Genomic DNA, 57,671 nt, shown 5'->3' on the forward strand with positions numbered 1-57,671 from the left:
GAATAAATTAGTAGATAATAATAAATCTACTTTGTAAAAAAAGATGAAGTTTAGGAACTTTCTCTTTTCATAGGCTGTCAGTGAGTCTTGAATTGACAACTTTAAATTTTAAATTTTTCAATCTAAAGCCTAAAATATAAAATTCTCATGTCCCTAAGTTTTAGTTAAGAAACAGGTAAAATTTGGAATTTTTAAGAGAATTTTGCCAAAATAGCTATCTGTGTATTCAGTAAATTACAATTTATTTGAGTATACGCTAGATTGAGAAATTTTATAAATCTGGTAAGCAAATAGGTTTCCTGAAGAATTTAACGTCTACACCAGCAATCTCCTGTATCAAATCGGATGTCTGTATCTATTCAAAAATAGATTCACATACGAATTTTTATACTTACTTAATATTTAAGAAACCCGTATAAAAACTAGTGTAACTGGCAGATTAAGTCCAGTCATTAAACGTCATGTAAATGATATGCAATCCCTAATGTAGTGTATCTTTAGCTTTACATTTAGTTTCCTAAACTCTCAAAATCTATCTAGAGGATGATTTTTATTTGTTACCTTGATAAGTTTGGTATAATTTTTTAACCTTATCAATGAGAAGATTATTGTGTTTGAGGAGACAAGACTTTGACGAATACAAAATTTTTAACTAAAATAAGCCCTAATTGGGTGCGGTTCTTAGGAGCAAGTCTATTAAGCTTTCTTTTTGTCGCTACAGCTGCTTTGCACAAAACCGCATCTGCTAATGAAAAAATTGTTACTGAAAATCAAAGTAGTGAACTGAGTTATAGCCAATCTGACTCTAGCCAACCTGACCAAGCATCTTCCTTTCCTGATGCCCAAAACAGTGAACCAATTGCTCAGAAGAAACAACCGCAGCTAATAGCTCAAACAGATTCTTCTGGAACAGTAGGAGATACTTTTGGGGAAGCAAATAAATTGCGCCAAGAGCTTTTGATTGAACCCATCGTGCCAGTAGGCAGACCAGTAGCAACAGGAGCGCCAGCGTCTAGTGCAGGTACACCTACTGCTTATGGTGCAAGTTGGGGTCAAGCCTTCATTGGAGGTGGAGCATATTTTCCTTTAGATGAAGGGGATGTGGATGGTTCTTTGACAGTTGGTTTTGGTTTGGGAGATGCAGTTAAATCTGCGGGTTTAGAAGTTGCTGTCAATATCATCAGCGTTGGTGGTCAAGAAGATAATTTTGGTGACTTTGGTGATAGCGGAACCGTTGGTTTGAAACTCCACAGATACTTACCAGATGGAACTGCGATCGCTGTCGGTTGGGCTAACCCAATTAAATGGGGAGAAGCAAACAGAGCTAAAGAAACTCTCTATGGAGTAGTTACCAAAAAATTCAATCCCGTTACAGTTTCTGTAGGTATTGGCAGTGGCAGTTTTGCTTCCAAAGGTGCGCGTCAAGCCAATGAGAATGCTGCTAATGTTTTTGGTAGCGTCGGTTTAAGACTCGCACCCGAAGCATCTCTCGTTAGCAGTTGGACTGGTAGCAGTCTCAACTTAGGTGCTTCTTTTGCTCCTTTAAAGAGAACTCCTTTAGTTATTAACACCATTTTCACTGATGTAACTGACAATTTGGATAACGGTGTTGGCTTTACGCTGAGTGCAGGATATAGTTTTCAGTTCTAAATATCTGCGTTTTTTCACTGCTGAAATTTAAGGCAAAGGCATGAGTAAGCAAAAATTAAACCTAAGTCTGAGTCTGGTATTGATTTTATTAAGCTCTCTAGTGGTTTTACCACAACGAGCTAATGCCGGACAAGCCGTTGTACAAGGAACTAGTTCAGATTCATCGAGTATTTCTGGTGATAGTTTTGCTCCCGGTCCAGAGGCTGGATCTGGTTCAGATGGGACTCTGCAAGTCCCACAAATAATTCAGGATAGAGTCAATAGATCGGCCGCTGAAATTATCAGCCGCAGTGGTAAGACCAATTTGATTATTATTCTTGTGTTGGGTAAAGATGGTGCAGACAATGCAGCTGCTCAAGTCCGAACCAATTTTGTGAATTTAGGTGCTTCCCCAGAAATAGTTCAGGAACTTGTAAGGCTTTTATACGGTCTTTGTTTCTCACGGACAGCAACAACACCAGGTCTTCCTAATGCTCAAGTAACAGCAGGAGATTTGGTAGCAAGCCTGAAAGTTCTAAAAACTACTTCTGCGATCGCTCAAGTAGATCCCACATTAAATGTCAATATCAATGCAGCCAATGTTGATATCAATCAGTTAAATGCTGCTATTAATGCTTACAACCAGATTGTTCGAGAAAGCAGTTTGGCAACTCTTGAGCAACTTTCAAAAGACGAAAACTTCCAGGAAGCTGGTAGGGTGCTGAGAGAATTAAGAGCGTCTCTGAAATAGAACCAGTTTGTCAAATATCAACTCAATATTTAAGTTATCGCTGCTTCTAAAATACCATGTCTTTCTGGAGAAAGCATGGTAATTTTATTTTTTATAGTTCCCGGTTCCCTACCTTCCCGAATAACTTATACACCAAATCCTAATTGCGTCTACCTACTGAATTGCTATCAAGTTTAGACTATATTATAAGTTAATTATGAATTATGCCTCATGTAATGTGGATAATAAAATATCACTACGTGGCAATGATCTTATTAACAACTTGATATCAAGTCAAATATCATTTCTCAGGGGTTATTAGTGAAACTATCAGGCTAGATTCATTACCAGTGAATCCAGATTCAAACAGTGAATAGTCATCGCTGTTAAACTTCCATAGCTTGCTGAAGAAATGTCCTACCAAATTCAGGATAAAATCCATTCCAGTTACAAAAAATCCACCTCAACTTTGTTAGTGAAAACCGCATCAGAGTACAGAGCTAATTTACTGGTAGTTGATGATCATCCAGACAACTTGCGTACATTGTCTGCAATTCTTAGCAAAGAGGGGTACAAAGTTAGGAAAGCAATTAGTGGAGAAGTCGCCTTAGATACTATTAAAGCTGAAGCACCTGATCTAATTTTGTTGGATATCAAAATGCCACAAATTGATGGTTACACGGTTTGCTCAATTCTCAAACAAAACGATAAAACTCGTGATATTCCTGTCATCTTTTTAAGTGCTTTAGATACTGCTGCTGATAAAGTAAAAGGATTTCAAATGGGTGGTGCTGACTACATTACTAAACCTTTTCAGATAGAAGATGTATTGATCAGAGTTCAGCATCAATTGACTATTGTCAGACAAAGCCAAGAATTGTATAAACATAATCAGGCATTAACCAAGGAAATTGAGGAACGCAAACAGGCTGAGTCCAAACTACAATTATTACTAACAACAATTAACTTAGTCAGTCAAGCACCCAGTTTACATCATGCGCTAGAGGCGGTCTTATGTGAAGTTTGTCAGATGATTAATTGGGACTATGGAGAGGCTTGGATTGCTAATTCAGAGCAGACAGAATTACAATTAGGTCAAGCTTACTATCAAGCTTCAGATCAGGAGTTAAGGAAGTTTCATCAACGCAGTTTAGAGTACACTTTTGCCTATGGATTTAGATTACTAGGACGAGTCTGGGCAACGCAGCAACAGGAGTGGATTGAAGATGTATCTCAGGTGGGGTCAGATGTATTGTTACGGGTGGATTTGTTACAAGATGCGGGGTTGAAAACTGCATTTGCAGTACCAATTATTATAGAACGCAAGTTACTAGTGGTGATGTGTTTTTTCAAGCGTTCGCCTTTATCCTATAGTCCAGAAATTTTAGAGTTAGTAAATGCAGTTGCTTTAGAATTGAGTGGATTTATTGGACGAAAACAAACAGAAGAAGCTTTGAAAGAAGCAAATAAGGAATTATTACGATTAGCTCATCTAGATGGATTAACACAAATTGCCAATCGCAGGTGTTTTGATGAATCACTAACTAATGAATGGCTACGATTGCAAAGAGAAAAACTACCTTTAGCATTGCTACTTGGTGATATAGATTATTTTAAGTCATACAACGATTACTATGGACATCAAGCAGGTGATGAATGTTTGCAGCAGGTAGCAAAAGCAATGGTAAAAAGTTGCAACCGTCCTGCTGATTTAGTAGCTCGTTATGGTGGGGAAGAATTTGCTATTTTACTACCAAATACAAATATACATGGGGCAGTTCATATTGCTAAACAGATTCAAGAAAAATTAGCCAGAATAGCTATCTCTCATCCAGGTTCATTAGTAAGTGATCAAGTAACTTTGAGTATTGGCATTGTTAGTATTATTCCTACCGTCGAGATCACAAAAGAAAAAATCATAGCCGCAGCAGACCAGGCGCTTTATCAGGCAAAAGCTCAAGGACGTAATACTTATTCTGTATATGCTGAGATTTAAGTAACTTTGAACAAATAAAGCCGATCAAGTTTTAATGTGCATCAATACAGCAGTCAGGATGCCCCTAGCATCATAGTTTCATTGCTATAGGACTCCTATTTGATTATTGATAGCTTGCGTGGCGTAGCCATACAAAACTCCGTATATCCAAATTTTCTAAAACTCTATTCCCTGCCTTTACGAAAAATTCATAAATCAAATCGGATCGCTATATGTAATATGCAAAACAATTTACCATTTCATTAAAATGAGAGATATACAGCAGGAAATAATGAACTCTTAACTCTTAGAGAATGTTTGAAAAGTCCCTTTGCATATAGCTTGATGATATGGCTTCGTGATTAAATTTTATACCTCATTCACTTGCAATTTGCTGTAAATTAATTTCTCCTGATTGAAATTTTCTCAAAAATCAGCCTATAACTGCGATCGCATTTATGTTTTACCGCCGCTTTTTGCCATTTTCTCTCCGTACAGTTTTGACTATACCGTTTATTATGCTACTAATAGTCACTGTATTATTGACAAACACTCTGTCTTTACAGAAGAGCTATCATGCTCAGGAGAACATTACAAAACAGTTAATAGTACAGATTAATGATCGCGTCTATGATTTCCTAGAGTATTATCTGAGCGTACAAAATCAAATTAAACGCAATAATATAAATACTGCTATTCCAAATCGTATCAATATTAATAATCTCACAGATATAGAAAAATATATTTTATTGAGCAATCTACATACTTATTTGCAAAAGTTAACAACTACTAATTCGGGGATTTTATTTTTAATAGAACAGAATGGTTATTTAATAGCCAGTTCTACAGATGAATTACCTGATATTCAAACTAGTGATGGCAAGAGAGGACAAATTTTGTCAACCCAGAGTGAAAATCCTCTGATTCAAGCTGCTAGTCATTCTTTAAAATTAAAATTTCCTGATTTCCATCAGATCAACCAACTAGAAACCTGGCGATTTAGCGAAAAGCAACAAACCTATTTTGCTCAAGTGAAACCCTACAAAAATAAGTATGGAGCGAATTGGTTAATTGTCACATTTTTACCTGAATTTGATTTTATGAATGAGATTAAAGTCAGCATTCAAAATATTATTAATATAACAATCTTAGCAGTGTTGTTAGCGATCGCACTTGGGCTGGTGATTGCTAATTGGATTACTGCTTCCATCCTCAACCTCAGCCAACCCCTAGCAATCATAGCCACAGGCAATTTAAATGAGTCAATTCCTCAAAATCAGCCGATTAGAGAACTAGAGATCATCATAAACTCTGTGAATCAGATGGTGCAGCAATTAAGGGATGAAGCAGCCAAACCCAAAGAAATCCTTGGGTATTCGACCAATATCACAGACCACAAACAAGCAGAAATAGAACTGCAAAAAGCCAAAGAAACCGCAGAAGCCGCAAACCAAGCTAAGAGTATTTTCTTAGCTAACATGAGTCATGAACTGCGAACACCCCTAAATATTATCCTTGGCTTCACTCAAATTCTACAGCGTGACCTTTTCCTCAATCATGAACAAAAAGAAAACCTGCAAATTATTCATCGCAGTGGCAACCACCTGTTGAACTTAATCAACGAAATTTTAGATTTATCCAGAATTGAAGCTGGAAACATGGCGTTAAATGAAACGAGTTTTGACTTAATGGCTTTCTTAAATTCCCTACAAGAAATGTTCCGACCGCGAGCCGATAGTAAAAACTTACAACTCCATTTTCACATAGCGGCAAATCTTCCTGAGTATATTACCAGCGATGTGAATAAACTCCGTCAAGTGCTAATTAATCTTCTGAGTAATGCCATCAAATTTACAGAGCAAGGTAGTGTGACTCTATGTGCAGAAATCAGAGATGTCAAAACAGCAAACAATGATGAAAATCCCCTCATCCTACATTTTGAAGTCGCAGATACTGGCATTGGGATTGCCACTGAAGAATTAAATACTATCTTTGATGCTTTTGTGCAATCTCAACATTCCCATAGTTCTTCCCAGTCAGGAATAACACCAGAAAAAATTGGTTTGGGACTCTCCATTAGTCATAAGTTTGTACAATTGATGAATGGAAATATCAGCGTCACCAGTCAGATTAATCAAGGCAGTATATTTTATTTAGATATTCCTGTGCGGTTAGCCACAGCAGAAACAGTTACCCCTAATTCGAGCAAACGACGAGTGATGGGATTAGCTCCAGGTCATCCCTCTTATCGCATCTTAGTAGTTGATGACCAACCAGAAAATCGACAGTTACTCATACGAATGCTGGCACAGTTAGATTTGGAAGTACGAGAAGCAAAAAATGGCGAAGAAGCAATCAAGCAATGGCAAGAGTGGCAACCTGATTTGATTTGGATGGACATTCGGATGCCGGGTATAGATGGTTATGAAGCAACAATACAAATTCGTTCTCTTCCCGGTGGACACATACCTATTATTATTGCTTTAACCGCTCAAGCCAACAATAGTAATCGCATCCTAGCTCTGAATGCCGGTTGTAACGATTATGTGATCAAACCCTTTCAGGAGCAAGAATTGTTTGCCAAAATGGAATTATATCTGGATCTGCAATATATCTATGCTGATGATCTTCATTCACAATCTCTAGTTAGCAACATTGAAAATGAGCAATCTATAACTTTGACACCAGAAAATTTATTTGTCATGTCTTCAAATTGGCTGAGTGAATTATTTCAAGCAACATTGTGTTGTGATGAAGAGGAAGTCTTAGAACTGATTGCACAAATCCCTGAAACAGAAGCTATCTTGAGTGCTGGGTTGAAAAGTTTAGTTCGCAACTATCAGTTCCAAACAATTTTGCAACTCATCAGCGTTGATGATCAAGAAAAGGTGATAGGTGATAAGTAGATTTCTCTCTGTGCCTACCCTGCGGTATCTCCTGACGGAGATTGCAATCCAAAATCCAAAATACTCGCTGCGCTGCGTACGCTTCGCTAACGTCAATCCAAAATCGAGTGACTCCAGTTCAAAGGCTTTTAGGGTCTAGGTTTTATTTAAGCATTCAGCAAGCCCTAATTAGTAAGTAGCTACGCCACGCGGTAAGCGCAGCTATGCCCGCAGGGCTTTACAGCTTGAACCTATAAGTAGATAGGTTTTTCATCAAATCAACAGTTTGCCCAATTCCACAAGAGACATTTACAGACTGGCATTTATCTTTGTTTTTTCCACAAGAGTGCTGACGGCTGACTGCTGATTGCTGAATACTTACGGTTTTATCATCTGTTGATGTCCTAACTACCTTTATTCCTGGTATATTAAGAACTAATAAGTTAATTATTAACATTTTCTGAATAGATTATGATGCTAATAGAAACTAGTGTTCCACTGAAACTGTTAGCAAAAACATGATTTTTCTAACAGCAAATCTTGGTGGTTCTGATAATAGAACAGATAAAAAATTGCTTAAAGCTAAAAAGCTAGAATCTGATTTCTGTTATCTACACTTTGTTTATAACACATACATTGATGGAATTTTAGCGCCAGATTTTAATCCGCTTTCCCTGGCGCTTTTTTATATCCGCTAAACTTGTATATAGAGCAGGTGAAAGGGAACAGGTGACAGATGACGATGCTCAAAGGTAAGCATTCAGCCGTCAGGTTTAACCAGACACCAAATTAGAGTCAATCTCTTTGATTAAAAAAAAATCACCTCCAGCGAAGGTCAATCACTGGAGGATAAAATCAAAGACATTGGAATGTGGACTAGTCTTGATTCAAATTTATCTTGCTTAAAAATCTATTCACTCTATCAAAGGGGAAGGTTTTTAGTCAGATTCCATACATCGAATGTAGGATGTTCAGAAATTTTCCGGGTAGATTAAATTTCTCTGGAAAAGAGGTATTAGCAACATATACAGAATGATTTATACCAAACAGAAGGCATCTATATGGATGCACTAGCGAAGCCGCTTGGGAACTACCTCAAGCGGTTTTGTAGTATGTCTTTCTATTTTGCTTAACAAAACTAATATAGCTGTAGACAAGGCGGTTAGGACATTCTCAAAAGCTAAAAGCTAGTGATAAAAAGGCTTTTACTTTTGCCTTTTGCCTCTTGCCTCTTGCCTTCCGCTATATGTGTAGCAGGTGCATAAAAACTACTGATTTATTAATGCTTTTAGACAAGTAGAATCAAAAAAGACCCCCGGTTTGAGACCGAGGGATTCTGCAAGTCGGAATTATCGCACAAAGACATTCGCGCATCCAGGATAGCAATGCAACAAATAGAAAATCTGCCAAAATGCCAAAAACTAAAAAATTAGTATTTATCCTATCTGTTGATGCTAGTAATTGGTGATTTACAATTGTTCTCTAATAAACAAAAATTCTGGATTTGCTACTGAAAATATGGATAAATAATAACAGTATTATTTTCATCGCCAGCTGCAACATGAGAGAACTATACCCATTCATATCACCATACCGAGAAGGTTATTTACAGGTTTCTGAATTGCATAATATTCATTACGAAGAATCAGGTAATCCCCAAGGAAAGCCGATGATTGTACTGCATGGTGGGCCTGGAGGTGGATGTCAACCTTTTTATCGACAATATTTTCACCCGGAAAAATGGCGTTTAATTATGTTTGACCAGCGTGGTTGTGGTCAAAGTACACCCCATGCAGAATTGCAAGAAAATACCACTTGGGATTTAGTTAGCGATATTGAAAAATTACGAGAACATTTAGGTATAGAAAAATGGGTGGTATTTGGTGGTAGTTGGGGAAGTACGCTGTCATTAGCTTATAGTCAAACCCATCCTTCTCGTTGTACGGGATTAATTTTGCGTGGCATTTTTATGCTCAGACAAAAAGAATTATCCTGGTTTTATCAAGAAGGTGCTAGTTATATTTTTCCTGATGCTTGGGAGGAATATCTCAAACTCATTCCCATTGCTGAACGAGGGGATATGATAGCAGCTTATTACAAACGCTTGACAAGTACAGATTTACAAATTCAAATGGAAGCGGCACGTGCTTGGTCGATTTGGGAAGGAAGTACAAGTAAACTGTTATTAGACCCTAATCTGATTCAACATTTTGGGGATGATGAATTTGCCACAGCTTTTGCGCGGATTGAATGCCATTATTTTATTAATCGGGGATTTTTTGCCACAGAAAATCAATTATTAGATAATGTTGATCATATTCGTCACATTCCTGCTGTGATTGTCCAAGGCCGCTATGATGTGGTTTGTCCAATGGTTTCTGCTTGGGAGTTACATCAAGCTTGGCCGGAAGCAGAATTTATTGTCATTCCTGATGCTGGACATTCGATGAGTGAGCCGGGAATACGTGACGCTTTGATTAATGCTACAGATAGGTTTGCTACCTTGGTGTAGTAATGTTTGTGGGAGTTGAGGTGCGATTGCCTATGGCTTACGCCACGCTACGCTATCGGCACTGCGCTACTTTCAGAAGCCGCTCTGCATCTACGCGCAATCGCACTTACAGTTCCCAAAAACCATACCTCAACAATAAAAAGCTATCACTCTACCAAATTAATGGAGAAAAAACCTCATGGGACTTTTTGATCAAATTCTAGGCTCAGTTGCTAATTCTAATCAACAAGGTGGTTTAGGCCAATTGGTAAGTATTGCCAACACTATCCAGCAGATAAGTAATAGCACTGGTACAGATACTTCAACTATGCAATCTGTTTTGTCAGTAGTAGGAAAACAAGTGCATTCATCTTTGCAAGAAAAACAAGCCAACGAAGGAACAGAAGCAGTACAAGGTTATGTTAATCAATTTGCGGGAACTTCTGCCGACTCTCAAGCTGTTAATGCCTTATTTTCCCCCGCTATCCAACAACAAGTAGCTCAAATTGCAGCCCAACGCACAGGTTTAGATGCTTCATTAATTCAACAATTATTACCGACTTTAGTACCTTTAGTTCTCAATTTCTTGCAATCTGGCGGTAATCCATTATTGAATCAATTCCTCGATGCTGATGGTGATGGAGATGTTGATATTGCTGATGCTATTAAATTAGCTAGTCGGTTTTTAGGAAAGTAATAATTGACACTCCCCGGTCTAAAGACACGGGGATTCTACATTCATCGTCAAAACTTGCTCAACCAGGTTTGCACCAAGTAGAGTAGAGGCTTCAACTCCTGTAGCGTTACTTTGGGGATGCCCTCCCCTAGTTTCGACTTCGCTCAACTGCCTATTTTTAGCAAGATTTAGAATATTTACTGCTGCATTTACATCTCTATCAAGGTACAAACCACAACTACATTTATGAGTGCGAGTAGAAAGAGATTTTTTCACAATTGCACCACAATTACTGCATTTTTGTGATGTGTAATGTGGAGTAACAGCAACAACTTCACTGTTAAACTTGACAGCAAAATATTCTAAGCTTAACTACCACTTCGTTTTTATACCTAAACGTCGCAAAAAAGTTCTCACCGGAGTAATAGCCGAAAGACTCCAGCAGATCATCTGTGATGTTTGCAATGAAAACACTGCTGGCAATATTTGTACAGAAACAGTTAAACACTATATTGCTCAACAAAGAAAATAGTTAAAATCACTGAGGCGTAAACGCCTCAAATGGCTTTCATCCCTTGCCTAAAGGACGGATAAGTTTTTACGCCACGCTCCAAAACTTATCCGTTCGGCTGACGCTCACGGCGAAGCCTCAAGGGTTTTCAGCCTTTTTTCTTATAATGAAGATAAAAGCTTGGAGTCATTACCTGTGAACCCTCCTACCAGCACCTCGACACAAACCCAAAATCGCAAAGCCGATCACATCCGCATCTGTTTAGAAGAAGATGTCCAATGTCAACAAGTCACCACTGGACTAGAACGTTATCGTTTTACCCATTGTTGCTTACCGGAATGCGATCGCCATGATATTGATATCAGCACAACTTTTTTAGGAAAGCATCTCAATGCACCTTTGTTAATTTCTTCCATGACTGGAGGAACAGAACGCGCAGGAATTATTAACCGTCGTTTGGCAGAAGTGGCACAACAATATAAACTAGCGATGGGTGTAGGTTCTCAGCGTGTGGCTTTGGAAAAACCCCAAGTGGCTGATACTTTTGCTATTCGCAACTATGCCCCTGATGTGCTGCTATTTGCTAATTTGGGTGCAGTGCAACTTAATTATCAATGTGGTGTTGATGAAAGTCTCAGAATTATTGATATTTTAGAAGCTGATGCTTTAATTTTACACATTAACCCCTTACAAGAATTTATTCAACCTAGAGGTGACACTAATTTCCGGGGATTGTTTGACAAAATAGCTAATTTATGCAGTAAATTACCAGTGCCTGTAATTGCCAAGGAAGTAGGTAACGGTATTTCTGCGAAGATGGCAGAAAAACTCATATCTGTGGGAATACAAGCTATTGATGTGGCAGGTGCTGGTGGTACATCTTGGGCATTAGTGGAAAGCGAAAGAGCAGAAACTTCTTTGCAGCGTCGTTTGGGGCAGACTTTTGCAGATTGGGGGATACCAACAGCAGAATGTATTACCAGTATTCGCGCTCAATTTCCGCACATACCTTTAATTGCTTCTGGAGGGTTACGTCATGGTTTAGATGTAGCCAAAGCGATCGCTCTCGGTGCAGATATCGCTGGTTTAGCTATGCCCTTTCTCAGAGCCGCAGATGTATCAGAAACAGCACTGCAAGAGTTGACAGAGGTATTAATTGCCGAAATTACCACCGTGTTATTCTGTACTGGTAACAGAACTTTGTGTCAGTTAAAGCAATCGGACAGTTTGCAACGTATACAATAAAGTAACATAGACTTTTTTCGTTAGCCGTTGGTTTTATAACTAATGACTAATGACTAATAACTAATGACTAATGACTAATGAATAACTTTCTTAAACAAACTTTTGCTAGTTTAATTGGTAGCCTGCTAGGACTGACTATTTTTTCGGGTATCGGTACTTTAGGCTTATTGTTTCTGATTGTAGTAGCTGCTACTTCTAAAGATCCTGGACCAGTGGTCAAAGATAAATCTATGCTGGTTTTTGATCTGTCCATGAAAATCACCGACGGTCAACCAGATTCCAGTCAGTTGCTACAAAAAACCCTCACAGGCACAGATGAAGAGCAAATTACACTCCGCAAACTGATCGAAACCTTGGAAAAAGCACAACGTGATCCGCGCATTGTGGGAATATACATAGATGCTACCAAGTCAAGTTCACCTGGTACCCTCGGTTACGCTTCTCTGAAAGAAATTCGTCAAGCTTTAGATAAATTCCGTGCATCTGGTAAAAAGATTGTCGCCTATAGTACAGACTGGAGTGAACGGGAATATTATTTGAGTTCGGTAGCTAATAATATCGTACTCAATCCCGTAGGAATGATGGAAATCAACGGCTTGAGTTCACAACCAATGTTTTTAACCGGAGCATTGCAGAAATATGGGATTGGTGTTCAGGTGGTGCGGGTGGGGAAATTTAAAGGAGCAGTAGAACCTTTTATACTGGATCAACTCAGTCCCGAAAATCGCCAGCAAACCCAGAAATTATTAGATGATGTTTGGGGAGAGTGGCGCAATTCTGTAGGTGCAAGCCGGAAAATTCAACCAGCAAAATTGCAAGCGATCGCCAATAATCAAGCTCTTTTAGAGGCTAATGCAGCTAAAGCTAACGGTTTAGTAGACCAAATAGCTTATTTAGATCAAGTAGTTGCTGATTTGAAACAACTAACTAAGAGTGATCAAGACGATAAAAGCTTCCGGCAAATTCATATTACTGATTATGCGACAGTTCCTGGTAAATCAATGGGTGTAGAACGCAATTCAGAAAATAAAATAGCCGTTGTTTATGCTGAAGGAGAAATAGTTGATGGTCAAGGGAATGAAGGAGAAATAGGAGGCGATCGCTTTGCTAAAATTTTCCGCACAATTCGCCAAGATCAAGATATTAAATCAGTAGTTTTAAGAATTAACAGCCCTGGTGGTAGCGCCACTGGTGCGGAAATTATGCAGCGAGAAATCAAATTAACTCGACAAGTTAAACCCGTAATCGTTTCAATGGGTGATGTAGCTGCTTCGGGTGGTTATTGGATCGCCAGTGATTCCAACCGCATTTTTGCTGAACCTAACACAATTACAGGTTCTATCGGTGTATTTGGCGTATTATTCAACGGACAAAAATTAGCTAATAATAACGGTATTACCTGGGATACTGTCAAAACATCCCAATTTGCAGATAATCAAACAGTTGCTCGTCCCAAATCGCCTCAAGAATTAGCACTTTATCAACGCAGTGTGAACCGTATTTATAATATGTTTATTAATAAAGTTGCCCAAGGTCGAAAACTACCACAACAAAAGGTAGCCGAAATTGCCCAAGGTCGAGTTTGGTCAGGTGCAGCAGCCAAGCAAATCGGTTTAGTGGATGAAATTGGTGGTTTGAATGTTGCTATTGAATATGCTGCCAAAGAAGCAAAATTAGGTAATAATTGGGAAGTGCAAGAATATCCACGAGTAACAACGTTAGAAGAACGTTTATTTGGGAAAAAACTACAAGAAGCTCAAGGAAAATTAGGAATTGAAAAAGCAGAAGTGAAACCAGCCAACCCGCTTTTAGCTGAATTTAGTAAATTGCAACAGGAACTTTCTATTTTGCAGCAAATGAATGACCCCCAAGGAATTTATGCCCGTTTACCTTTTAATTTAAAAATTGATTAATACAGTAGATTGCAAGATATATGAGGTACAAACATGAATAATAAAACTCTTGTAGTGCAGGTTGGAAAGACCGCCACAAGAGTACCTCACTTAGATGAAATCCACTGTAAATCAGTTAACAATTATCAATTGTCAATTATCAGTTACTTTCTGTTGTACCCAAGCACGGAAAGATTTGCTAGATTGAACTTCATCAATTTGACAATCTTGCAAAAATTGATAAAGATTTTCTTTGAGATTCCAAGTAAATGTAGGACTATTTTCTACTTCCATATATTGATGATTTTGAAGTTGATAAATTTTCAAAATTTGACCATTGTAACGCCAAAATTCCGGTACACCCATGCTGGCGTATAAATCGAGTTTATTGATGTCAGTATGGGTAATATCAACTTCTACAATTAAATCCGGTGGTGGATCTTCATTTAAATCAACCTTTTTACCAGCAACTTTAGATTGATTCTGGATGTAATAGCAGTTATCAGGTTCAGCACTTCTTTCTAAATCAGGACGATTTAAAGTAGTTGAACCCATTGTTTTAATTTTTAACCCAATTTCCTCTACCAAAATGCGGATAAATAGTTCTATCAATCTGGTAGCAGCTTCATGTTCTTCTAAAGGCATCGTAATTTCTAAAGTACCTTGATCATAAATTAGTCGAGATGAACGACTTTCACCTAATGCTGCTAAAATTTGCTCGTAAGCTGACCAACTAATGTTATGAAAAACTACTCGCTGTTCTGCTAGGGTAGTTTCTGGGGGAATATTGCTTGGTTTAGTGACTGTACTAACCATATATGCCTTCGAGTTTAGCTAATAAGTAATTATATAATCAATTTTACGTAAGCATTCAGCTATTAGCAGTCAGCAGTCAGCTAAAACTGGTTATCAGGCTAAGTTTAAAGGATTGTTAAAGTAAACCAATACCAAAATCAATTCCTCATTCCTCGCTAAAAATGCTCATAAATTCCAGATAATAGCTGATTACTGATTACTGACTACTCAATACTTACAATTTGGCTAAGTATATATTTGAGGCTGGTAACAAGTAATATGTAATGGGTAATGTGTAACTAATTTTATTTTTCCCGATTATCAATTACCAATTACAAATTACAAAAACAGTGTAAAGTAGTTGGAAACATAATTCACTCCTCTACTTTACACATCCATCTATGGATAGAAAAACTAAACGCCTGTTACTCCTTGTTGTTTCCTGTAGTGTATCTGGTGTCATTTTGGGGGGAACTTCTGGTTGGGCAGAAAGTAAAATGTGTATGCGTGCTGATACAATTACCAGCGAATGTTTGACCCAAAGTCCAATAGAAAGAACTTTTCAAGGTATGAGTACAGGATTATTAGCCGGCGCTGGTGCTGCTTTTGGTGCAGCGTGGAATTTACGTCATCAAGATTAAATCAGTGAACAGGTGACAGTAAAAAGAAGCAGGGGAAGCAGGGGAAGCAGGGGAGAAATAAATTCTTCTTATTCTTCTTATTCTTCTGATAGCGAAGCGTGGCGTAAGCCATACTCCTATTCCCTATTCCCTATTCCCTATTCCCTATTCCCTGATAACTATTAAAAGCGATAATTGCGATCGCCGATCCACATACTCGTCGGTACAGCATTACCTTGAGGATCTACTTTTACCTTCACAACTATCGGTGTTCTACGTCCATCTCGATTTTGCTGTGCTTGAGACAGATTATTGTTAATTTGCTGTCTTTGTTCTTCAGAAATGTAATAGTTTTCCAGCCCGTAGTTAATCAACCCATCTTGATAATTACCCTTTAAAGCTACCTGATTATTGGGTAAATACATTGGTAGATTACTACTTACACGCATTGGTCTCCAAGCTGGAGGAATACCACGATCAAAATCACGATTAAAAGACTGTTGTTCTTGCAAAATCAAATATAAACTACTTCCTGGATTTATTTGTCCATTTCGCAAAGAATTTTGTCTGACCCAATCTCTCCATCCAGGTAATCTTCTCAAAGTTTCGGTGCGAGAGATATTATAATCCAGCGACAAAGAAGACCCCTGTAAAACATTATTAGAATATGCAGGTAAAGTTTGCAAAACGACAGTTTTACCAGTCACTTCCGTATACATTGCTTGAGTTGGAACTGCCAAAATTAGACCAACTTGTGCCATGAGAGGAGCAATTAACCGCCAAATTGGTAATGGTTGATTTGCTTTTTGTTCAGTAGCTATTAAGTAATCACGAAAAGTCAGTTTCTCGGAGAATTCTTTCTCTGGAGTTAAGGTTTTCTTTTGTTCAGGTGAGTTATTTGTCATAGTTGATAGTTGATAGTTGATAGTTGATAGTTGATAGTTATTAGTTGTCTAATGACCAATGACCAATGAATAATAGGATTTTTTTACGCAGAGATTTAATATATCTGTTAATTAGAGTTGCAGAGTTTTCTTACTGTTTCTTAACTGCTGCACGTTCATGGAAGCGACGTTCAAACCACTGTCCCGCAGAAATCAGACCAGAACCGCACAATACAAACACCAATGATCTAAATAATAAATCGGTATCGTACTCTAACACTCGGCTGATAATTTGCAGGATAAATAACAGCATACCACACCAAAAGAATTGTCTGTTATTTAACTTCATTCCTTCTTGAATCAGTCCCCAAGCTAATGTTACCAACAAGACATTAAAAATAAAAATGCCCAGTTCAGTGATGCGCCCGATGGCTTGATGCCAAAAAGGTATGATCACTATGAAACTCAGAAAAATGCTAATGACAGTGATGGTAAAAAATACTTCCCTCCGAGTAGAATTATTGCGATGACGAAACAAAAATAACCATTGCAACACGGCTAAACCGCTGAGAATTCCTAAATCAATTATGGGCAAAGATTGAAATACATTCGAGAAATTGGTTGGTGAATTACCATAGCTATAGCTAAAAGATTGCCATTGCCAACGGAAAGACAATAAATAAAAGACAACAGCAAAACACACTAACGCCAAATTACGGGCTATGGGTTGAAATAACCGATAATTAATCGTGGGAAAAAGTAAATCATCATAACTCCAAAATAATGCCGGTGGTAGTGCTAACGCAAAAGAAGCTACCCAAGGAATTACATCAGAAAAATTCAGTAACGGTAAAGGACTGAGATTGTATTGCAGAGAAAGAGTAAAGGCAATTGTGCCTAAAATAAAAATCAACCGTGAACGACAAATATAGGCTAAAGGTACAAACAACAACCAGGAAATTAAGGGCATATGTCGTACTGCTAAACGCGCCCAATTAAAATCACTAGTAGAAGACCAAAATTCTCTTAGTCCTAGCCAATAACCTATTTGTATAAGAACTATAGCCAAAACTCCCAAAGAATTGAGAGATAGACTATAAGCCATGACTAAAACACCAAAACCCCAAGCTAAAAACAACTCAGAAGCTGAACCGCTAATATTGAATATTTGCGCCATCAACAGTAAAGTTGCACCTAAAATTAAAGCACTGAGAATTAATAATGCTTCTCCTAGTAAACGTTTGCTGCGTTGTGGTTTTTTACCTTCCCCCTTAGCAAGGGTAGGTTCTCTCCAGGTCAAAAACCCGGTGATAGCAGTAGACAGAAAGAAACTCATTAACAAGATAAATTTGACTTCTCTTGACCATGTTTGCCAATTAGCTGCTACAAAGATAATGACACCTAAAATTAACAGTAAGCCACCGACAGCAATGGCTATGAAACCGGAACTTTCTTTTGCAGCCGCTTCTATTTTGTTAAATTGATAACGGTTGGCAATTTGGTCGTATTGTGAAGAACTAATAAGTCCTTCATCTCGCCAAAGTTGGGCTTCTTGGCGCAGTTTTCGGGGAAAATTATAATTATCTAAGACCATGACCTCTCCGGTGCAATGAGTTAGTTCAACAAGTGTCAAAACACGGTTAGCTTCTAGCCAAAAGCCAGAAGCCTCGATGGACGCGCTTTCACAACGCAATCTCATTAAAGCAGTCAGTAGTCAGCAGTCAGCAGTCAGCAAAAACCAGAAATAAATGTAACGGCTGGAAATAAGGACACCTTTTTTCTCTTACTTTATAGCTGATAGCTGATAGCTGATAGCATTTTGGTCATTATATTTTCAGTATGCAGCCAAATACCTGAATGGCATTGTTCTGGTGTAACAGTTTCAATACTGTTCTAATTAGCGAAAATTACCCAATTCTTAAATATGGAAAAACCTTCTAATTTATTACTTAAACTTTCTCGTCGTTTATTTGATGATGCAGATGAACAAGCAAAGTTTATCGAAGCTTTAGTTAATCCCAAACCTTTTTCACCTTGTATTCTGTGGTGTCAAGATCAGCCTGAAGTTTCGCCTTTTGCAGTAGAAATACCAACAATTTGGCAACCGGAATTTGTAGACCGTTTATCTCTAGGAGAAAAACCAGGTCAACATCCCCTACATCAACAAGGATATTTTTATTGTTTAGATTTTTCTTCTGTATTTGCTGCTTCTGTGTTGTTAACAATTAATCAACCAGTGCCTTTAGTGTTTGATATGTGTGCTGCACCAGGGGGTAAAAGTATCTTTGCGTGGAAAGCATTAAAACCAGATTTACTGATTAGTAATGAAGTGATTGGTAAACGGTTAGGAATGCTAATTTCTAATTTAAAACGGTGTCAAATTCAACCAAATCGGGTGGTAAATCGGGATTCTAGTATTTTTGCTCAAATGTTTGCCGAAACTAGTAATTTAGTGATAGTTGATGCACCTTGTACGGGGCAATCTTTATTAGCTAAAGGTGAAAAAGCGCCGGGATGTTTTCATCATACGGCAATTAATAAAAGTGCCAATCGGCAAAAACGAATTATTGCTAACTCAGCGCAAGTTGTTGCACCGCAAGGTTATTTAGCGTATATGACTTGTACCTATTCACCAGAAGAAAATGAGCAGGTATGTGAATGGTTATTAGAAAGATTTCCTCAATTTCAAGCAGTAGAGGTTAGTCATTTATCAAAATATCAATCACATTTAACTACTATTCCTTGTTATCGGATGTTTCCCCAAAATGGGTTAGGTGCAGGTGCGTTTACGGTATTGTTTAAAAATATGGCTGAGGGCGAGAGTAAGGAGGTGGATTTTGATTCCACATTCCGCTATGTTCAGGCTGGTAATTGATAATCAGGTTCTGATTCAGGATGTTCAGGATTTTTATTGTCTGATATGACTTGCGCCAAGCTACGCTATCAGACCACAACCTTAACAAAATCCTGAATTTGAAAAATATAAGTTACTCCATCTTTCAACTTGTGGGTAATAATGCGACGATGGTCAGGAGTAATAAAGTAATGATTGTTATAAACTGTTGATTGGGAAACCTGACTTTTCATAGTGAAAACGTAGTTTGTAGAAGTTAACTGCACTCCTTGAATCTCTATTTGTGGACTGCTACCATAACAATATTTACCCTGGACATTGACATCAAATTCATAAGCAACTTTCCCCACTTGATAGAGATTGCTAATGTGTTCATAGAAATGCCATTGGTTTGCAGAAATCCAATTAACCTGAATTTTTACCTTTGTGTCTTCTAGGAATTCCCCTTCAGGACTAAAGGTGCGACAAACTCCATCCCAATTTCCTACAAAACATTCGTAAGGTGGAGAAGTAATTATTTCCGTGTCAAAATCAAATCTGTTCATATACTTACGTCGAAATTTAAGATTAAGGGAATAGGAAATAGGGAATATAGCGTTTCCTGGTCTGGTGAATTACAAAATTATCTGCGTTTATCTGCGTTCATCTGCGTTTAATTATTACAGCTTGTACCTCACTTGAATGGTAATTGCTATAGATGATCAATACATTATCCTACCCCACACCCTAAACCCTACACCCCACACCCTACACCCTACACTCGACCTGATGCCCCAAAATGTGGCAAAATAGGAAGTTGTAATAAGAAAAATATTGTTAAGGTAATTTAGTGACTCCAACCGCTCAATCTATGGCAAGTGCGCGTCGCGTGGTCTTTCCGTTTACTGCAATTGTCGGCCAGGAAGAAATGAAACTGGCGCTGCTGTTAAACGTGATTGACCCCAAAATTGGTGGTGTAATGATTATGGGCGATCGCGGCACCGGCAAATCCACAACTATCCGCGCTTTGGCAGACCTGCTGCCAGAAATTCCTGTGGTTGCCAATGACCCCTTCAGCAGTGACCCCAGCGACCCGGACTTGATGAGCGATGAAGTCCGTCAACTAGTAGCCCAAGGGGCAGAAGTTCCCATAGCTCATAAAAAAGTGCAGATGGTAGATTTACCATTGGGCGCAACGGAAGACCGGGTTTGCGGTACTATCGACATCGAAAAGGCTTTGTCTGAAGGTGTGAAGGCTTTTGAACCAGGACTGCTGGCTAAAGCTAACAGGGGTATTCTCTATGTGGATGAGGTCAACTTGTTAGATGACCACTTGGTAGACGTACTCCTGGACTCCGCTGCTAGTGGTTGGAACACCGTAGAACGGGAAGGGATTTCTATCCGTCACCCAGCGCGGTTTGTTCTGGTAGGTTCAGGCAACCCAGAAGAAGGCGAACTGCGTCCCCAACTCCTCGACCGCTTTGGAATGCACGCGGAAATTCACACGGTGAAAGAACCTGCGTTGCGGGTGCAAATTGTAGAACAAAGGTCAGAATTTGACCAAAATCCCCCAGATTTTCTGGAAACTTACAAATCCCAGCAAGAATCATTACAGCAGCAAATTGTCAATGCACAGGAATTGTTACCCCAAGTAAATCTTGACTATGATTTGCGGGTGAAAATTTCTGAAGTTTGTTCAGAATTAGACGTTGACGGTTTGCGGGGTGACATTGTTACCAACCGTGCTGCTAAAGCCTTAACCGCCTTTGAAGGACGGACAGAAGTCACAGTTGATGATATCCGTCGCGTAATTACATTATGTCTGCGTCACCGTCTGCGGAAAGATCCTTTAGAATCAATTGATTCTGGTTACAAAGTGGAAAAGGCTTTTGCTCGCGTTTTTGGTGTGGAACTTCCAGAAGATGCTGCACAGAAAAACGGTACAGGAATAAAAGCGGGGGCGCGTTAGTTTTTAAGGTGACAGTTTTGAGGTGACAGGGAACAGGTGACAGGGAACAGGTGACAGGTGACAGTAAATAATTAATTACCCATCACCCATTACCCATCACCCATTACTCATGACAAATGACTAATAACTAAATTATGAGATTGTGGAATTTTTGGGTCAATACCCTGATTTTAGCTAGTCAATATAATCCACCGCGATTTATTGAATTATTGATGTTGACGTTAGCGATCGCCATGCTGGTAATAGCGACAATCTTACCAGACAAACCTTACTTGATACTAGGGTTGAGTTTTGTTGTGGGATCGTCAATTTCCATTTTAGTCCGCGAAGGAATTTCTGCTCCCGATCACCCTCATCCAGCCTCACCCCACCGACGTATAACTCAATTTACAGCCTTACTTTTACTTGGTATCAGCATCTATGGTTTTGCGGATTTAATTCGCACAAGATAGCACTAAGCATTTATCATCAGTTTAACAGCAAGCAGTATTGATTAAAAATTAAATATTTTTGCTCATAGAGATAATTTTCAGCTTCAAAAAGGGATAAATAGATAAAGTTACATCTATGGTGCATAATCCCTTTGTCTGTATATGACTTATTGCCTCAGAATAGCCGATTTACCTGAAAATGAGCGTCCCCGTGAAAGATTAATGACTCATGGAGCAAAAATATTAGCCACTGCGGAATTAATTGCGATTCTGCTGGGGACTGGTCAAGGACCTGGTAAACTCTCCGCAATCGGTTTGGGGCAACATATATTACAAGAACTAGGTAAAGATCAACGAGATCCTTTAGCGGCTTTACGGGATGTCACCCCCGCAGAGTTAATGGAAATACACGGTGTAGGTTCTGCAAAAGCTACATCAATTCTGGCAGCGATAGAATTAGGTAAACGAGTGTTTTTATCTCGGCCTGCGGAGGGTGCTGTTATTGATAGTCCTTTAGCTGCGGCTGCTACCCTCAGTCAAGACTTAATGTGGCAAAGCCAAGAACGTTTTGCGGTTTTATTGTTAGATGTGAAAAATCGGTTTTTGGGGACAAAAGTAATTACTATTGGTACTGCTACCGAAACTTTAGCTTCTCCCCGTGATATTTTTCGGGAAGTAATTCGACATGGTGCAACACGGATGATAGTTGCCCATAATCATCCTTCTGGTAATCTAGAACCGAGTGAAGCAGATATAGAATTAACTCGGCAATTATTATCAGGGGCGCAACTTTTAAATATCCCTTTGTTGGATCATTTAATTTTAGGTAATGGCACACATCAGAGTTTACGAGAAATTACAACTCTGTGGGATGATTGCCCCCAGGAAGATTGATAATCAGATATTGCTGATTAACCAAATTATGGGATCAGCATTTTATCTGTCTGAATCACGATATCCAGGATTTAAGGATTTACAGGATTTTTTTTATAATCATTTGATGTTAATGATATAGGACTTACGCACAACTCACGGAAATAACTAACCGCAAAGAACGCAAAGGACACAAAGAAAAGAGGGTTTGAGAGATATTTTGCGTAAGTTCTATACATACATTTTCTGAATCTCCTAATTGATGAAGGTTGATGACTTCTGCTTACATGCTTCACACGGCAAGTTATACTAGAAATGGTGTCCAGTTGAAATTACACCAATGACTGAACAAACCAACACAGATTCATTAAATACACCACCTGATCAACCAAAACCCAAGTCAGATAATGGTTCTTGGAAAAACCGCATCACGGGTGTTGTTAACAAAACTACAGCTAAATTAACCCAACTCCTACCTGTCAACCAAGTAAAACAAAATGTAGGACAATGGTTTAGTGTCAATGATGCCCAAGTGGCTGAGATTTTAGCAACTATCCGTACTCAGTTACCGACGACAGAAGCTTTATTGATCGGAAAACCCCAAACTGGCAAAAGTTCTATTGTTCGGGGTTTAACAGGCGTTTCTGCGGAAATTATCGGACAGGGTTTTCGTCCTCATACTCAAAATACTCAACGTTACGCTTATCCTTCTAATGATTTACCGTTGTTGGTTTTTACAGATACGGTGGGTTTGGGAGATGTCAATCAAAATACAGAAACAATTATTCAAGAGTTAATTAGTGATTTACAAACAGAAACTACAGGGGCTAGAGTTTTAATTCTCACTGTGAAAATTAACGATTTTGCTACTGATACTTTGCGAAAAATAGCTCAAAAACTACGTCAGCAGTATCCAAATATTCCCTGTTTGTTAGCAGTGACTTGTTTACATGAAATTTATCCACCAGAAACAGAGGATCATCCCAATTATCCACCGGATTTTGCGGAAATAAACCGAGCATTTACAGAAATAAAAAATAATTTTACAGGTTTATATAATAGTGCAGTTTTAATTGATTTTACTTTAGAAGAAGATGGTTATCATCCAGTATTTTATGGTTTAGACGCACTGCGAGATAATTTAGCTGAACTATTACCGGAAGCTGAGTCAAAAGCTATTTATCAATTATTAGATAAACAAGCTGGTGAGAAGTTAGGTAATATTTATCGTGATGCAGCCAGAAGGTACATTTTACCTTTTTCTATCATGGCTGCTACTTTAGCCGCAGTACCTTTACCTTTTGCAACTATGCCTGTTTTAACAGCTTTGCAAGTTTCAATGGTGGGACTTTTGGGTAAATTATATGGTCAAACATTGACACCATCTCAAGCTGGTGGTATTGTCAGTGCGATCGCAGGTGGTTTTATCGCTCAAGCCGTCGCACGGGAATTAATTAAATTTGTGCCTGGTTTTGGCAGTGTAATTGCTGCATCTTGGGCTGGTGCTTATACATGGTCTTTGGGTGAAGCAGCTTGTGTTTATTTTGGTGATTTAATGGGTGGTAAAAAACCAGACCCTCAAAAAATTCAAAATGTGATGCAAGAGGCTTTTGAAGGGGCAAAAGAACGGTTTAAAGGGTTGACGCTCCCCGCGCTATAGAGGGACGGGGATTCTTGCTTCAATGAGCAACCTTGCCTAAACTTGTTGCCAAGTCTGAGTAGAGGATCATTTCTCCACAAGCATTAATAGGGGATCTCCCCTCCTGGTTCTATCCTAAATTGGTGATTTGACGTGCTTGAGGAAAGTTATTGCATCAACAACAAAAGGGAGAGTAAAAACACTCTCCCTGATTGATAGGCCATGTTTATGAAATTTAGTAAAAGTTCGTTTTTTTATATTTGTCCGACAATTAAGCCACAACCTTGACCGATTTAATACCCCCACTGCACCACTGAACCAATAACCATCGGTCAAACTTTTCTTTAGAACTTTTTATTTCTCCATTCTGGGAATTCCCGGAACGGTTTTTGATTGTGAAGCATTTTCACTTGCCATTATTTGTTATAGAGGATGCAATCACTTTTGTCATTAGGGATTTTTATGAAATTTAGTCAAGAAATTTTTACAACTTTTGCCCAAAAATCAAAGGTTTTGAGGGGGGATAAATGGAGAATTTAGGCAAGATTTAGTCAAGACGATTTTTGACGAAGGCTGAAAGCTAGTGGGTGACCTGAGATTCGAACTCAGAACCAGCGGATTAAGAGTCGCAGTGACTAAATATTTACATAGCAAAAATCCAGCAAGTCGCCTTACTGGATTTAATAATTTAAAATTATGAATTCTTAATTATCCCTTTTGAATTTTGGGAGGCTTGGGACGATCGCGTCTGCTCATTGCCGAGTCAAAAGCTTGTTGATGGTATCGGCGGGAAATCCAGGAATGATACAAGGTTGAGTGAACGTGCAGCGAGTGACCCATCTGTTGTGCTGCTAGAGAAATGTCTATCCCATAAGCCAGGCTACGGATTGCCCAGCAATGTCTGAGGTCGTAAATTCCAAAGGGTAACCTTGCATTTCTGCCAAAAAACTGAGAGACGGTGTTACCTATTGCTGAATTACTCCTATCAGTTCTAATACCAGGCATTTTTATTGACGCTAAATCAAATTCTTCAAACCATTCAGGGTGCAGCGGCCATACTTCTCTATAACCTGTTTTTCCCTCCAAAATGATTAGCATCTGGTTTCGTTTCCTGAGATATTCAACATCTATAAAAAATGCTTCATGGTTTCGTAATCCATAAGTGGCAATTAATCCGTATACCCACCTCCATTTATGATTTTTGATTTTATAAAACCATTCAGCAATTTCTTTATCTGTTGGTAAATCCCTGGGTCGTCTGCGTTTGGGGCTGTAATTCCCAGAGTAAAGTTTAGCGTCAAACTCTAGCTTTGCAAATTTGGTCAAGGCACTTATGGCTAAACAAAACCTTCTTCTAGTTCTTGTGTCAGGCTCTGTCTCTAGGATTGCAGTTTTTAAAGCTTCAGGAGATAAGGTACTGCTAGAATCTAATTTTTTAAAAACCTCTACATAATCTTTACGCCAGGTAGTTTCTGATTTGTGATTTCTAGCGCGTCGGGCAAAATAATAGTCCTCGAAGCGGTTAACCCATTCTTCAATAGTTTTAGGAGCGGGCTGCTCAATTTCTATATAATCAGCCCAATCAAAAGTTCTTTCATCAATTCTTGTGCTGAGATTTTTGGCTTCTTTTTCAGCTATTTTTACTCCATCATTATTGGCTGCTGAAATACTAATCCGTTGCTGATGATGAATATATTTCCCAGAATTGGGTTTGGGAGGAAGAATAGCTCTTAAATATAATCTTCCTCCCACCCGTTCAATACTTACGCCACAATTAATAGCTCTCAGCCGTCCGTTCGCCTCCTTTATTCTTTGGTTAATATCCATCTGTCCACTCATTACCACAAACTTCACATCTATAAGCCATCAAACGATTGTTAAACTCAATATCATCGGTATATGGTTCACCTGCCTCGTCATAAAGAGTTGTACAAACTTTCTCTTTGCCAGCGTAGAAATTCCCCAGATATCTAAGCTTCCCTGGCTGTTGTAAAATGCCAGCCTTAACGGCTAAATCACAACAATTACAGTCTTCATCGTAGTGGTGAGGTTTTCCGTTCCACTTCATAGTGGATGGTACTATCCCTTTCTCTATTAAGTGTTTTGTGTAATGTAATGCGGCTCGATGAAGTGCTTCTTTTGGTGGTATTCCCTGTCGTCTAAATGTACAGACTAGTTTTCTCCATTCTGGAAATTTATTATGAGAAAACCGTTTCATAATTGTGATTCGCTTCTTTGTCCAAGCGTTTGAGAAACGTGGGTCTCTAATCCATTCAGGTGATGTCATAATCTTCCTCAAAAAGCTCGATATCGTTTTCTTTTAAAAACGAAAGAGGAATGACGGATGGATCAAGTTTCTTCCACTCCTCGTATTGGGCATAGGTCATTTCACAAATTCGAACCCACAAAGGAATATCTGTCAGACAATTAATTCGTTGAAACAATACCATCTTCACAAAGAATCCAGTGATGTCTAGTTGTCTTTTCCATGACAAAGTATAATTTATGCCTTCTTTTGAATAGTCAAATGTTCCTTTTTCCATTGTTGATATTTACCCCTATCTGAGTTTCTACATTTTTGAACTAATTGGCTTCATTATTCTTCCTCCTCAACTGATGAGAGTCTATTTTCTAAACTGGCAACAATATTTTTCCTCCTAATTATTTCCTCCTGAAGTGATGCAAGATTAGGTCTTAGGTAGTCAACAATCTGTTGAATTTTTTCTAGCTGGCGTTGAGTGTCAGAAACAACAAGACTCCTGAGTGATTCGTTTCTCAAGAAGATTGCTGCACATTCCAGTTTGTAAATTGAAGATCTAACCTCACAAATCAAGCTATTTAATTCATCACCATTCATGATAGAAATACCCCTGATGTCAGGGGTGGATAATGTTTACTGTGGATTCACTAAATCAAAAATCTTCTCCAACTTGCCATCTAAAATGCCAAGGCGAACCAATAAAAAGGCATTTGATTGATGTGAGGATTTTTCCTGCTTCTGCAAAACTTCCAGGGTTTCCTTTAACTTTGTTTCCAGTTCACAAAGTTCGTGCCAAACAAGGGCGTAATCCCATGATGGGTCTGGTGTGGGTCTATTGGTCATTGTCTAGCCTCTATAACTTGATGAAGAAATGGAATCAACTTAAAGAGAATATTCTTGGGAAGGGAATAGAAATGTTTTAAAATTTCTATTTTCTTGTCCCATAAGTAAGCTTGCAGAATTAATCCAATTTGGTCAGCGTTGGCTTTGTTATCTGGTGTTTCTTGAGCTAAACTACAGAAACTAAGGATGCTCATTAATTGACCTTTATCCAGCCGCTGGAAGAATGAACCATAAAGTTCTTCCAGCCTTTCAATGTATGGTGCAAACTGACTGTTTTTAGGCGGTGCCACATAATAACCTAGTGGTTTCATGCAGCCTCTCTTTCTATTACTAGATGTTCAATCAGTGTTGCAGAAAGGTAGTAAGCGAGTTCTAAATATTCTTCACCAGATAAATCGTCAACCATCTCGATGACGTGCTGAGAAATATCATCAAATCCCCATTCTTTGACTTGATGACTAAGGTTAGTTTGCTCTCTGTAGGAAATATTCAAGAGTGCAACTAATCCGGTAATTGTGGTTGATGATAGCCAAGCATCAATTTGTCCTGCTAATTCCCAAAGATTCTGTTCTTTTGGCTGTGGCTTCTGTTCTGACCGGAATACTCCGGCGAACCATTTAACATCAATTGCAATTCCATTGCGGACAGCTTTTAAACAATCATCATGGGTTTTATCTGGGTTGGCTTGCTGTAATAATCTAGCTAATAATTCTTTTTGCAAAGCAGTTAAAAAGCCAGAATTAACCATGAATGACAAGGGTTTGTTTTCCGATGGACGGCATGGGAAGACAGAAACTAAGGGTACTTTTCCATCCAAAAAGATGTGGTGATAAGGTGTACATTCTTTCAAAATTCCAGTCTCAAGCATTGGTATACCTCATGTCTGCGATAAATGGATATGTTGATTTGTGGTGACTGCATAGATACAATCACCGATTGCAGATTAATCAACTAATGGGTTGAGTTGATGTTAGAAGAAAATGAATGTTAGCAGTAAGATAACTGCGGCGCAAAAGGATAAAGCACAGGCAATTGGTCGTTTATCTACAAGCCATGACACCGCTGCTAATGCGTCTATTGAGGCTTCGTAAAGGTCGTCCAGGAAGTCTTTCATCGTTTTTGATTAGTATGCGATTCTGCGAGAGATTTGCTGGGTATATCCTATGGGAATCAAAAATCTTTTAGGCTTCAGTCCCCTCTTTATCCTGCGTCGGTTCTTCTGAATTTGTTTTTTCATTTGCGTTTAATCTGTTAATCAATAAATCAGCCAATCGAACGGCTTCACCGGGAGTAGATGCAAGCAGGTGTTTTCCTCCTGCTAGAAGTCCTTGCATGATGGTTACAGCAAAGTATTCTCGCTTACTTAGACCATCGTCTAAAGTGCTTCCTTCACTGTCAAGACTTGGGAATGCTGGATCATATCCTCTTGTTGTCATATTTATTCCTCACCTACCAAGCGAATTTCGTTTTCATCAAGATAAACCACAGTTTCAAGTAACAAATCTTCTCCGCCAGAGAGAACAAAAACTTCTGCTTCTAACGGCATTTCTTCTAATTGTGAAATCAATTCTTTTACGGTCAAAATTACCTCCTTGAATTTGTTGCTTAATTAAAGTGAATTAATTGCTTCAGCTACTTTTAAGACATCAGCTTGTGTGGGATTAATGCCGTCTTTAAGCCGATAAGTTACAGACCAAGAATCTTCTCTATCAAACACTACATAGCCTAGTTTGACGGCATAGTATAGAACCTGGGGATGTCTCTTTTTCTCAACAAGTAGCCGAATTGCTTTGCAAAAATCGGCACAGGTTTTGAATGTTTTAGTTTTAAGCAATTTTCCTCCTTAATTAGTTACTAGTTGTCAGTTGTCAGTTGCCTCTACAACGAGTCTTTGAGCGGCAACAATTGCCAGGATTGCTTAACATTTGTCTTTAGTTCAGGAGCTTCTTGCATCGCTTGTATTGCTTGATTAAGTAAGTCCTCAATTTCCTCATCACTCCCATCGAACTGAATTTCAGTGTCAGGTGGAAGTTTTGAAAGTATTTCAATTAGTTTTTTGGCGGTCATTTTCCTCCTTAATTCGTAATTCGTAATTCAACAATCACTTTCATAATTCGCTGCTGGTAGTTCGTTGATATTTACCTCAGTGGCTGGGAGGCTACCACCTCTCCCCGGTTCGCGCTTCTTATTTATTTGATTGTTTACCGGGGTGCGATCGCCCCGGTTTTGCTCCTAATGCTTGGATAGCATCAATGGCAAAGATTCAAAAGAGACTTTTAAAAGAGAACAAAATTTAACCCATTTTTCACGGGTCAAGGATGGTTCAACTTTCCCTTTCTCCCATCGACGGACGGTGCTTAGAGAAACGTCTAGCTGTCTAGCCAACTGCTCTTGGCTAAGACCAGCGGCTTCTCTGAGGTCTTTCAATGGACTACCTCTATTGCTTTCTTGGTTTTCTTGTTTCATAATATCTCATAGGTATTCATTTGTGAATAGTCTTTAGAGATGTTTCACAAATGAATACAATTTTGCTAGAGTGGATAAAGTTGAGCAGTCCGAAAAGACTGCTCATTCCTAGACTCTCATACCCTCAAAACGTTGATAACTGTAGGTTTTAACGGGGATATAGATTATTCCTTACTTCGGATATAGAGCCTATCTACCGTTGGACAGATGAGAGACTGGCACAAGAAAACCCACCTGGTGACAGGCGGGCATCAAAAAAGGAGGGGTTATGTAATTACTTGATATTTAGTTCTGCTCGGAGGTCATCCAGCGGAGATGCTGCGGGGAGAGCAGGTGTTGATTCTATCGTGGCTTCTAGTTCTTCTGATTCTGGTTCTGGTTCTGGTTCTGGTTCGTCGGGGATAAATTCAAACCGAAACCTGAGAGTTCCGTTATTCCATGTACTACCAGGGCGCAACACCTGACACTCTAGCCCTTCCGTCAAAAATGGAATAATGAACCGATTGTTCCTTGAGTCATTTTGCAGCCACCTCTCCATAATCCTCAACAGAGTATCAGCTAGGTATGCTTGAGTGCTATTGGGTCCTATTCCTTCCTTGAAATACACGACATCATCGTGCTTCAGGTTAAATTCTTCCATCTTTCATTTTTCCTCTAACAACAAAGCGGGTTAGCTGCAACTAGCCCGCCTTATCTAGAGTTCCCCATTCCCTATTCCCCGTTCCCTATTACCCATGAAAATTACACTTCAAACTTCACAGGGACAATTTGTGGAGAAAGTCGAAATCCTACCCTTTACTGAAAAGCCACAGGTGATTCTTTGGGGCGATCGCGTCTTTCTGCAATTTTTGGATAGCGTCTACCGTGAGTGCTGCTTTGCGATCGCTCACACTCCCCCTGCTATCCCATCAACTTGGTGGATGACAAGTGACAAGTGACTAATTACCAATGATCAACAAACTGACAGTAATCGAACAACTTGAGCGAATAGCCCGCAACAAAGACGGCGAAAAACTCACCCACCATGAAGTGACAGTAATCGCCTACGGCATCCTAAATGTTCTGGACGATGTATACGGAATTGATTGCCGGGACGAAGTCGAACTTTATCTAAGGATGCTGACCAAGCGTAGTCCTCACCATGCCCGATGCCTCCAAGCAGACCAGTGCATCAAGTATTTGAGAAAAGGCGGTGAATCAAAAAAGTCAGAGGGGTCGGAACGGCTGACACCCGACAACTTTTAAAGGAGAAACCTGTACCAGAGGTTCATCTCAGCGACCAGCCCCCTGATCAGGAACCCGACCCGGATGATATTCCATTCTGATCAAAGAAGAAAAAAATAAATTTTTTGCACTAGTATTCAGACTCCGTTCACCACTATTCCCAAAGCAACCATCCTGCAAGGGTTTCGCGGAAAAAATCGTTCACCACTTCGTTCGCCACTAGGTTCACCACCGGTTCACCACCGAGACAAAACCAAGGTTGTTTACCCAAGTAAGAGAGTATAATTATGGCAAGGAAAGAAAAAACCGAGAAAATTACTACTTTTCCCGGAATTGAAAACATTAATTCTTCAGATATTATAACACTTGAAAAACCCGAAACGCAACAAGTACAGGGTGTCCAGGAAGAAAAAACAGATAATTATTTCCAATCAATACAAGAATTTAAATCATTTGTTAAAGACAATTTTATCAACGGCAGCGGTATAGCTCCTGAATTATTCGCTGAATGCATTGAGTTCGTCTCAGAACAGGAATTTACCCTTGGGGGAGACATTGAAACCCCTATCCACACTCGGCTTAACTGGTCAGCTTACAAACGTTCCTGGAAGAAAAAACGTCCACTATTTGCGGCCTTCCTGAAAAATGAAGATGGTTCTGACTGGCAAGCTATTGTATCAATACCAGATCATTCAAAAGATAAACCCTACAGCTACCTAGCACCCACAGGCAATGGGGACAGGGTTTACTTGCCACCTGTCCCCAAAACCATCAGACAGAAAATAGCTCAACGCTACGGTGTGGAAATTCCCCTGGAGGGAAGCTTCTGGGAATGGCTGGAGACAGCTAAAATCCCCCGCATTCCCACCGAGGGAGGCAAAAAGGGTTTGAGTCTTCTATCTAATGGGTACGCTGGTTTGTCCATGTATGGCTGTTCCTGCGGAGGTAAAGAAATCCCCATCCCTGATTTGGCTAGATTCAACAAGGACGGCTCAACCTGGTTATTTGCCCTTGACCGAGATTCCAAACTCTCCACCAAACGAAAAGTTAACGCCTCCAAAAAACGATTGGAAGCTATCCTCAGTGAACAATCTGTAGTTTGTATTGATGACATTTCCTGGAATCCTGAACAGGGAAAAGGCGTTGATGATTTGATTGTGAATCAGGGGTCAGGTGCATTTGATTTAGCCTACGCCAACGCCTTGATGCGTGCATCCAAACAAAAAACAACAGGTGGTTATGAAGATACTGGATCAGAGAAACGCAAAACACCAATACAATCAGAAATAGCCTTGATGATGGCTAAAAAATTTCAAAATGTTTTAGCCTTCAATTGTGAGAAGAAAGCATGGATGTACTACAGCTTAGAAACAATCGGTGTTTGGGTTGAAATTAGTGATGAAACAATAGAAGCATTGATTTATAGAGCCGTACTGTCAGAAGGGTTTGAATGCTTCAGTAGTTCATTTCTCAGTGGTGTTGTTAAACTACTGAGAAGTGAGCTTTTCACTCTAAAATGGGAAGAACCAGAAGCCACACAATATTTACCCTTTGAAGATGGAGTGTTAGAAATAGCCACAGGGTTACTACAGCCACATTCACCCCATTACAAACTAACTTGGCAATTACCACGCACCTACAAACATGATGGGGGATGGGATAATATTCGCCAATTTCTTGACGATGCAACCTGTGGAGATAAACAAGCCAAGAGAATATTACTTTGCTACTGCAACGCAGTTTTAAAAGGTAGGCACGACCTACAAAAATTCTTGTATATACTTGGTAGACCTGGTTCTGGGAAAGGAACTTTTATCAGATTACTAACTTCCTTGATTGGAAAAAGTAACATAGTATCTACCGATTTAAAAACCTGGAATACTAACAACTTTGAACAGGCTAGAGCATACCGTAAACGATTAGTAGTATTTCCTGAACAGATACCTTATTACGATGACATTGGTAAGTTTTTAAGTCTCACCGGGGAAGATTTGTTGAGGTTTGAGAGAAAAGGTAAAGATGCAAAAGATGATTTTCCCTATACGGGAATGACATTAATGGCAGGGAATATTTACGCCTTCTCTGGTCAAACTCTTAACGCGGTTCGCCGTCGTGAATTATTGGTTTTATTTAACAATGCAGTACCTGTTGTTAAACACTTAGAACCATTATTTGCACCTGAATTATCAGCATTCACCGCTTACCTATTAACTATTCCTGACGAGGAAGTAACAGCAGTTTTAACAGGTAAAGGACACGATAATTTACTTGATTCTTGGGAAGCCAGAATGAGGACTGACCCCATAGCTCATTGGGCTAATTATCATGTCGTATTTGACCCACTAGCTACAACATTCATGGGGAATAACAAGAATGAATGCGGTGATGGGAGAGAAGCTACAACTTTTTACGGTAGTTACGCTAACTTCTGCCAGAAGGCGGGGAATAACCCATTAGGTGCTAACCACTTCTCACCCAACTTCAGAGAAATGCTTTCAACTATTTGGGGCTGGCACGTTGAAAAAATTGATTCAAACAAAGGGTCATATTTGAAGGGTGTCAGGTTACGGGTAGATGGTTTTGATGACCATATTCCGAGTTTTGATATGACTTTGCGTCAAAAATCGGACAGCGAAGAAAAAAGTGGTCTACGTAGTGGTGAACAAAGTGGTGAACCAGTGGTGAACCTCAACACCTTGCAGGACAATACTTCTAGCGGTAGTGGTGAACCAACCCCAGAAACCAGCGCAAAAAATTCATCATCTTCTGTTGTTGATCAAGAATCAACAATTAATTCGGAATCTAGCGCAGAACCAGTACACCCACAGGAAACAGCACCTGTTGATAAATTTGCCCCTCCACCAGCAGATGACTACTATCGGAATTTTCCAGTAGAGCCGTATAAGTTCCATTCCGAGACGCTGTATGGCGACTGCATGATTGTAGCCACCCCATTTGCAAAGATTGAAGCTACAGGACAATCACAATTTCACCTGCTTTTTGAGTGTGATTGGGGACGAGCAGTAGAAGTAGTCAAGTGCATCACTGATAGAAAGTCCGTTGAAAAATTGGCTCAAAAATCTAAAAAATTAGCAGCACTGGAAGAAGCCGCACAGCGCCAATGGCAGAAACGAGCGAGTAAACAACTATTCCGCATTCAAAAAGACGGGGAATGGGTGAACGATTGCAAGATTTTCCGCGTGCCTAACCGGGCATCCCACAGACACTTTTTCCTCCTTGATGCTCCAGATGGAATGAGATACCATGCCTCTGTCGGAGAGTTTGAGGTGATGCCCCATGACTAGTCCCTGGAGATTAGCCGCCCGTGCGGCTATCCAAAGAGCGATCGCACAACTGCCTGAAAATTGCGCTCGGGCCAAACTGAAAAAGGCTATTGATGCAGCTTACCCATTTGATGAAAGGTAAAACCACCTACTAATCCAGATGGAGTTGTAGATGGTCAGTTGTCATTGTTTGATAGTTTAATCAGTTGACCGCTTCAGGCAGTTGTTATTTTTTAATAATTCATGGTGGTCATCTAATTTACTCTTTATTTCAGCTAACTGGTAATCGAGTAGTTCGTGCTGGTTCTTGTGAAGGGTTAACTCATGTTCCAAGCCTTTTATCAGTGCGTGGATTTGTGCTTCAAATTTAGCGGCTCGATAAAAGATAGTCAGAACCGCTGCTATTTGTAAAAAAAATTCAAGCTGAGATTGAGTGATAGACATTTAGTCCGCTATATAGAAAATTCATCTTGTAGAAAAGATTGGTAGACCTTAACCGAAAGAGAATCAATATAATTTCTTGGCTTGACTTCCAACAAACAGCCTTTTAGTTCTTCCTTTGGGAGAGTGAACATTTTTGTCCCCTGCCACAACCTATACCAGCGTCCGTCAAACCTCCCCGCAGGTGTATTCATGTGAGGGATAAGAAACCCTAAATGTTCCCAGTCTTCGCCTTTTATCTCCAACCCTACGGCTATTCTTCTGTTGGTAAAAGAGTGAGTAATTATAATTTTCGGCTTGGGGTCTACCAGCAAATTAAAAAAAGCGCGTTGGTAGACCAGCTTCCACATAAGAAATTATGGAACTAAAGCAATGTTGACAGTAGCTTCACGGTACTGAACATCAAAACTAGTATCTTGAGTTTGGATCGAACCTTGAGCAAATCTGGCATCGGTAATAGTATCGTAGGTGTCTGAGTTGTCAATCTCGGACTGAAAAATAGTTCCGTCCCAATACCCGGAGATGGTTCCAGTGTCATCTAACGCAACGACGATGTACATTATTTCGATTCCTTAAATATCAAAAGTTGAAATTAGCCGATTACGATTTTTCTGCGTGCAACAGGTCTTACTTTTGAAATGGCGTATCCATTGTACTTTTTACCTAATAGCTCTTTCGCTGCTGTGTCCGCCTTTTCAGGGCTAACCAGAACCACGGCACGCTGTGTATTTTGACCTTTTTTGTAGTAAAGGGACAAAGGAAAGCATCCTGCTTTCAGGGCTTCTTCTCGACCTTCTCCTGCCAAAACCTTACCATCCGGTGGCACACCATCTGTATCTTCGGTGTATCCAAGTTCAGTAGCAATATCTTTAACTGCGTTCTTTACCGCCTTGATATAGACTACTCCTGTTGCCCCAATGTTGAGGCGATATGGTGTTCTTTTTTTCGTTGTTGCTGCCATATTTGAAATCCCTCGATTGGTTCAATCATGACACTGGATTATATGTTTCTTACCTGACGAAACCTTATAGATGTTCCCGCTTTTGAAACTAGATTCAACCTTCTATGATGTTTTCTTGATAGCGTCCCAGTATCGCCCCGTAGTGTCCACCAGCATTATTGGATATTCTCGATTGTCAAGCACCATATAGGCGTACCGGAACCGCACCTTAGCAATTGGCCTCCATCGTTTCTTGGGGACTGCTTTCCCATAAACCATCTCAGTCCCGATGGGCTTGGTTATTGAGGCTTTTTTGGGCTTGTCGGACAAACCGACAGCTTTTTCATCGTAGGGCAGCAGCAGAACTGCAAGGATCTTTTTGATAACGTCCACGCCTTCCGCCTGATTCATCGCAAAGATTTGTAAGCATTTCAGCCCATGCTCGACATCAACATAAGTAGTAATTTCTTTGCCCTTCGTGAAAACAATTCCCTTGTTGCTGTCAACGAATTCGCTAAAAATACGATTAGCAAAAGGGGTAGCCTTATCCGGGGTCATGTTTTCTTTCGTATAAGCTTTGACCCGAAAACTGATGGTAGCTTCCACCGGACGTAACCCATCTGGCACTGATGCCCGGTCCTGTGAAAAATATAAAAATATTTGGGGATGCAATTCGTAACTTTCTTGGAACTGCCTGGACGGAATCCCAAATACTGGGGCAAGTCCCCGAAATGCGTATCCTAAAACTATATAAAAATAAAATAAACGAATAATAACTATGACTGCGGAATCGTCATCTTGGATGGTGCAAGCAGTACGAATCGCACCTCGATTAGTAGTTATTTCCGGCTCCCAATTCGGTCCTAGATCCTTGAAATATTTTTGCAACAATTTGTTCTGGTCACGCTTGATCATATCCATCAAATGTTGCCATTTTTTATAATTCTGAGGTAGTCCCATTGTTAATCTGCCTCCAATTTATCTACCGGGTCAACGTCTTTTCCTTTGGACGCATCTTTACCAGCGTCAAACTCTTCTTTCTCTTTTTCAGCTTCTGGAATTTCTTTACCCTGCCTGCCATTTGGCTTTTGAGCCAGGGTATCAGCTAGAGTAGCCGATTCAGATTCTAGTTGTTCTTTTGCACTCTTTACGTTTAAAGGCTCTTGGGAAACCTGCTCAACAGTGCTGGCTGTGTCCTGCAAACTTTGCAATTTAGTTAGCATTGGATTGTTGAAATTCGGACTGGGATTGAACCATCCATAGGCTTTTTCTCCTACTACTCCCCACAATCTGAGAGCATTAGCCACCTTGGCATTTTGACCACTAATAGTATTTAGTGCATTTACGATGGTGTCTCCCATCGACAATAAGCTACTGAATAGATTTGCAGTTGCTTGATAAATTCTGTTGTAATAATTCCACTGTTTTATCCAGTAGTCGTAATTTTCCTTGCCTACGACGAACTGAATAGCACCAGTGATAGAGTTATTGATAAGTGTCGATAGCTCTACCGGGTTGTCTTGATCATCCTTTACTCCTATCAGGTCAACCACGTTCTGCATAGCCTGAGTGAGCGTAGTCACAACCGACTGAGAAAGCATTGCGGCATTATGGATTGTGACTCCTAATGTTAATAGGTTCATAGCCCGGTCTACGAGAAGCCAGTTGAACCCGGAGACGAGCTTTCCACCAATGCCGATGGCTTTACCACCTTTACCAAATATTTGGTCGCCCAGCTTGGCATTCATGGTTTGATTTAGACCATAAGTAGCATTGCTAACTCCTAAATTAGTAGTAGTAGTAGCATCAATTTTCTTGAGTAATGCCAGGTCTGGCTGTGTGTAATTATTGGTCGTGTAATAATTGTTTGTTACCACATTTCCTCCAGGTTTGAGTCTACCTATTATTGCCTTAATCGCGTTGATTGCTAACCAAATTGCACCTACTTGAATAGCGAATTCTGCAATTTTACCCAGCATTTCTGGGATTTTATTGACTAATGGTTTTAACTTTCCTAGTTCCTTGAAAACATCAGTTTTTAATTTCTCGACTGTTGTTGTCAACTCCTTAAACTGAGTTTTTAACGATGTTGCAAGTTCGTTTAACTTGCCTTGCAAAGTGTTAATACTAGATTTCAGTCCAGGAATGATTTTTTCTAAACCTTCTATCCTTCCCTGCAACCTTAATAAAGCATCACGAGTTGAATCGGTTAAAAATTTAATTTCACTATTAATTAAATTCTCCAGCCGCTTCATAGCTGATAGAGCGGTCTGTGTAACCCACTCAATGTCTCCTAACGCTTTATCAGCTTTACCTTCTGCTTTTACTGCGATAGTGGCTGCTGCACGTGCATCATCGGCTGCTTTCCGTGCCAATCCTAGAGCTTTAAGCGCCATATTCCAAGCATCTTGTCCTGTTTTTGAAATAAAGCGTCCAATAACTCCATCAAGTAAAGTATTAAAAGCAGCACTTAAAATTATGCTCCAAATAATGCTTTGGACTAAAGCTGGCAATCCTTTGATGAAACTACCTACTATTGCTTTTAGTGTTGCAAGTTCTATTTTTATTTGAGCGATAGCTATTGCTTTTGCCTTTAAGTCATTCCATATCTTGCCAACATCCATTTTTAAAATGTTAACTTCCTGCTGGGTTGAATCCATCTTGAATTCTACTATTTGTATCCTTCTATTTTGTGCTTCAATTTTTTTGTTGATATCTATAATTTGCTTTTTTATTTCATCAATCTGCCTTTGGATCATGGCATTGGGGTTGCCTTTGTCATATTCAGGCTGCCACCCAAACCGCCTCTGTAAATTGTCTATCCCTTGATTGAATCTGTTGGGGATATCACCAAATGAAGGTCTACCAGGAACACTCATACGTTTACCTTCTAAACAATAGCTTGAATAAGTTATTAATAAAAATTCCAACTATATCAAACACTATGTTTAATCTTGTAATTGAGCTGAGAATTTCCTTGCCCGCTTGGTCTAATTGATTAATGTAATTTTCTATAGCCAATTTATCCTGCTCTAACTGAGAATTTTTAATTTCTAACTGAGAATTTTTTATTTCTAGATTTTGAATTCTTGCCAATAAATCCGATTGATTGGCATACATTATTTGCTTGGTTTCGTAACAGCAATCTTTCATAGGGCGTGGTGGTGGAGCTAAAGGTAAAGGTACATCGCACTTATATTCAACATCATAATTATTGTCGGGGATGTCGGATAAATCTAAAGTCCCGTCACTAACATCAATATAGGTTTCTCCGTATGCCCTTTTTGAAGAAAAATAAGTATTTGAAGAGGAATAAGGTAAAGGAATATATTTCTTGTCATAGTCTACAACAGATATTTTCCGTGCGCCACTAATACTGTAAGTAAATATGAAATTATTGGCCAGATAACGTAGCCCAGCATCATCATCTCCATCCAATACTTCACTAAAATTATTGGCAAGATTTCGATTCCAACCGGATGCGTAATAAGCCTTGTAAATTCCGCTAAAAGTTTCATCTCTATTGCGATACCAAATTGTCGGAGGGTCACCAAACAGTTGCTGATGTACTGTACGTTTAGCTTTGTAGATTACCTCTCCGGACCAGAGATAGGTTATCCCAAGATTATCAATATAGATACTATCCACTGACCCAGTAATAGATAGTATCTGTATATTCAAAGAACCTTTATCTTCAAAATATTTATCATCTCCAAGATACTCCTCCCAACAAGATGCATAATAAGGCTGATATTTCAGCCTGAAGTAAATATCAGTTGTTGATGGCATGGTATGTACATCTGGCATTTTAAATGGGTCTTTCCTGGGTGTGCAGGCTGGATTTCTCCAGATAAGCTGGAAGGACGGAAGTTTAAAGAATGCCAAAGAACCTGTTAGCTGAATACCGATATTACAGCCATCATTAACAAATTCAATATCAATCCCAATCGGTGAATCACTAAAAGGGTCATCATAATTCGGCTCTTGCGGTGTCGGTGGAGTCGCATAAAAATTATTGCCCAATGGTATTAAATCCGGCTGGACAGGTACAGGATTTAATAATTTATTTGTTATATTTCTTGCTTTTGAAGATGTCTCAAAAGTTGGTCTAGAGGGCTTTACCATATATATAGTTTGAAATTGTTGATTTCTCCCACAAAACCACCGCTACCAAGATAAGATTGCCCTATTGTGATTTGAGCGGTAGCCATAGCAATTCCTGTGTTTCCACTAATTTCATCTGATCCAATTTTTAAAGTTGCAACACCATCAATTCTTTTAAAGCTACATTCAACATTATTTATTGCCGTTGGTTGCACCTGTAACGTGAAACCACCGGAATAAAGATTTATTAATCCATCCGAATCGAGATAAATTACCGGAGAGCCAATACCCGATGCTCCCCTGGTGTCAAAAATGTAATGATTTTCATAAAAGTCAGTCACATTCATGAACCAGGTAAATTCAAAATTCTGGTTTAAGTCATAAGTAGCGTTGTTCAATAAAACAATACTTGAACTACTGTCAAATACTAATAAATTATTAGATGCCGTAACACCGTTAATGGTTAAACTTGCATCTACTGAAGCCGTAGGAGTGTTAAGAATATTCTCGTTGTTGGCATAAAGGTTAATATAGCTAGGAGTAACTTGTTCTTGAATATCTGTCACCAAAATAGTAAATGCTTTTGTAAACGATAAATTATTGTTGTCGGTTACTTTAACTTTGATGTTGTAGCTGGATTTTAATTCATAATCAGGAGATGAATTAATCATCAAATTATTCCCTGAAATAGTAAATTGTGAATTATCTTCGCCTCCAATCCCATCAACAAAGCTATAAACATAAGTGGTAGCGCCAGTCCCACCAGTATTACTTAGGCTTCCTATATTAGTTCCCGGTGGTACGTTTTCGTCAATACTATTATTAGAAAGGGTTATATTAGTTGGTGCTTGATTTTGATTTGTGGGAGGGATTACTATTGCTGATGTCTTATATAAAACTGTTGTTTTTTTTTCAACTGTTACAATAATGTTTATTTTGTCATCTCCAGTCAACAAGCCGTAACCAGCATCTTGTATCTGAACGGCTAAATCCGTGTCATTCCCAAGGATAAAATATTTATTATCTGGGTCTAGGGATTCCAATAAATCAAACTGCGTGTATTGAAATCCAGAACTGTTAATGACGGCAGTCGAAGAAATAAGACTGTTACTGTTATTTTTTATCAAAAACAAATCTAGCTGCTTCCTCGGCGAACTCCATTGTGTCTCCATTATTTTAATAGCTTGCTGCTGCCTGCTATCCGTTATCTGTATATCCGGGAGTTGAACTTCATCTAAAGATTCAATCCAGCACATAGCCTTGATGCTGTTAATTGCTAATGCCTCACTCAGAGTTACTACATCATTGCTTGTGTAGCCCAAGGCAGAAGGTATATTCAAGGTTTTTATGCCGCCAACACTTGTGTAATCAAGGCTGAGGGAAAATGTATGGTGAGAAGAGAATGTTTCAATCATTTATTTTCCCCATCCGAACGATGGGGGCTAGGGAATATTAGAACTGATTTGGGTCAATGGTTGGTGCAACGTATGGTTGCCTCAGCGTGATCGTAAATGGAAATTCTTTAAATTGAGAGACGGTGTTGTCGGCGTTAAAAACAGATACCACTGCTTCAGTTCCTCTCTCGACACGGAGACTCTGATCAGGGTTTGAATTCTGTGCTTCAGGTGTAAGGGACTGTTCCCATCGAAGCAAGATGGCTACAGCCATTGATTCAGCCGTGTTGGTTGCAGATGGGGTCAACGTTGTAAAGTCAGCCTTGTTTACAGACAAATTAGAAGTTGTTTGGGAAGCAGCGTCACCAAAAACGTCCGTTAAAAGCGGTTCTGCCATTTTATGTTCAGAGTCTAATAATTAGAAGTTCTAATATTTTGGCACAGATAAAGAGCGACCGCACTAACAGCAAAGGGAGAGTATTTCTACTCTCCCTGATTGATAGTTATGAAACTTGGTAAAAGTTCTGTTTTTATCTTTGCCCAACATTTAAGCCACAGTTTTGACTGATTTAATACCCCCGCTACACCACTGAATCAATAGCCAGCGGTCAGACTCTTTATCTAAAGCTGGTTTGAGACGGAAAGCGAAAAATTCTTCCCATGCTTCCACTCCATGTTTAGCAACGAATTGTTTTTCTACTTCCTTGAATCTTTTCCAATCACGATTAGCGATCGCACTCAGCATGGGGATTAGTTCAGTAATTGATATTAAAAGCGTAGCCTCACTCATCCGGGTATCCCTCAAAAATACAAATTATTGGTAAAACATCTGCTTCAGTGTCGATTGTTTCAATCAATCGCAGTCCGCGCTTTGCCCCTATCTTTTTGCAGTGTTCCTCCGAAGCTGCTGGTAGCCAGTACCTTAACTCTTTGACCGGGTCAAACTTTCCTTTAGAACGTTTTATTTCTTTTTCACTTGCCATTATTTGTTATAGAGGATGCAATCACTTTTGTCATTAGGGATTTTTATGAAATTTAGTCAAGAAATTTTTACAACTTTTGCCCAAAAATCAAAGGTTTTGAGGGGGGATAAATGGAGAATTTAGGCAAGATTTAGTCAAGACGATTTTTGACGAAGGCTGAAAGCTAGTGGGTGACCTGAGATTCGAACTCAGAACCAGCGGATTAAGAGTCCGATGCTCTGCCGTTGAGCTAGTCACCCACACATGAAGCTATGATAGCAGACTTTCAACAGTGGCGCTAGTGTTGCAGTTAAAAAACTGGTTCAAGGAGGAATTTGATGGTGAAAGTGATTTGCCGATCGCCACTTTTAATATTAATTGAACCGTTTAAACGGTTCACCATTGCTTTCACCAAAGCCAGTTCTAGTCCGGAATCACTAGATTTCCAGGGAGCATGGTTGGTAAAGCGATAAAATGGCTGAAAAACCTGCACTATTTCATGGTTAGGAATCTCTACACCAGTATGGCAAACTTTTAACTCTAATGTGTCTGCATTCAAATTAGCAGAGATAGTGATTGATTCCCCTGTAGGAGTATATTTACAAGCATGGTTGAGTAATGCGGTAATAATGCGCTCCAAATCAGTAATGTCAGTTTCTAAAGGTGGAAGTTTGGCATCAATAATTAAGTTTAAGTTTTGTTTCTGGCAATGAGCAACATCCCGAAAAGATTCAACAATGGGAGTTAACCAAGTTTCTAGATCAATAGTTATTAATGTTGGTGGTTCGGGTTCGCTTTTTAGATAAGTAAGGGTGAGCAAATCGTTAATTAATTTGCTTTCACGTCCACATTCGTTATTTAAAATTTGTAAGAGTTGAGGTACTATTTCTATGTTCTCAATAATGCTGGGAGTGAGCAAACTTTCTAAAGTTTGAGCAGCGAGACTTATACTAGTAATAGGTGTGCGAAGTTCTTGGGAAAGGGTTTTTAAGAATTGATTTTTGTGGCGTTCCCTTTTTTCTAGTTCTTTTACTTGTGCTTTGGTTTTTTCTTGGAGTTGAGATTGCCGAATTGCGATCGCACATTCGTTAGCTACTTCCTGGACTAAGGATATCTCCAATTGGTCAAATTTTTCTTCTGTGGATTTAATTAACCAAATATTGCCTAATGTCCCCTGTCCGTCAAAAATTGGACAAGCAAGTTGAGAGACAATTTTTACTTGTGTATTCCACCCAGGCTGAATTTCTAAAGATTGCAAAATTTGTTTTTGTAATAATGACTGATAAATTTTGGGAAAGTCTAAAACTTTTCTAGTTAATCCATGATAATGAGGAGAACTATAGCTATACTCGTAAGTAACTGTAGCTGAGGTTTGACATTGGTTATAAAGTTCAATGTAACATCCTTCCAGTGGCAATAATTCAGCTAATTCTTTCACAGCAGTTTGTAGAACTTGATTAGCATCCAAGCTATCGCGTATTTCTTCAGTCAGCCTTCTGAGCAGTTCCTGAAATTTCTGTGTCTGATTTAACTGATTTGTGTGCTGTTGTTTTTGTAATTCTAGCTGTTCTTGTAAATATTTTACTTGTTGTTGTAGTTCTGCTTGCTGGACAGCAATACAAATTTGTAAAGCTATTTGTTTGCATAAATCAATTTCTTGTTGTTGCCATTTGCGTTTTTCTTGGCAATGTTGAGCAATCAACAGTCCCCATGAATTATTATGTTGTAATAAAATTGGCACAACTAGATTAGCTTGCACCTGCATAGAGGCTAAAAAATCTCTTTGACAAGGATGTAAACCAGCGGCATAAATATCTTCAATCTCATGAATACAAACACATTCATAGCATTCTGGATGCTGGATTTCAAAACAGGGATCTGGGATTTTTTTCCCTAGTAGAGAATCGCCAGCTATAATGGTTGATTCTGCTATAATTACCGCAGAGTTATCATGTTCAAATCGGTAAATCAGGATGCGATCGCACTCCAGAAAATGGCGAATTTCTTTAACTGTTTGCTGTAAAATTATTTCTAAATCTTCAAATTTACGAATCCTGTTAGCAATAGCTTGTAACAATCTCTCCCTTTCTATTTCCATTGTCTGCACAGAATCATACCTACTCAGTAGAAATTGCTCACTACTGCTTTTTTCATCTAGTTCTGTACCCAACAATATCTGCCGGGGTGCTGTGTTTGTCAAATTGGGAAGTGATTCAACTGGATTGATTTTCATGAGAGTCCCTATTTTAGATTGCTGACTCTTCTAGGCGCTGTTATCCAACTCTCTGGGTATTAATTCTGGTGACAAAAGTTCCTTAGCGCCTAAAGCTAAAGTGTTTTTCAAATTTTATTCATTGATATTAATATTTTTCTCTACTTCTAATCAGAAATGTCAGCCAGCTAGGGGGTGTAGACATAGGCAATCATGCTGATTAGAGGCGAAAATACATCTCACTTTTGTAAGTATACTGAGGTTGCTGTCAATAATGTTTTAAGATTCTGGCATATACTGAATGATAATTTAGAAAAATTTTCACAATTGTTAGAATTCTTAATATTTTCGATAATATTTAGCTGTCATTTCCGAAACAATTTGTAGGCTGTGATTCCCGTGAGGATTCCTACAATTAGCCAAGCAATGACTAAACCGACGACTTCCCCTAAAAATAATCCTGTAAAGCGGCGCAAAAACATACCTGTAACCGAACCAACGGGTAAAGCCACAGCCCAACTGGCCGCACTCAAGAACATCCAACACCATCCCCAGTTAACTGATGAAGGTATTGCTAACCACCATTGTGCGATTCCAATCATCAAGCCACCAACAGCCCCAGAAATAATTGCAAATAAGATTCTCAAATGTAACAACTCTGTTGATAGTACATACCAACCGACAGCACCTACACCAATGACTGTAATTAGTACCCAACCTAAGACGGTTGATAATATCCAACCTAATGGAAAGATGGTTTGTCTGAGTATATAACTTTGGGGGAGTGCGATCGCCAATCCACCCACAGCAGCTGCTAGTATTCCCACATCAGGTTCTTCACCAATTTCAATCAAACATAAACTTAATAAAAAACTAATTAAAGTAGCAAAACTCCACATTAATGTAAAAGTAAAAATACTAAATTTAGGTTTGAATAACGTTAATTGCATCACATTTTTTTTAATTGTAAAGGTTTAACTGCTTTGGTAGAAAACATTTCTAAAAATGCCTGACGGCGCTTTTGGGGAGATTCAGGGGCAATGTAACCCCATAAACTTTCCCAGTAGAAAAAAGAAAAACCTGCAAAATTGAGATCGCCTGTGCTAGAGTGAATTCCATCCCGCACAAATTGCACCTTTTCTTTAATCTTGCTAATATTCACAGGACTTATAGTAGTACCCGTCGAGATACCAATACTGACAGGAATCTTAGTCATAGCTAATTGTACAGCAGGTTTTTTGATTTCGGCAAGAAAAGACTCCTTATCATCTCGATAAACTTGCAAAATCAACTCATCTATTAAACCTTTATTTACCCATGTTTCCCAATCTTGCAAATAATACTTATAGGCAAAATATTGAGAATTGGGAGAAAGAGATATTTTGACATGAGGTTTAATTGCTTTAATAGATTGATTGATTCTGGTCATAAAATCAGTGATTTTATCTGCCCTCCACCGCATCCATTCTGTTTCAAAAGGATCACTGGGTGGATTTTGACCTAAATGTTCTTTTTGATAAAGTTTAATAGTATATGTATCATATCCAAATTGTACTGGCATACCAAAATGATCATCAACTTGAATGCCATCAATATCATAATTTTTAACAACTTCTAAAATTAAATTTTGAATAAATTCCTGAACCTGGGGATGGAGAGGATTTAGCCAAAGTTGACGTTTAAAAACACCATTATCATCAACTTCTTCGGGGAGAATTTCATTCACAGAATCTACACCTTGTTGTCCAATTGTCAACCATTCTGGGTGTAAATTTGCCAAGGCAGAATTAGGTGGAGTCATGAACCCATATTCAAACCAAGGAATAATACTGATATCTTTGGTTTTTGACAACTTGACCAACTTAGCTAAAACATCTTTTCCACCGTGCATAAAATTGAGCAAAGGTTGAGTGTCTTCACCGATAACACTTTTGGCAACAGCACTTTTATAAAAAGTGTAACCTCTGTTCCAGACAACTGGATAAATAGTATTAAAATTTAGTGATGCTAATTGATTAATAGCACGGTTGATTCCCCAAGGAACAAAAAGCACACCACTGGCAACATTAGTCAGCCAAACACCGCGAATTTCTGTAGTTAAAGAACTAGTTTTTTGATAAGAAACAGAAGTAGAAGAAATCGGAAATGCTGTGAAGCTGAAAACAAATCCTAAACACAGGCAGAATAAAAAACAACGACGGAACACCCTCTTCATTTGGCTACAGAACTTACTTTTTCCTACTATATATAACTACAAAATTGAATTATATATGTCAGGATTATGTAATGATATGCGGACTTTTCGATAAGAAATCAAAAAGGCACAAAATAATGTGCCGATAATTGAGCGTCAAATCAAAATCTTTCCACACCTGCAAATTGCTGAGTTGAGGCTTTAGCAGCTTCTCCACAAGTGCGCGGTGTCGGAAATATTTTACCAGGATTAGCCAAACCTTGAGGATTGAAAACTTGTTTTACCCATTGCATAGTTTCTAAATCAGCTTCGCTAAACATTTCTGGCATATAGCATTTTTTATCAGCACCAATACCATGTTCACCGGAAATGCTACCACCGACTTTCACACATAGCTTGAGAATTTCTCCCCCTGCTGCTTCTACTTTTTCCAATTCTCCAGGAATAGAATTATCAAATAAAATTAAAGGATGAAGATTGCCGTCCCCTGCATGAAAGACATTGGCAATTCGATAACCATACTTTTGGCTGATAGCCTCGATTTCATTCAATACATAAGGTAATTGAGTCCGGGGAATTACGCCATCCTGCACATAATAATCAGGACTAACATGGCCAGCAGCAGCAAAAGCAGCTTTTCTACCTTTCCATAATTTTAATCGAGTTTCTGGATCGGAAGCAGAAGTAATATTCCGCGCTCCATTTTTTTGGCAAATTTCTGCTACCCGCTGTTTATTAACGGCAACTTCTACATCTAAACCATCAATTTCTACTAACAAAATTGCCGCTGCATCACGGGGATAACAATTAGTAGCTACAACATCTTCCACAGCGTTAATACTAATATTATCCATCATTTCCATGCCACCAGGAATAATGCCTGCACTGATAATATCAGAAACACTGGCAGCAGCAGCTTCAACACTATTAAAATCTGCCAAAAGTACACAAATTGATTCAGCACTTTTGAGAATTTTCAAAGTTATTTCTGTAGCAATTCCCAAAGTTCCTTCTGAACCAACAAATACACCAGGTAAATCATAACCTGGCATTTCGGGAATTTTTCCTCCCACATCTACAATAGAAGCATCAGGAAGTACGAGTTTTAAACCCAAAACATGATTGGTAGTCACACCGTATTTTAAACAATGTACTCCCCCGGAATTTTCGGCAATATTCCCACCAATAGAACAAATAATTTGACTGGAAGGGTCTGGTGCAAAGTAAAAACCAGCACCGCTGACAGCTTGTGTCACCCAACTATTAATTACCCCTGGTTGCACAACTGCAAGATGATTTTCTAAATCAATGCTGAGGATTTGTCGCATTAAAGAAGTGACAATTAACACTGAATTTTCCGTTGGTAAAGCGCCACCAGATAAACCTGTACCAGAACCTCGTGCAATGAAGGGAACAGAAAATTGATTACATATTTTTACAACTTCCGCGACTTGTTCTGTGCTTCTGGGTAAAACTGCAACTGGAGGAGTTTGACGATAGCTGGTTAAACCGTCGCATTCGTAGGTAAGGAGTTCTTCTTTGCGTTTAACTACGCCTTTTTCACCGAGTACAGCGATAAATTTTTTGATAATGGGTTTCCAGTCGATTTGTTTTTTATCTTGGGTAAGCATTATGTTTTTGACTATGTGGATATTTACAGGGTTGACAACGTTATAACTACTTCATCAGAATAATATTACCATTCAAAGTCCCCCTTTTTTAAGGGGGATTTAGGGGGATCTACAAGTGTTTAATACCACAGGAAAAGTTTTCAGATATTCTCTACGCTGTAAATCTTTAACCGGATACGATATTACTGTTATAGGGTTTTATTTCTGCAATGGGTAATAGTAAAGTATCCTCTATATACTGGCGCACATCACGACTAACATAACAATCACTATTTAAGCATTCTAGTAGAAATTTATTGGCATTATAATATTCTTCCAGTAATTGTTTTTGTTCTGTGCTAAACTGCCAATCATGACCAATATTGCGATATTTAATCATGATTTTTCTTAATTCTTCAGCCCAATTTTTACCATTAGTTCGCCACCAATTTATATAAGCTTTTTGATCTTTGTTTCTGTCTGGTATTTGTTCTTTCAATTTTTCTAGACAATTTCTGAGTTCTGGGTCGAGGGAGAGGGAGAGGTTGAGGGAGAGGTCGAGGTCGAGGGCAAAATATAAAGCTCTAACTGCTGCTGGTTTATAAAAAACCTGAACGAAAAAAGATTTATCTTTTACACATTGCAAAAACTGCTGTAACTTCTCATCTTCACTTACTAATCTATCAATTTTATCCTTGATTAATAGCAATAATCTATCCGCATTAGGTGACATCCCCACCGCTAATAAACAAACTTCTCGCCAGCGTGTTTCAGTAAAATGACTAACCAAAATTTGCAAAGCTTTATCTGATGATTGTTTAACAACTACAAATTCCCTAGCTGTAAAATATTCATGAAAAGTCAAATGGGAAAAAGAGTAAATACCTTTCGCTCTTTCTACTAATAATCCATGTTGAGCTTCAATTGACTTGAGAATTTTTTCACTATCCAGTTGCAATGCTTCCAGGTCATTACTGGCATCTGGTAAATTTCTAATATATTCAATGATGTATTTTTCTGCTGCTTTCTGTTTGAAGAAATATTCACTCTGCTCAAAGGTAGTCAAGGCAATTTTACTGAGTAAATCTTCCTTGCGCTGCACAGATAGCTTTTTGTAAATCTGGTCACGTTGAATACCCCGTTTGGCATCCCATTTTTTTAGCAGTGCATCTAGTCCTTCTTTGTATAACTCAGAACGATTTGCAGGAAAATCTCCTGATTCTTCAAATGCTAAACATAGTAAGATGAGCAATAAGGGACTTGTGGCCAGTTCTTGAATAGGTTGATTATCTTTAATGTGTTTAATAAAATTCTCTGGTTTGACAGGCTTATTTTTAAACCAGTTATTTGCAAATGTAGCAATTTGTTCTTCATCAAAATCAGCAACTTCTACTTCTGTGAATTTCTCAAAGGTGTATTCCTTAGCAGCAATGCGGCAAGTCATCACAAATTGATTTTGTTGAAAATTGCTAGAAAAATCACTTATCTCTTTTAAGATACGGTCGCTATCTTCTTCTTTTACTTCATCTAAACCATCAAGAAGAATCAACATTCTCCCTTGAGTTAATAATTTTTCTGCATCCTGAGAACTGAAATATCTAATTGACCCTTCTGCACATATAAATTCTAATAAGCTGGGTTTATTATCGGCTTCGGCAAAGTTTTTGAGAGTGACAAAAATCGGCACAAGATGAGAATGAAATACACCTTCAAGACATTGAATTGCTAAATATTTCAAAAATGTAGTTTTACCAGCACCGGGTTTTCCCAAAATCATCAATTTGGAATATTTCTTTACAGCATCCAGTCCAGGTACTCTTTCTTTAGTAATTCTTCCCATTCCAAAGCGGTAAAAATCTTCTTGTGTACATTGCTGGAATAATTCCTCAATTTTTAGTCGTTGTCTTCCAGTAATGGTTTCCAGAATGTTGACGTTGGTGTAGATGTCATTCAACCCTATAGGCTGTGTCATATCTAGCACCCGCATTGTACCGCAACGTTCTTGAATCAGGGGTTTTATTTTTTCTCGTACTTCTTGGACGAGGATATCTATATCAATGGTGTTTTCTTGACTCGCTTCTGTCTCTGGTTCATTGACTTGAGTAACGACTTCTTCCCATTCCAGTTCTAACCTTTCGCAAATTTGTACAAAGAGATTGCGGTCAACTGGTTTACCTGTAAAGAATTTACCAACTGGTTGACGAGATACTCCCAACTCTTCAGCTAATGCCTTTTGAGTCAAGGAAAAGCGGATTAAAGCCTTGTTTGCTTTTTGGATACCTTCAGCAGAACAGGATAGGGAACGACCAGTCATAATCAAACTTTCAGCGCAGCAATTTTACTGATTTTAACCTGTCAAAGAGAAATCAATGCAATCTCATACACAAGTCACTCAAAACTCAAGCACTGCTGCAACTTGATTTCAATCACTCACCTGTCAATGTAGAGATGTAGTCAATAATTTGGGCATCGGTAAAGTTTTATGGATACTATTTCAATCATTTTATTAACTGCTTTATTAACTTGGGTACTAGAAAAATCTGCTGATGCGGTTCTATTTTTGATTATTAAATCGTTAAAAGATAAATCAGAAGAAACTGATAATCAGAACAAAAATTAAAGCATAGATATCTGTAACAATCTCGTTCCCAGTCTCAGACTGGGAATGCTATCACAGAGGTTCTGCCTCGGCTGTCATTTAAGGCAGAGCCTTTTAAAATTCATTGCCATACAGAGTATGGGAACGAGTAAACATAACTATAATTATCAAAGCTGAAAAATCTGCTCAACAGTCAAATTCAACTCTGGAAATATGGGCGATTTTAAATTTTCATTTCCCCGGAATTGAGCAACTTGATATTCTCCATCTACCAATTCATAAACAGAAATAGTCGGTTGTTTAGGACTACCAATAAAATTTCTCCCACCCAAAGCTAAATAATCAAAAATCCAATATTCAGGAATACCTAACTCTTCATAATCTCCCAATTTCCTAAAATAATCATCACGCCAATTTGTGCTGACAACTTCAATAATTAACTTCACTGAATTTCCTTGAGTGATGACTGATTCAGCTTCCCATCTAGGTTCGTTCACAAGGGCAGCTTCATCTAAAACTATCACATCTGGTTCATATCCAGATTTACCGTCTACAGATTTGATGATACACTCTCTAGGAATAAAAAAGGGTAATTTGTATTGTCTCAGGATAAAATTTAGTTCAGCTATGATAAATCCTGCTAATTTAGAATGTTTACCTTTTGGTTTCGGCATCTCGACAATTACTCCATCATGCAACTCATAACGGTGTTCTGTATTTTCTGGATACCAGGCAATAAATTCGTCAAAAGTGACTTCTTTCTGTAGAGTTTGAATCATTGTTACTGCTTCTCCTCCGATTGACAATTTTTACTCTGATTCTCACTGCTAATCCTTACTCACCCAGAATAACATTTTCATCCCCACACCATTTACTGAACCATACCAAAAGAAAAAGGCATAAAAAACTACCTCTTTTTTCCTTTGCGCCTGGAGTATTTCTGCGTGAGGCAAAAAAGATGTCATTCATTTACCAGAAGAATGTAAATTTTTGTAAAATTCATGTCTTCAAGACTAGAAACCTGATATTCAGACAGCTAAACTAACAAAAAGTGCATCTGTACTGCTTATTATAAAAATTGTAGATATGGCACTATAGCCTCAATGATCCCAGTTCAACTGATCCTTAAAAACTTCCTTAGTTACCGTGATGCAACTTTAGATTTTGGCGGTTTGCATACGGCTTGTATTTGTGGTTCTAATGGTGCGGGAAAATCTTCTCTTCTGGAAGCTATCACTTGGGCTATTTGGGGTGAAAGCCGCGCTACTGTTGAAGATGATGTGATATATTCTGGTGCAAAAGAAGTTAGAGTTGATTTTACTTTCCACAATCACCAACAAACTTATCGCGTCATTCGTACTCGCTTGCGCGGTGCAACTAGTGTCCTAGAATTTCAAATTGAAACTCCGGCTGGTTTTCGTCCCCTGACTGGTAAAGGGATGCGAGCAACCCAGGATGTGATCATACAACATATTAAACTCGATTACGAAACTTTTATTAATTCTGCTTACTTGCGTCAAGGTCGAGCAGATGAATTTATGCTCAAGCGTCCTACAGAACGCAAGGAAATTTTAGCAGAGTTGTTAAAACTCAATCAATATGATCAATTAGAAGCACGAGCTAAGGAAAATTCTAAACAGTACAAATTCCGGTTGGAGGAGTTAGAACGTTCTTTAGATAATATCAAAGTTCAACTGCAACAACGGGAAACAACAAAAGCTCAAAAAGTTGAGTTAGAATCTCAATTGAATAACCTCCAACAACAGCAAGCTTTGGATAATATTCAACTACAAAGTTTGCAAGTTGTCCAACATCAACGCCAAAATTGGGAACAACAATTGAGTTTTGTCCGGCAACAATATCAAAATCTTAGCCAAGATTGCGATCGCTTGCATCAAGAACAGTTAGCTGTTAAATCCCAATTAGCAGATTTACAAGTTATTTTAAATCAAGAAGCAGCAATAAAAGCTGGATACGCTCAATATCAAAGTCTGCAATCCCAAGAAGAAGCTTTTGCTGTTAAATTTGAACAACATACTCGCGCTACCAGTTTCAGACAACAACAACAACAGCAGCTTACAAAACAAATTCAAGCCATTGAACGCCAACTACAACAAGCAGAAGCTCAATTAGAAGCATTAGAACAACAAGAGCGAGAAATTCAACAAACACTCACCAAGTCTGCGGACGTAGAAACAGCTTTAACTCAATTATCTGCTGCTCGTGAGCATCTCAATTATTTGGATCAGTTGCAAATGCAAGTGAATCCTTTATTACAGCAACGGTTAAGTTTACAAAGTCAATTAGATCGCACTCATGCTAGTTTAGTGGCACGATTGGAACAACTGCAAGCCACAGAAAACCAACTCCAAACCCAGCATCGTCGTCAACCCCAACTGCAACAAGCAGTGCTGGATGTGGGTATGCAAATTGAAGAATTAGAGAAAAAGCGAGTTTATTTACAGCGGGTACAGGAAAAGGGACAGGAACGCCGACACTTTATTGAACGGTTACAAGCTCACCAACGAGACTACGAGAAATTACTAGGAGAACTAGAGCAAAAATTACAAATGCTCCAAAATCCTAATGCTTTGTGTCCTCTGTGTGAACGTCCCCTAGATGAACATCATTGGAGTCGAGTGATACAAAAAACCCAACTTGAGTATGAAGATACCCAAGGACAATTTTGGGTAGTGCGGGAACAAATGGCGGTTTCTGACCGAGAAATTCAGGTACTTAGGCAAGAATACCGCGAAATTTCTCAGCAATTAGCTGGTTATGATGCTTTGCGCGAACAACGGGGACAATTGGCAGCACAATTGCAAGCAACTACAGATGTTCAAGAACAGTTACGAAAAATTGCACTGGAACGAGAACATTTAGAACGTTCTTTACAAGGTGATTATGCTCCTGATAAACAAGCAGAACTTCAGCAATTAGATCAATATCTGCAAAAATTAAACTATAATGAACAAGACCATGCTTTAGCTAGAAGTGAAGTAGAGCGTTGGCGATGGGCAGAAATTAAACAAGCACAAATTAAAGATGCTGCAAAAAAACAGGCACAATTAGCAGCGAGGAAACCAGAATTACAAGCTAGTATTGAGGAATTAAAAACCACAATTCAGTTAGAACAAACTGATTCAGATACAGCTAAACAAATAGAAGCTTTAACTCAAGAAATTAAAGAGCTTAATTATAGTTCTGAACAACATAATAAATTGCGTCAAGCTGTACGTGAGTCTCAATCTTGGCAATTGCGCTATCAACAATTATTGTCTGCTCAACAACAATATCCCCAACTACAAACAAGATTAGAAGATTTGGCAACTTCTTATAATAGCCGATTGGTAGATCAACAAAAATTTGCAACTCAAATTGACAGTATTGTCGAGCAATTAAAAGCGACAGCTAACCCAACGGAGCAAATTAATAGTTTAGAACAGCAAATAGCTATTCGCAGACGAGAACTTGATGAAAAAATCGCTAATTTGGGGCGTATTGAACAAAGATTACACCAATTAGAAACACTGCAAACTCAGTACAACCAAGAACAGGAACAATTAAAATACTGTCAGCAGCAACAGCGTGTTTATCAAGAATTAGCGCAAGCTTTTGGTAAAAATGGTATCCAAGCTTTGATGATTGAAAATGTGTTACCACAATTGGAAGCTGAGACAAATCAACTACTTTCGCGGTTGAGTGCCAATCAATTGCACGTGCAATTTGTTACCCAAAAAGCAGGAAGAAGTGGCAAATCTACTCGAAAAAATGCCAAGTTGATTGATACTTTAGATATTTTAATTGCTGATGCCAGGGGAACGCGAGCTTATGAAACCTATTCTGGGGGAGAAGCGTTTAGAATTAATTTTGCGATTCGGTTAGCTTTGGCGAAATTATTAGCGCAGCGTGCAGGTGCAGCATTACAACTATTAATTGTCGATGAAGGTTTTGGTACTCAAGATAACGAAGGGTGCGATCGCCTTATTGCCGCGATCAATGCGATCGCAGCGGATTTTGCCTGTATTCTCACGGTAACTCATATCCCCCACCTGAAAGAAGCCTTCCAAGCCCGAATTGAAGTTAACAAAACTCAACAAGGTTCACAGATATTATTATCAATTTAATTGCATCTTATTAACACTCATATATTAGTCTGTAAGGCGGTTAGGAGAGCAACTGATAGCTCAACTGGCCTATGATATTCACACGGACATGATGTTAGTGATGCTGAAATAGGGTATAAATAAGGTGTATTAATTCGTTATGAAATCTTAAAAAAAAATAAAAATAATAAAATAGTGGCAATCTACTAGAGCAAAACTAAGATGATAATTTTAATAATAGGGGTAATCACCTGCCTAGTAATTCAATTAATTGCATTATCAACCCTCTGTTTTTTAGTGCCAAAATTGAGTAATAAACAAGCTACAAAATATCAGGATTTAAATATAGACATAACCAACTCAGAATACTCCTTAGCAACAAAATTAGAAACAGAAACATCTGAACGACAACGCATACAAACCGAATTAGATAAATTTCTATTTTTGCAAAAATTAACCTTAGAATCTACTACAGATGCTATTTTATTAGTAGATAGCCTAGATAAAATTGCCGTATTTAATCAAAAATTTTTGGATATGTGGAGTATACCTGAGTTTTTAATTAAATCAGGTAAGTACAAACAGTTTTTAAGAATCGCTATCAAACAACTGGAAAATCCTCGATATTATTTGTCAATTTTTAGAAAATTAAATCAAAATCCAGAGATTCAATTCCATGAAATTAATCAAACCATCTTGTTTAAAGATGGAAGAGTATTTAATGTTTATTACCAGCAACAAATTAGTGAAAAAAAAATTGGTGTAATTTGGATTTTTAGTGATATCACTGCTGAAAAATTAGCATTAAAGACCATTCAATATCAATCTTTATATGACCTTTTGACTAATTTACCCAACCGAGTATTATTTAATAATTTACTGATTGAAAGTCTGACAAAAGTTAGTCATCATCATAGGTCGGCAGTATGTTTTTTAGACTTAGACCGCTTTAAAAAAATTAATGAAAGTTTAGGTCATAACATTGGTGATAAATTATTACAAATGGTTGCCCAACGCCTGAAGCAATGTCTGCGTCCAGGTGATACAATTGCTCGTTGGGGAGGTGATGAATTCATTATTCTGCTACCAGAAATTAGTGAAATGAATGAAGTTGATCTCATTCGAGAACGCATATTCACGGTTTTTAAACAAGGATTTAAAATAGATAATCACCACTTAAATATTAGCCTGAGTATTGGCATTGCTTTGTATCCCCAACACGGAGAAGATGCAGAAACCTTGATTAAAAATGCTGAAGCTGCATTATATCGCGTGAAATTAAAAGGACGCAATAACTATAAAATATATTACGCAGATATTAATTCGCAAGCTACAGAATTGTTCATTTTAGAAAATAGCTTACACAATGCTTTAGAACGACAAGAATTTAAAGTTTACTACCAGCCACAGGTTAATAGTTTTACTGGTGAAATTACCAAAATGGAAGCTCTACTGCGTTGGCAACATCCAGAACTAGGTTTAATTCCACCAGCTACTTTTATTCCTATTGCTGAAGAGACTGGGTTGATTTTACCAATTTCTGAATGGGTTTTAAAAACTGCTTGTTTACAAAATAAGATTTGGCAACAAAGTTTGCAATTATCATCTTTATCAGTCGCTGTCAATCTATCAGCCAGACAATTTCAGCGTCCTAACTTAGTCAGCATGGTGAAACAGATACTATCAGAAACTAACTTGGAACACAAGTATTTAGAATTAGAAATTACTGAAACTGTCGCTATGCAAGATGTAGAATTAACTCAAAAAATTTTGAGAGAATTAGATGCAATAGGAGTGACTATATCCATAGATGACTTTGGTACAGGATATTCTTCTCTTAGTTATCTCAAAGACTTTCCCATTCATTCTTTAAAAATTGATCAGTCTTTTGTTCGTGATCTAGTGAATGACGATAATCATACAGCCATTACAACAGCGATCATTGCTTTAGCGCATGGACTGAATTTAGCAGTAGTAGCCGAAGGAGTCGAAACAGAAGAACAGTTCAATTTATTGCGAATTCTGGAATGTGAAGTTATGCAAGGCTATCTTTTTAGTCATCCCCTTTCCGCAGAGGAAGCAACAAGGATGCTGAGAGCATATAAGCCGCATAAAATCAGCAAATCTTATTTAGTTGGACAAAATTATAGCAGGTGATATGGGGCATAGAACAGAGTTTTTGAATTTTGAATTTTGAATTTTGAATTATTTATTGTTCTTCTTCAACTCGTTTAGTGTTACCTGCTTTTACCCAACCTTCTTTATCAGTACCTTCAACACGAATTTTTTGCCAATTTTTATCTGAGCTTTCTTCTAAGATAATCACTTTTTGATTAGCACCAACCCCACCCACACTTTGAGCATCTTGTGCTGGTTGATCTCGCATACTCAAACCTTGAGGCCAACTTACAACACCCCGGTAAGCTCCTGGTGGTAATGAATTAGGTGATTCAGTAGGACTGGGACTAGGACTAGGACTGGGACTGGGACTAGGACTAGGCTTGGCCGTGGATGTGGCTTTTACCTGAGTGACTTTTGGTTTGTCAGGCTTGGGTTTGGGATTATCATTAGCAAATGTGGGTCTTTCAGGCGGTATGGCGGTACGATTAACAAAATAAAGAGCTATTGTTAGTCCACTACCTAATAAAACTGCGATCGCCAATAAAAAACCAAGTATAAGTTTAAGCAAGCCAGAAAGCATAGTTATATCCTTTAGTTAGTTGTCAGTGGTCAGTTATCAGTGATCAGTTATCAGCGGTCAGCTTTTTCTTCTTGCTGATGGCTGATAGCTGATGGCTGATAGCTCATTATTATTACATCTGGCGTTGAATGCGTTCACTCAAAGAACTATGCTTGGAAGCCAGACGCGCCCTACCCGAAGCAGCCCATTCTTGCAGTTTTTGAATCTGTTCAACCGCAGTTCGCGCCAAAGGTATGATTTGACTAGCAGCTTC

The 57,671-nt window shown here is 38.6% G+C and carries 58 protein-coding genes, 1 tRNA gene and 2 pseudogenes (1 of these 61 running past the window's edge); 23 read left to right on the top strand and 38 right to left on the bottom strand.

The genetic code is table 11. From position 1 onward, the window contains the following. Positions 1 to 630: 630 nt before the first annotated feature. From A0J48_RS06830 to A0J48_RS06860, 7 genes are all read left to right on the top strand, one after another. Positions 631 to 1,650, top strand: coding sequence for a hypothetical protein (locus tag A0J48_RS06830; RefSeq protein ID WP_200321547.1), 1,020 nt, complete (start codon positions 631 to 633; stop codon positions 1,648 to 1,650). A 40-nt stretch (positions 1,651 to 1,690) separates the two neighbouring features. Continuing rightward, positions 1,691 to 2,380, top strand: a complete 690-nt coding sequence (locus A0J48_RS06835) for a hypothetical protein (protein ID WP_200321549.1) — start codon at positions 1,691 to 1,693, stop codon at positions 2,378 to 2,380. Positions 2,381 to 2,834: 454 nt separating this feature from the next. After that, positions 2,835 to 4,355, top strand: coding sequence for a diguanylate cyclase domain-containing protein (locus A0J48_RS06840; protein WP_325078590.1), 1,521 nt, complete (start codon positions 2,835 to 2,837; stop codon positions 4,353 to 4,355). Between the two features lie 437 nt (positions 4,356 to 4,792). Beyond that, positions 4,793 to 7,240 carry a response regulator gene (locus A0J48_RS06845; protein ID WP_200321553.1) on the top strand — a complete coding sequence of 816 codons (2,448 nt, stop codon included), beginning with the start codon at positions 4,793 to 4,795 and terminating at the stop codon, positions 7,238 to 7,240. A 497-nt stretch (positions 7,241 to 7,737) separates the two neighbouring features. Further along, positions 7,738 to 7,917 carry a hypothetical protein gene (locus A0J48_RS06850; protein WP_200321555.1) on the top strand — a complete coding sequence of 60 codons (180 nt, stop codon included), beginning with the start codon at positions 7,738 to 7,740 and terminating at the stop codon, positions 7,915 to 7,917. An 863-nt stretch (positions 7,918 to 8,780) separates the two neighbouring features. Next, entirely contained in the window at positions 8,781 to 9,731 is a 951-nt protein-coding gene (pip, locus tag A0J48_RS06855; protein WP_200321557.1) for a prolyl aminopeptidase, read from the top strand. A gap of 178 nt (positions 9,732 to 9,909) precedes the next feature. Continuing rightward, the gene (locus A0J48_RS06860; RefSeq protein WP_200321559.1) at positions 9,910 to 10,407 is read left to right on the top strand and encodes a DUF937 domain-containing protein; all 498 of its coding nucleotides are present in this window, start codon (positions 9,910 to 9,912) and stop codon (positions 10,405 to 10,407) included. Between the two features lie 18 nt (positions 10,408 to 10,425). Here A0J48_RS06860 and A0J48_RS06865 read toward each other — a convergent pair. Continuing rightward, positions 10,426 to 10,692: pseudogene (locus A0J48_RS06865) on the bottom strand (zinc ribbon domain-containing protein); the annotation flags it as partial. A gap of 31 nt (positions 10,693 to 10,723) precedes the next feature. On the opposite strand from A0J48_RS06865, the pseudogene A0J48_RS26815 reads away from it, so the two are divergent. The 3 genes and pseudogenes from A0J48_RS26815 to sppA all read left to right on the top strand — a co-directional run. Further along, positions 10,724 to 10,835, top strand: a pseudogene (locus tag A0J48_RS26815) (transposase); the annotation flags it as partial. 257 nt (positions 10,836 to 11,092) lie between these two features. After that, the gene (fni, locus tag A0J48_RS06875; RefSeq protein ID WP_200321561.1) at positions 11,093 to 12,142 is read left to right on the top strand and encodes a type 2 isopentenyl-diphosphate Delta-isomerase; all 1,050 of its coding nucleotides are present in this window, start codon (positions 11,093 to 11,095) and stop codon (positions 12,140 to 12,142) included. Positions 12,143 to 12,219: 77 nt separating this feature from the next. Beyond that, positions 12,220 to 14,055, top strand: coding sequence for a signal peptide peptidase SppA (gene sppA / locus A0J48_RS06880; protein ID WP_200321562.1), 1,836 nt, complete (start codon positions 12,220 to 12,222; stop codon positions 14,053 to 14,055). 132 nt (positions 14,056 to 14,187) lie between these two features. On the opposite strand, the gene A0J48_RS06885 is transcribed toward sppA, so the two are convergent. Further along, on the bottom strand, positions 14,188 to 14,850 hold the full coding sequence (locus tag A0J48_RS06885) for a Uma2 family endonuclease (protein WP_200321564.1): 663 nt from the start codon (positions 14,848 to 14,850) through the stop codon (positions 14,188 to 14,190). Between the two features lie 380 nt (positions 14,851 to 15,230). Here A0J48_RS06885 and A0J48_RS06890 point away from each other — a divergent pair, with 380 nt between their 5' ends. Continuing rightward, positions 15,231 to 15,470, top strand: coding sequence for a hypothetical protein (locus A0J48_RS06890; protein WP_200321566.1), 240 nt, complete (start codon positions 15,231 to 15,233; stop codon positions 15,468 to 15,470). Positions 15,471 to 15,631: 161 nt separating this feature from the next. Here A0J48_RS06890 and A0J48_RS06895 read toward each other — a convergent pair whose 3' ends face one another. Together A0J48_RS06895 and A0J48_RS06900 are read right to left on the bottom strand one after the other, a co-directional pair. Beyond that, entirely contained in the window at positions 15,632 to 16,354 is a 723-nt protein-coding gene (locus A0J48_RS06895; protein ID WP_200321568.1) for a GDYXXLXY domain-containing protein, read from the bottom strand. Positions 16,355 to 16,484: 130 nt separating this feature from the next. Continuing rightward, positions 16,485 to 17,927 (bottom strand): DUF2157 domain-containing protein, encoded by a 1,443-nt coding sequence (locus tag A0J48_RS06900; RefSeq protein ID WP_200321666.1) that lies wholly within the window; start codon positions 17,925 to 17,927, stop codon positions 16,485 to 16,487. A 330-nt stretch (positions 17,928 to 18,257) separates the two neighbouring features. Between A0J48_RS06900 and A0J48_RS06905 the strand changes: the two genes are divergently transcribed. After that, complete coding sequence (locus tag A0J48_RS06905) at positions 18,258 to 19,208, top strand: RsmB/NOP family class I SAM-dependent RNA methyltransferase (protein ID WP_200321570.1); 951 nt, start codon at positions 18,258 to 18,260, stop codon at positions 19,206 to 19,208. A gap of 68 nt (positions 19,209 to 19,276) precedes the next feature. Here the strand turns inward: A0J48_RS06905 and A0J48_RS06910 are convergent, their stop codons facing one another. Continuing rightward, positions 19,277 to 19,732 carry a hypothetical protein gene (locus tag A0J48_RS06910; protein ID WP_200321573.1) on the bottom strand — a complete coding sequence of 152 codons (456 nt, stop codon included), beginning with the start codon at positions 19,730 to 19,732 and terminating at the stop codon, positions 19,277 to 19,279. A 284-nt stretch (positions 19,733 to 20,016) separates the two neighbouring features. Here A0J48_RS06910 and bchI point away from each other — a divergent pair, with 284 nt between their 5' ends. From bchI to A0J48_RS06930, 4 genes are all read left to right on the top strand, one after another. After that, positions 20,017 to 21,135, top strand: a complete 1,119-nt coding sequence (gene bchI, locus A0J48_RS06915) for a magnesium chelatase ATPase subunit I (protein WP_200321575.1) — start codon at positions 20,017 to 20,019, stop codon at positions 21,133 to 21,135. A gap of 134 nt (positions 21,136 to 21,269) precedes the next feature. After that, positions 21,270 to 21,587, top strand: a complete 318-nt coding sequence (locus A0J48_RS06920; RefSeq protein ID WP_200321577.1) for a hypothetical protein — start codon at positions 21,270 to 21,272, stop codon at positions 21,585 to 21,587. A gap of 141 nt (positions 21,588 to 21,728) precedes the next feature. Beyond that, on the top strand, positions 21,729 to 22,460 hold the full coding sequence (radC, locus tag A0J48_RS06925) for a RadC family protein (protein WP_200321579.1): 732 nt from the start codon (positions 21,729 to 21,731) through the stop codon (positions 22,458 to 22,460). Positions 22,461 to 22,779: 319 nt separating this feature from the next. Further along, complete coding sequence (locus A0J48_RS06930) at positions 22,780 to 24,099, top strand: YcjF family protein (protein ID WP_200321581.1); 1,320 nt, start codon at positions 22,780 to 22,782, stop codon at positions 24,097 to 24,099. 687 nt (positions 24,100 to 24,786) lie between these two features. Here the strand turns inward: A0J48_RS06930 and A0J48_RS06935 are convergent. From A0J48_RS06935 to A0J48_RS06995, 13 genes are all read right to left on the bottom strand, one after another. Further along, positions 24,787 to 25,905, bottom strand: coding sequence for a site-specific integrase (locus tag A0J48_RS06935; RefSeq protein WP_200321668.1), 1,119 nt, complete (start codon positions 25,903 to 25,905; stop codon positions 24,787 to 24,789). After that, entirely contained in the window at positions 25,895 to 26,296 is a 402-nt protein-coding gene (locus A0J48_RS06940; RefSeq protein WP_200321583.1) for a hypothetical protein, read from the bottom strand. The genes A0J48_RS06935 and A0J48_RS06940 overlap by 11 nt, the downstream gene beginning before the upstream one ends. Positions 26,297 to 26,351: 55 nt before the next feature. Beyond that, complete coding sequence (locus tag A0J48_RS06945) at positions 26,352 to 26,621, bottom strand: hypothetical protein (RefSeq protein ID WP_200321585.1); 270 nt, start codon at positions 26,619 to 26,621, stop codon at positions 26,352 to 26,354. A gap of 53 nt (positions 26,622 to 26,674) precedes the next feature. After that, positions 26,675 to 26,935: a hypothetical protein gene (locus A0J48_RS06950; protein WP_200321587.1), complete on the bottom strand. Its 261-nt coding sequence runs from the start codon at positions 26,933 to 26,935 to the stop codon at positions 26,675 to 26,677. 36 nt (positions 26,936 to 26,971) lie between these two features. Beyond that, positions 26,972 to 27,181, bottom strand: a complete 210-nt coding sequence (locus tag A0J48_RS06955) for a hypothetical protein (protein ID WP_200321589.1) — start codon at positions 27,179 to 27,181, stop codon at positions 26,972 to 26,974. Further along, on the bottom strand, positions 27,178 to 27,492 hold the full coding sequence (locus A0J48_RS06960; RefSeq protein ID WP_200321591.1) for a hypothetical protein: 315 nt from the start codon (positions 27,490 to 27,492) through the stop codon (positions 27,178 to 27,180). The genes A0J48_RS06955 and A0J48_RS06960 overlap by 4 nt, the downstream gene beginning before the upstream one ends. Beyond that, positions 27,489 to 28,049 carry a hypothetical protein gene (locus tag A0J48_RS06965; protein ID WP_200321592.1) on the bottom strand — a complete coding sequence of 187 codons (561 nt, stop codon included), beginning with the start codon at positions 28,047 to 28,049 and terminating at the stop codon, positions 27,489 to 27,491. The genes A0J48_RS06960 and A0J48_RS06965 overlap by 4 nt, the downstream gene beginning before the upstream one ends. A gap of 313 nt (positions 28,050 to 28,362) precedes the next feature. Continuing rightward, positions 28,363 to 28,617: a hypothetical protein gene (locus tag A0J48_RS06970; protein WP_200321594.1), complete on the bottom strand. Its 255-nt coding sequence runs from the start codon at positions 28,615 to 28,617 to the stop codon at positions 28,363 to 28,365. Positions 28,618 to 28,619: 2 nt separating this feature from the next. Further along, entirely contained in the window at positions 28,620 to 28,763 is a 144-nt protein-coding gene (locus tag A0J48_RS06975) for a hypothetical protein (protein ID WP_200321596.1), read from the bottom strand. A gap of 27 nt (positions 28,764 to 28,790) precedes the next feature. Continuing rightward, positions 28,791 to 29,015, bottom strand: coding sequence for a hypothetical protein (locus A0J48_RS06980; protein ID WP_200321598.1), 225 nt, complete (start codon positions 29,013 to 29,015; stop codon positions 28,791 to 28,793). Positions 29,016 to 29,059: 44 nt separating this feature from the next. Beyond that, a complete protein-coding gene (locus tag A0J48_RS06985) occupies positions 29,060 to 29,248 on the bottom strand; it encodes a hypothetical protein (protein WP_200321599.1) in 189 nt (62 codons plus the stop codon). 165 nt (positions 29,249 to 29,413) lie between these two features. Next, positions 29,414 to 29,608, bottom strand: a complete 195-nt coding sequence (locus tag A0J48_RS06990; RefSeq protein ID WP_200321600.1) for a helix-turn-helix transcriptional regulator — start codon at positions 29,606 to 29,608, stop codon at positions 29,414 to 29,416. 313 nt (positions 29,609 to 29,921) lie between these two features. Next, the gene (locus tag A0J48_RS06995) at positions 29,922 to 30,287 is read right to left on the bottom strand and encodes a KGK domain-containing protein (protein ID WP_200321601.1); all 366 of its coding nucleotides are present in this window, start codon (positions 30,285 to 30,287) and stop codon (positions 29,922 to 29,924) included. Positions 30,288 to 30,381: 94 nt separating this feature from the next. On the opposite strand from A0J48_RS06995, the gene A0J48_RS07000 reads away from it, so the two are divergent. The 4 genes from A0J48_RS07000 to A0J48_RS27395 all read left to right on the top strand — a co-directional run bounded on the left by A0J48_RS07000 (position 30,382) and on the right by A0J48_RS27395 (position 34,297). Then, positions 30,382 to 30,585 carry a hypothetical protein gene (locus A0J48_RS07000; RefSeq protein WP_200321602.1) on the top strand — a complete coding sequence of 68 codons (204 nt, stop codon included), beginning with the start codon at positions 30,382 to 30,384 and terminating at the stop codon, positions 30,583 to 30,585. 10 nt (positions 30,586 to 30,595) lie between these two features. Further along, on the top strand, positions 30,596 to 30,892 hold the full coding sequence (locus A0J48_RS07005; protein WP_200321603.1) for a hypothetical protein: 297 nt from the start codon (positions 30,596 to 30,598) through the stop codon (positions 30,890 to 30,892). A 266-nt stretch (positions 30,893 to 31,158) separates the two neighbouring features. Continuing rightward, positions 31,159 to 34,176 (top strand): DUF3854 domain-containing protein, encoded by a 3,018-nt coding sequence (locus tag A0J48_RS07010; protein ID WP_200321604.1) that lies wholly within the window; start codon positions 31,159 to 31,161, stop codon positions 34,174 to 34,176. After that, the gene (locus A0J48_RS27395; protein WP_267910289.1) at positions 34,169 to 34,297 is read left to right on the top strand and encodes a hypothetical protein; all 129 of its coding nucleotides are present in this window, start codon (positions 34,169 to 34,171) and stop codon (positions 34,295 to 34,297) included. The genes A0J48_RS07010 and A0J48_RS27395 overlap by 8 nt, the downstream gene beginning before the upstream one ends. A gap of 56 nt (positions 34,298 to 34,353) precedes the next feature. On the opposite strand, the gene A0J48_RS07015 is transcribed toward A0J48_RS27395, so the two are convergent. The 17 genes from A0J48_RS07015 to A0J48_RS07095 all read right to left on the bottom strand — a co-directional run bounded on the left by A0J48_RS07015 (position 34,354) and on the right by A0J48_RS07095 (position 50,326). Beyond that, positions 34,354 to 34,599 (bottom strand): hypothetical protein, encoded by a 246-nt coding sequence (locus A0J48_RS07015; RefSeq protein WP_200321606.1) that lies wholly within the window; start codon positions 34,597 to 34,599, stop codon positions 34,354 to 34,356. Positions 34,600 to 34,607: 8 nt separating this feature from the next. Next, positions 34,608 to 34,946, bottom strand: a complete 339-nt coding sequence (locus A0J48_RS07020; protein WP_200321608.1) for a hypothetical protein — start codon at positions 34,944 to 34,946, stop codon at positions 34,608 to 34,610. Between the two features lie 6 nt (positions 34,947 to 34,952). After that, on the bottom strand, positions 34,953 to 35,156 hold the full coding sequence (locus tag A0J48_RS07025) for a hypothetical protein (protein ID WP_200321610.1): 204 nt from the start codon (positions 35,154 to 35,156) through the stop codon (positions 34,953 to 34,955). 32 nt (positions 35,157 to 35,188) lie between these two features. Continuing rightward, entirely contained in the window at positions 35,189 to 35,557 is a 369-nt protein-coding gene (locus A0J48_RS07030) for a hypothetical protein (RefSeq protein WP_200321612.1), read from the bottom strand. Positions 35,558 to 35,659: 102 nt separating this feature from the next. Next, on the bottom strand, positions 35,660 to 36,496 hold the full coding sequence (locus A0J48_RS07035; RefSeq protein ID WP_200321614.1) for a hypothetical protein: 837 nt from the start codon (positions 36,494 to 36,496) through the stop codon (positions 35,660 to 35,662). Between the two features lie 2 nt (positions 36,497 to 36,498). Next, on the bottom strand, positions 36,499 to 38,466 hold the full coding sequence (locus tag A0J48_RS07040) for a coiled-coil domain-containing protein (RefSeq protein ID WP_200321616.1): 1,968 nt from the start codon (positions 38,464 to 38,466) through the stop codon (positions 36,499 to 36,501). Further along, a complete protein-coding gene (locus tag A0J48_RS07045) occupies positions 38,420 to 39,661 on the bottom strand; it encodes a hypothetical protein (RefSeq protein WP_200321618.1) in 1,242 nt (413 codons plus the stop codon). Before A0J48_RS07045 ends, A0J48_RS07040 begins: the two co-directional genes overlap by 47 nt. Further along, on the bottom strand, positions 39,655 to 41,055 hold the full coding sequence (locus tag A0J48_RS07050) for a cadherin repeat domain-containing protein (protein ID WP_200321620.1): 1,401 nt from the start codon (positions 41,053 to 41,055) through the stop codon (positions 39,655 to 39,657). Before A0J48_RS07050 ends, A0J48_RS07045 begins: the two co-directional genes overlap by 7 nt. Positions 41,056 to 41,092: 37 nt before the next feature. Further along, positions 41,093 to 41,431 (bottom strand): hypothetical protein, encoded by a 339-nt coding sequence (locus tag A0J48_RS07055; protein WP_200321622.1) that lies wholly within the window; start codon positions 41,429 to 41,431, stop codon positions 41,093 to 41,095. A 150-nt stretch (positions 41,432 to 41,581) separates the two neighbouring features. Continuing rightward, positions 41,582 to 41,824, bottom strand: coding sequence for a hypothetical protein (locus A0J48_RS07060; protein ID WP_200321624.1), 243 nt, complete (start codon positions 41,822 to 41,824; stop codon positions 41,582 to 41,584). Beyond that, positions 41,817 to 42,017 carry a hypothetical protein gene (locus A0J48_RS07065; RefSeq protein WP_200321626.1) on the bottom strand — a complete coding sequence of 67 codons (201 nt, stop codon included), beginning with the start codon at positions 42,015 to 42,017 and terminating at the stop codon, positions 41,817 to 41,819. Before A0J48_RS07065 ends, A0J48_RS07060 begins: the two co-directional genes overlap by 8 nt. Before the next feature lie 167 nt (positions 42,018 to 42,184). Further along, positions 42,185 to 42,256, bottom strand: a tRNA-Lys gene (locus tag A0J48_RS07070). Positions 42,257 to 42,306: 50 nt separating this feature from the next. Then, positions 42,307 to 44,229 carry a sensor histidine kinase gene (locus A0J48_RS07075; protein ID WP_200321633.1) on the bottom strand — a complete coding sequence of 641 codons (1,923 nt, stop codon included), beginning with the start codon at positions 44,227 to 44,229 and terminating at the stop codon, positions 42,307 to 42,309. A gap of 344 nt (positions 44,230 to 44,573) precedes the next feature. Next, entirely contained in the window at positions 44,574 to 45,158 is a 585-nt protein-coding gene (locus A0J48_RS07080) for a hypothetical protein (protein WP_200321635.1), read from the bottom strand. Continuing rightward, positions 45,158 to 46,423, bottom strand: a complete 1,266-nt coding sequence (locus A0J48_RS07085) for a glycoside hydrolase family 10 protein (RefSeq protein WP_200321637.1) — start codon at positions 46,421 to 46,423, stop codon at positions 45,158 to 45,160. Before A0J48_RS07085 ends, A0J48_RS07080 begins: the two co-directional genes overlap by 1 nt. Positions 46,424 to 46,563: 140 nt before the next feature. Next, a complete protein-coding gene (gene glcD, locus A0J48_RS07090) occupies positions 46,564 to 48,033 on the bottom strand; it encodes a glycolate oxidase subunit GlcD (protein WP_200321639.1) in 1,470 nt (489 codons plus the stop codon). Positions 48,034 to 48,199: 166 nt separating this feature from the next. Then, the gene (locus tag A0J48_RS07095) at positions 48,200 to 50,326 is read right to left on the bottom strand and encodes an NACHT domain-containing protein (protein ID WP_200321641.1); all 2,127 of its coding nucleotides are present in this window, start codon (positions 50,324 to 50,326) and stop codon (positions 48,200 to 48,202) included. Between the two features lie 168 nt (positions 50,327 to 50,494). Between A0J48_RS07095 and A0J48_RS07100 the strand changes: the two genes are divergently transcribed. Then, positions 50,495 to 50,632 (top strand): hypothetical protein, encoded by a 138-nt coding sequence (locus A0J48_RS07100; protein WP_200321642.1) that lies wholly within the window; start codon positions 50,495 to 50,497, stop codon positions 50,630 to 50,632. 146 nt (positions 50,633 to 50,778) lie between these two features. On the opposite strand, the gene A0J48_RS07105 is transcribed toward A0J48_RS07100, so the two are convergent. After that, complete coding sequence (locus tag A0J48_RS07105) at positions 50,779 to 51,390, bottom strand: Uma2 family endonuclease (protein ID WP_200321644.1); 612 nt, start codon at positions 51,388 to 51,390, stop codon at positions 50,779 to 50,781. Between the two features lie 324 nt (positions 51,391 to 51,714). Here A0J48_RS07105 and sbcC point away from each other — a divergent pair, with 324 nt between their 5' ends. Together sbcC and A0J48_RS07115 are read left to right on the top strand one after the other, a co-directional pair. Continuing rightward, positions 51,715 to 54,738 (top strand): exonuclease subunit SbcC, encoded by a 3,024-nt coding sequence (gene sbcC, locus A0J48_RS07110; RefSeq protein ID WP_200321646.1) that lies wholly within the window; start codon positions 51,715 to 51,717, stop codon positions 54,736 to 54,738. A gap of 201 nt (positions 54,739 to 54,939) precedes the next feature. Then, positions 54,940 to 56,874: a sensor domain-containing protein gene (locus tag A0J48_RS07115; RefSeq protein WP_200321648.1), complete on the top strand. Its 1,935-nt coding sequence runs from the start codon at positions 54,940 to 54,942 to the stop codon at positions 56,872 to 56,874. Between the two features lie 52 nt (positions 56,875 to 56,926). On the opposite strand, the gene A0J48_RS07120 is transcribed toward A0J48_RS07115, so the two are convergent. Both A0J48_RS07120 and A0J48_RS07125 read right to left on the bottom strand, forming a co-directional pair. Beyond that, positions 56,927 to 57,418: an SH3 domain-containing protein gene (locus A0J48_RS07120; RefSeq protein WP_200321650.1), complete on the bottom strand. Its 492-nt coding sequence runs from the start codon at positions 57,416 to 57,418 to the stop codon at positions 56,927 to 56,929. Positions 57,419 to 57,530: 112 nt separating this feature from the next. Further along, on the bottom strand, positions 57,531 to 57,671 hold the final stretch of the coding sequence (locus A0J48_RS07125; RefSeq protein WP_200321669.1) for an AAA family ATPase. 1,371 nt of this gene lie beyond the right edge of the window; only the last 141 of its 1,512 coding nucleotides appear in the window; its start codon lies beyond the right edge, outside the window — the gene reads right to left on this strand; the stop codon is at positions 57,531 to 57,533.

Source organism: Sphaerospermopsis aphanizomenoides BCCUSP55 (assembly GCF_001586785.1).
Classification (GTDB): domain Bacteria; phylum Cyanobacteriota; class Cyanobacteriia; order Cyanobacteriales; family Nostocaceae; genus Sphaerospermopsis_A; species Sphaerospermopsis_A aphanizomenoides_A.

Excerpts from the sequence above, each read along its gene's own strand:
- A0J48_RS07010 (WP_200321604.1), top strand. The coding sequence starts at position 31,159 with ATGGCAAGGAAAGAAAAAACCGAGAAAATTACTACTTTTCCCGGAATT.
- A0J48_RS07020 (WP_200321608.1), bottom strand. The coding sequence starts at position 34,946 with ATGTGGAAGCTGGTCTACCAACGCGCTTTTTTTAATTTGCTGGTAGAC.
- pip (WP_200321557.1), top strand. The coding sequence starts at position 8,781 with ATGAGAGAACTATACCCATTCATATCACCATACCGAGAAGGTTATTTA.
- A0J48_RS06935 (WP_200321668.1), bottom strand. The coding sequence starts at position 25,905 with ATGGATATTAACCAAAGAATAAAGGAGGCGAACGGACGGCTGAGAGCT.
- A0J48_RS06930 (WP_200321581.1), top strand. The coding sequence starts at position 22,780 with ATGACTGAACAAACCAACACAGATTCATTAAATACACCACCTGATCAA.
- A0J48_RS06955 (WP_200321589.1), bottom strand. The coding sequence starts at position 27,181 with ATGACCAATAGACCCACACCAGACCCATCATGGGATTACGCCCTTGTT.
- A0J48_RS07045 (WP_200321618.1), bottom strand. The coding sequence starts at position 39,661 with ATGGTAAAGCCCTCTAGACCAACTTTTGAGACATCTTCAAAAGCAAGA.
- A0J48_RS06965 (WP_200321592.1), bottom strand. The coding sequence starts at position 28,049 with ATGCTTGAGACTGGAATTTTGAAAGAATGTACACCTTATCACCACATC.
- sbcC (WP_200321646.1), top strand. The coding sequence starts at position 51,715 with ATGATCCCAGTTCAACTGATCCTTAAAAACTTCCTTAGTTACCGTGAT.
- A0J48_RS06905 (WP_200321570.1), top strand. The coding sequence starts at position 18,258 with ATGGAAAAACCTTCTAATTTATTACTTAAACTTTCTCGTCGTTTATTT.
- A0J48_RS07060 (WP_200321624.1), bottom strand. The coding sequence starts at position 41,824 with ATGAGTGAGGCTACGCTTTTAATATCAATTACTGAACTAATCCCCATG.
- A0J48_RS06835 (WP_200321549.1), top strand. The coding sequence starts at position 1,691 with ATGAGTAAGCAAAAATTAAACCTAAGTCTGAGTCTGGTATTGATTTTA.
- A0J48_RS06890 (WP_200321566.1), top strand. The coding sequence starts at position 15,231 with ATGGATAGAAAAACTAAACGCCTGTTACTCCTTGTTGTTTCCTGTAGT.
- A0J48_RS06850 (WP_200321555.1), top strand. The coding sequence starts at position 7,738 with ATGATTTTTCTAACAGCAAATCTTGGTGGTTCTGATAATAGAACAGAT.
- A0J48_RS06885 (WP_200321564.1), bottom strand. The coding sequence starts at position 14,850 with ATGGTTAGTACAGTCACTAAACCAAGCAATATTCCCCCAGAAACTACC.
- A0J48_RS07115 (WP_200321648.1), top strand. The coding sequence starts at position 54,940 with ATGATAATTTTAATAATAGGGGTAATCACCTGCCTAGTAATTCAATTA.
- A0J48_RS06860 (WP_200321559.1), top strand. The coding sequence starts at position 9,910 with ATGGGACTTTTTGATCAAATTCTAGGCTCAGTTGCTAATTCTAATCAA.
- A0J48_RS07035 (WP_200321614.1), bottom strand. The coding sequence starts at position 36,496 with ATGGGACTACCTCAGAATTATAAAAAATGGCAACATTTGATGGATATG.
- A0J48_RS07015 (WP_200321606.1), bottom strand. The coding sequence starts at position 34,599 with ATGTCTATCACTCAATCTCAGCTTGAATTTTTTTTACAAATAGCAGCG.
- A0J48_RS06910 (WP_200321573.1), bottom strand. The coding sequence starts at position 19,732 with ATGAACAGATTTGATTTTGACACGGAAATAATTACTTCTCCACCTTAC.
- A0J48_RS07000 (WP_200321602.1), top strand. The coding sequence starts at position 30,382 with ATGAAAATTACACTTCAAACTTCACAGGGACAATTTGTGGAGAAAGTC.
- A0J48_RS07075 (WP_200321633.1), bottom strand. The coding sequence starts at position 44,229 with ATGAAAATCAATCCAGTTGAATCACTTCCCAATTTGACAAACACAGCA.
- A0J48_RS07030 (WP_200321612.1), bottom strand. The coding sequence starts at position 35,557 with ATGGCAGCAACAACGAAAAAAAGAACACCATATCGCCTCAACATTGGG.
- A0J48_RS27395 (WP_267910289.1), top strand. The coding sequence starts at position 34,169 with ATGACTAGTCCCTGGAGATTAGCCGCCCGTGCGGCTATCCAAAGAGCG.
- A0J48_RS07105 (WP_200321644.1), bottom strand. The coding sequence starts at position 51,390 with ATGATTCAAACTCTACAGAAAGAAGTCACTTTTGACGAATTTATTGCC.
- A0J48_RS07050 (WP_200321620.1), bottom strand. The coding sequence starts at position 41,055 with ATGATTGAAACATTCTCTTCTCACCATACATTTTCCCTCAGCCTTGAT.
- A0J48_RS07095 (WP_200321641.1), bottom strand. The coding sequence starts at position 50,326 with ATGACTGGTCGTTCCCTATCCTGTTCTGCTGAAGGTATCCAAAAAGCA.
- A0J48_RS07005 (WP_200321603.1), top strand. The coding sequence starts at position 30,596 with ATGATCAACAAACTGACAGTAATCGAACAACTTGAGCGAATAGCCCGC.
- A0J48_RS07085 (WP_200321637.1), bottom strand. The coding sequence starts at position 46,423 with ATGAAGAGGGTGTTCCGTCGTTGTTTTTTATTCTGCCTGTGTTTAGGA.
- A0J48_RS07080 (WP_200321635.1), bottom strand. The coding sequence starts at position 45,158 with ATGCAATTAACGTTATTCAAACCTAAATTTAGTATTTTTACTTTTACA.
- A0J48_RS06995 (WP_200321601.1), bottom strand. The coding sequence starts at position 30,287 with ATGGAAGAATTTAACCTGAAGCACGATGATGTCGTGTATTTCAAGGAA.
- A0J48_RS06920 (WP_200321577.1), top strand. The coding sequence starts at position 21,270 with ATGAGATTGTGGAATTTTTGGGTCAATACCCTGATTTTAGCTAGTCAA.
- radC (WP_200321579.1), top strand. The coding sequence starts at position 21,729 with ATGACTTATTGCCTCAGAATAGCCGATTTACCTGAAAATGAGCGTCCC.
- A0J48_RS07025 (WP_200321610.1), bottom strand. The coding sequence starts at position 35,156 with ATGTACATCGTCGTTGCGTTAGATGACACTGGAACCATCTCCGGGTAT.
- A0J48_RS06900 (WP_200321666.1), bottom strand. The coding sequence starts at position 17,927 with ATGGTCTTAGATAATTATAATTTTCCCCGAAAACTGCGCCAAGAAGCC.
- A0J48_RS06960 (WP_200321591.1), bottom strand. The coding sequence starts at position 27,492 with ATGAAACCACTAGGTTATTATGTGGCACCGCCTAAAAACAGTCAGTTT.
- A0J48_RS06985 (WP_200321599.1), bottom strand. The coding sequence starts at position 29,248 with ATGACCGCCAAAAAACTAATTGAAATACTTTCAAAACTTCCACCTGAC.
- A0J48_RS06845 (WP_200321553.1), top strand. The coding sequence starts at position 4,793 with ATGTTTTACCGCCGCTTTTTGCCATTTTCTCTCCGTACAGTTTTGACT.
- A0J48_RS07120 (WP_200321650.1), bottom strand. The coding sequence starts at position 57,418 with ATGCTTTCTGGCTTGCTTAAACTTATACTTGGTTTTTTATTGGCGATC.
- sppA (WP_200321562.1), top strand. The coding sequence starts at position 12,220 with ATGAATAACTTTCTTAAACAAACTTTTGCTAGTTTAATTGGTAGCCTG.
- A0J48_RS06895 (WP_200321568.1), bottom strand. The coding sequence starts at position 16,354 with ATGACAAATAACTCACCTGAACAAAAGAAAACCTTAACTCCAGAGAAA.
- glcD (WP_200321639.1), bottom strand. The coding sequence starts at position 48,033 with ATGCTTACCCAAGATAAAAAACAAATCGACTGGAAACCCATTATCAAA.
- A0J48_RS06950 (WP_200321587.1), bottom strand. The coding sequence starts at position 26,935 with ATGAATGGTGATGAATTAAATAGCTTGATTTGTGAGGTTAGATCTTCA.
- A0J48_RS07100 (WP_200321642.1), top strand. The coding sequence starts at position 50,495 with ATGGATACTATTTCAATCATTTTATTAACTGCTTTATTAACTTGGGTA.
- A0J48_RS06970 (WP_200321594.1), bottom strand. The coding sequence starts at position 28,617 with ATGACAACAAGAGGATATGATCCAGCATTCCCAAGTCTTGACAGTGAA.
- A0J48_RS07065 (WP_200321626.1), bottom strand. The coding sequence starts at position 42,017 with ATGGCAAGTGAAAAAGAAATAAAACGTTCTAAAGGAAAGTTTGACCCG.
- A0J48_RS07055 (WP_200321622.1), bottom strand. The coding sequence starts at position 41,431 with ATGGCAGAACCGCTTTTAACGGACGTTTTTGGTGACGCTGCTTCCCAA.
- A0J48_RS06940 (WP_200321583.1), bottom strand. The coding sequence starts at position 26,296 with ATGAAACGGTTTTCTCATAATAAATTTCCAGAATGGAGAAAACTAGTC.
- A0J48_RS06945 (WP_200321585.1), bottom strand. The coding sequence starts at position 26,621 with ATGGAAAAAGGAACATTTGACTATTCAAAAGAAGGCATAAATTATACT.